This is a genomic window from Rhizocola hellebori, assembly GCF_016862955.1.
GTDB lineage: Bacteria > Actinomycetota > Actinomycetes > Mycobacteriales > Micromonosporaceae > Rhizocola > Rhizocola hellebori.
In genome coordinates, this window is record NZ_BONY01000004.1 from 1 (window position 1) to 57671 (window position 57671).

Annotated in this window: 52 protein-coding genes and 3 pseudogenes (1 of these 55 running past the window's edge); 28 read left to right on the forward strand and 27 right to left on the reverse strand. The window is 66.5% G+C overall.

Going from position 1 to position 57671, the window contains the following annotated elements; translation table 11 throughout:
• From Rhe02_RS03995 to Rhe02_RS04010, 4 genes are all read left to right on the forward strand, one after another.
• Positions 1-184 (forward strand): hypothetical protein (locus tag Rhe02_RS03995; RefSeq protein WP_203906679.1); only part of this gene is annotated, 184 nt, incomplete at its 5' end.
• Complete coding sequence (locus tag Rhe02_RS04000) at positions 181-1152, forward strand: hypothetical protein (RefSeq protein WP_203906680.1); 972 nt, start codon at positions 181-183, stop codon at positions 1150-1152. The genes Rhe02_RS03995 and Rhe02_RS04000, both read left to right, overlap by 4 nt.
• 193 nt (positions 1153-1345) lie before the next feature.
• Positions 1346-3076, forward strand: coding sequence for a hypothetical protein (locus Rhe02_RS04005; RefSeq protein WP_203906681.1), 1731 nt, complete (start codon positions 1346-1348; stop codon positions 3074-3076).
• A gap of 66 nt (positions 3077-3142) precedes the next feature.
• Complete coding sequence (locus Rhe02_RS04010; RefSeq protein WP_203906682.1) at positions 3143-4291, forward strand: low temperature requirement protein A; 1149 nt, start codon at positions 3143-3145, stop codon at positions 4289-4291.
• A gap of 140 nt (positions 4292-4431) precedes the next feature.
• Here Rhe02_RS04010 and Rhe02_RS04015 read toward each other — a convergent pair whose 3' ends face one another.
• A complete protein-coding gene (locus Rhe02_RS04015) occupies positions 4432-4599 on the reverse strand; it encodes a hypothetical protein (protein ID WP_239123330.1) in 168 nt (55 codons plus the stop codon).
• A gap of 172 nt (positions 4600-4771) precedes the next feature.
• On the opposite strand from Rhe02_RS04015, the gene Rhe02_RS04020 reads away from it, so the two are divergent.
• On the forward strand, positions 4772-5425 hold the full coding sequence (locus Rhe02_RS04020) for a GNAT family N-acetyltransferase (RefSeq protein ID WP_203906684.1): 654 nt from the start codon (positions 4772-4774) through the stop codon (positions 5423-5425).
• A gap of 69 nt (positions 5426-5494) precedes the next feature.
• Here Rhe02_RS04020 and Rhe02_RS50735 read toward each other — a convergent pair.
• Positions 5495-6034: pseudogene (locus tag Rhe02_RS50735) on the reverse strand (peptidase S8/S53 subtilisin kexin sedolisin); the annotation flags it as partial.
• A gap of 210 nt (positions 6035-6244) precedes the next feature.
• Positions 6245-6877 (reverse strand): annotated as a pseudogene (locus Rhe02_RS50740) (trypsin-like peptidase domain-containing protein); the annotation flags it as partial.
• Positions 6878-7054: 177 nt separating this feature from the next.
• Between Rhe02_RS50740 and Rhe02_RS04030 the strand changes: the two are divergent.
• From Rhe02_RS04030 to Rhe02_RS04040, 3 genes are all read left to right on the forward strand, one after another.
• The gene (locus Rhe02_RS04030; protein ID WP_203906686.1) at positions 7055-7591 is read left to right on the forward strand and encodes a hypothetical protein; all 537 of its coding nucleotides are present in this window, start codon (positions 7055-7057) and stop codon (positions 7589-7591) included.
• 70 nt (positions 7592-7661) lie between these two features.
• Positions 7662-8177, forward strand: a complete 516-nt coding sequence (locus tag Rhe02_RS04035; protein WP_203906687.1) for a class I SAM-dependent methyltransferase — start codon at positions 7662-7664, stop codon at positions 8175-8177.
• A gap of 3 nt (positions 8178-8180) precedes the next feature.
• Positions 8181-8570 (forward strand): VOC family protein, encoded by a 390-nt coding sequence (locus tag Rhe02_RS04040; protein ID WP_203906688.1) that lies wholly within the window; start codon positions 8181-8183, stop codon positions 8568-8570.
• On the opposite strand, the gene Rhe02_RS04045 is transcribed toward Rhe02_RS04040, so the two are convergent.
• Together Rhe02_RS04045 and Rhe02_RS04050 are read right to left on the reverse strand one after the other, a co-directional pair.
• The gene (locus Rhe02_RS04045; protein ID WP_203906689.1) at positions 8563-9495 is read right to left on the reverse strand and encodes a hypothetical protein; all 933 of its coding nucleotides are present in this window, start codon (positions 9493-9495) and stop codon (positions 8563-8565) included. The two genes, Rhe02_RS04040 and Rhe02_RS04045, sit on opposite strands and share 8 nt — an antisense overlap.
• A complete protein-coding gene (locus tag Rhe02_RS04050; protein ID WP_239123332.1) occupies positions 9488-10030 on the reverse strand; it encodes a SigE family RNA polymerase sigma factor in 543 nt (180 codons plus the stop codon). The genes Rhe02_RS04045 and Rhe02_RS04050 overlap by 8 nt, the downstream gene beginning before the upstream one ends.
• Positions 10031-10067: 37 nt before the next feature.
• Between Rhe02_RS04050 and Rhe02_RS04055 the strand changes: the two genes are divergently transcribed.
• Together Rhe02_RS04055 and Rhe02_RS04060 are read left to right on the forward strand one after the other, a co-directional pair.
• Complete coding sequence (locus Rhe02_RS04055; protein WP_203906690.1) at positions 10068-11522, forward strand: M20/M25/M40 family metallo-hydrolase; 1455 nt, start codon at positions 10068-10070, stop codon at positions 11520-11522.
• A 416-nt stretch (positions 11523-11938) separates the two neighbouring features.
• Entirely contained in the window at positions 11939-12652 is a 714-nt protein-coding gene (locus tag Rhe02_RS04060) for a hypothetical protein (RefSeq protein WP_203906691.1), read from the forward strand.
• Between the two features lie 71 nt (positions 12653-12723).
• Here the strand turns inward: Rhe02_RS04060 and Rhe02_RS04065 are convergent, their stop codons facing one another.
• Entirely contained in the window at positions 12724-15855 is a 3132-nt protein-coding gene (locus Rhe02_RS04065; RefSeq protein ID WP_203906692.1) for an AfsR/SARP family transcriptional regulator, read from the reverse strand.
• Positions 15856-16113: 258 nt separating this feature from the next.
• On the opposite strand from Rhe02_RS04065, the gene Rhe02_RS04070 reads away from it, so the two are divergent.
• Together Rhe02_RS04070 and Rhe02_RS04075 are read left to right on the forward strand one after the other, a co-directional pair.
• Entirely contained in the window at positions 16114-20097 is a 3984-nt protein-coding gene (locus Rhe02_RS04070) for a S8 family peptidase (RefSeq protein WP_203906693.1), read from the forward strand.
• Between the two features lie 691 nt (positions 20098-20788).
• Complete coding sequence (locus tag Rhe02_RS04075) at positions 20789-22150, forward strand: beta-xylosidase (protein ID WP_203906694.1); 1362 nt, start codon at positions 20789-20791, stop codon at positions 22148-22150.
• 8 nt (positions 22151-22158) lie between these two features.
• Here the strand turns inward: Rhe02_RS04075 and Rhe02_RS04080 are convergent, their stop codons facing one another.
• The gene (locus tag Rhe02_RS04080; protein WP_203906695.1) at positions 22159-23244 is read right to left on the reverse strand and encodes a LacI family DNA-binding transcriptional regulator; all 1086 of its coding nucleotides are present in this window, start codon (positions 23242-23244) and stop codon (positions 22159-22161) included.
• Positions 23245-23452: 208 nt separating this feature from the next.
• Between Rhe02_RS04080 and Rhe02_RS04085 the strand changes: the two genes are divergently transcribed.
• The 4 genes from Rhe02_RS04085 to Rhe02_RS04100 all read left to right on the forward strand — a co-directional run bounded on the left by Rhe02_RS04085 (position 23453) and on the right by Rhe02_RS04100 (position 28643).
• Positions 23453-25429, forward strand: coding sequence for a glycoside hydrolase family 127 protein (locus Rhe02_RS04085; protein WP_203906696.1), 1977 nt, complete (start codon positions 23453-23455; stop codon positions 25427-25429).
• 136 nt (positions 25430-25565) lie between these two features.
• On the forward strand, positions 25566-26861 hold the full coding sequence (locus Rhe02_RS04090; RefSeq protein WP_203906697.1) for an ABC transporter substrate-binding protein: 1296 nt from the start codon (positions 25566-25568) through the stop codon (positions 26859-26861).
• 71 nt (positions 26862-26932) lie between these two features.
• The gene (locus Rhe02_RS04095) at positions 26933-27811 is read left to right on the forward strand and encodes a carbohydrate ABC transporter permease (RefSeq protein WP_239123333.1); all 879 of its coding nucleotides are present in this window, start codon (positions 26933-26935) and stop codon (positions 27809-27811) included.
• Position 27812: 1 nt separating this feature from the next.
• Positions 27813-28643 carry a carbohydrate ABC transporter permease gene (locus tag Rhe02_RS04100; protein WP_203906698.1) on the forward strand — a complete coding sequence of 277 codons (831 nt, stop codon included), beginning with the start codon at positions 27813-27815 and terminating at the stop codon, positions 28641-28643.
• A gap of 136 nt (positions 28644-28779) precedes the next feature.
• Here Rhe02_RS04100 and Rhe02_RS04105 read toward each other — a convergent pair whose 3' ends face one another.
• Positions 28780-29124 (reverse strand): hypothetical protein, encoded by a 345-nt coding sequence (locus Rhe02_RS04105; RefSeq protein WP_203906699.1) that lies wholly within the window; start codon positions 29122-29124, stop codon positions 28780-28782.
• Positions 29121-29891, reverse strand: a complete 771-nt coding sequence (locus Rhe02_RS04110) for a HEAT repeat domain-containing protein (protein ID WP_203906700.1) — start codon at positions 29889-29891, stop codon at positions 29121-29123. The genes Rhe02_RS04105 and Rhe02_RS04110 overlap by 4 nt, the downstream gene beginning before the upstream one ends.
• A 76-nt stretch (positions 29892-29967) precedes the next feature.
• Here Rhe02_RS04110 and Rhe02_RS04115 point away from each other — a divergent pair, with 76 nt between their 5' ends.
• From Rhe02_RS04115 to Rhe02_RS04130, 4 genes are all read left to right on the forward strand, one after another.
• Entirely contained in the window at positions 29968-30252 is a 285-nt protein-coding gene (locus Rhe02_RS04115; RefSeq protein ID WP_203906701.1) for a DUF3303 domain-containing protein, read from the forward strand.
• Between the two features lie 128 nt (positions 30253-30380).
• Positions 30381-30884 carry a SigE family RNA polymerase sigma factor gene (locus tag Rhe02_RS04120; RefSeq protein ID WP_239123334.1) on the forward strand — a complete coding sequence of 168 codons (504 nt, stop codon included), beginning with the start codon at positions 30381-30383 and terminating at the stop codon, positions 30882-30884.
• A gap of 100 nt (positions 30885-30984) precedes the next feature.
• Positions 30985-32100: a WD40/YVTN/BNR-like repeat-containing protein gene (locus tag Rhe02_RS04125; RefSeq protein WP_203906703.1), complete on the forward strand. Its 1116-nt coding sequence runs from the start codon at positions 30985-30987 to the stop codon at positions 32098-32100.
• 191 nt (positions 32101-32291) lie between these two features.
• Positions 32292-32528 carry a putative signal transducing protein gene (locus Rhe02_RS04130; RefSeq protein WP_203906704.1) on the forward strand — a complete coding sequence of 79 codons (237 nt, stop codon included), beginning with the start codon at positions 32292-32294 and terminating at the stop codon, positions 32526-32528.
• 120 nt (positions 32529-32648) lie between these two features.
• Here the strand turns inward: Rhe02_RS04130 and Rhe02_RS04135 are convergent, their stop codons facing one another.
• From Rhe02_RS04135 to Rhe02_RS04205, 16 genes and pseudogenes are all read right to left on the reverse strand, one after another.
• Positions 32649-33767: an FAD-dependent oxidoreductase gene (locus tag Rhe02_RS04135; RefSeq protein ID WP_203906705.1), complete on the reverse strand. Its 1119-nt coding sequence runs from the start codon at positions 33765-33767 to the stop codon at positions 32649-32651.
• Between the two features lie 94 nt (positions 33768-33861).
• Entirely contained in the window at positions 33862-34818 is a 957-nt protein-coding gene (locus tag Rhe02_RS04140; RefSeq protein ID WP_203906706.1) for a redoxin domain-containing protein, read from the reverse strand.
• Positions 34819-34924: 106 nt separating this feature from the next.
• Positions 34925-36121 (reverse strand): epoxide hydrolase family protein, encoded by a 1197-nt coding sequence (locus Rhe02_RS04145; protein WP_203906707.1) that lies wholly within the window; start codon positions 36119-36121, stop codon positions 34925-34927.
• Between the two features lie 120 nt (positions 36122-36241).
• Positions 36242-37108, reverse strand: a complete 867-nt coding sequence (locus Rhe02_RS04150; protein ID WP_239123336.1) for an NADP-dependent oxidoreductase — start codon at positions 37106-37108, stop codon at positions 36242-36244.
• A 106-nt stretch (positions 37109-37214) separates the two neighbouring features.
• Entirely contained in the window at positions 37215-37337 is a 123-nt protein-coding gene (locus tag Rhe02_RS04155) for a ribosomal protein bL36 (RefSeq protein WP_203906709.1), read from the reverse strand.
• Between the two features lie 314 nt (positions 37338-37651).
• Positions 37652-38410, reverse strand: a complete 759-nt coding sequence (locus Rhe02_RS04160) for an SDR family oxidoreductase (RefSeq protein ID WP_203906710.1) — start codon at positions 38408-38410, stop codon at positions 37652-37654.
• Positions 38411-38672: 262 nt separating this feature from the next.
• Positions 38673-39914, reverse strand: a complete 1242-nt coding sequence (locus tag Rhe02_RS04165) for a CU044_5270 family protein (protein WP_203906711.1) — start codon at positions 39912-39914, stop codon at positions 38673-38675.
• Positions 39915-39923: 9 nt separating this feature from the next.
• Entirely contained in the window at positions 39924-40154 is a 231-nt protein-coding gene (locus tag Rhe02_RS50745) for a sigma factor-like helix-turn-helix DNA-binding protein (protein ID WP_308441981.1), read from the reverse strand.
• 127 nt (positions 40155-40281) lie between these two features.
• A pseudogene (locus Rhe02_RS50750) lies at positions 40282-40503 on the reverse strand (RNA polymerase sigma factor); the annotation flags it as partial.
• Between the two features lie 162 nt (positions 40504-40665).
• Positions 40666-41055: a hypothetical protein gene (locus Rhe02_RS04175; RefSeq protein ID WP_203906712.1), complete on the reverse strand. Its 390-nt coding sequence runs from the start codon at positions 41053-41055 to the stop codon at positions 40666-40668.
• A gap of 40 nt (positions 41056-41095) precedes the next feature.
• Complete coding sequence (locus Rhe02_RS04180) at positions 41096-41551, reverse strand: S26 family signal peptidase (RefSeq protein WP_203906713.1); 456 nt, start codon at positions 41549-41551, stop codon at positions 41096-41098.
• Positions 41551-43428, reverse strand: coding sequence for an ABC transporter ATP-binding protein (locus Rhe02_RS04185; protein WP_239123338.1), 1878 nt, complete (start codon positions 43426-43428; stop codon positions 41551-41553). Before Rhe02_RS04185 ends, Rhe02_RS04180 begins: the two co-directional genes overlap by 1 nt.
• A complete protein-coding gene (locus Rhe02_RS04190) occupies positions 43425-43973 on the reverse strand; it encodes a TlpA family protein disulfide reductase (protein WP_203906714.1) in 549 nt (182 codons plus the stop codon). The genes Rhe02_RS04185 and Rhe02_RS04190 overlap by 4 nt, the downstream gene beginning before the upstream one ends.
• Positions 43974-43985: 12 nt before the next feature.
• The gene (locus tag Rhe02_RS04195) at positions 43986-44546 is read right to left on the reverse strand and encodes a MauE/DoxX family redox-associated membrane protein (RefSeq protein ID WP_203906715.1); all 561 of its coding nucleotides are present in this window, start codon (positions 44544-44546) and stop codon (positions 43986-43988) included.
• A 34-nt stretch (positions 44547-44580) separates the two neighbouring features.
• Positions 44581-44817, reverse strand: coding sequence for a hypothetical protein (locus Rhe02_RS04200; protein ID WP_203906716.1), 237 nt, complete (start codon positions 44815-44817; stop codon positions 44581-44583).
• A 170-nt stretch (positions 44818-44987) separates the two neighbouring features.
• Positions 44988-45560 carry a hypothetical protein gene (locus Rhe02_RS04205; RefSeq protein WP_203906717.1) on the reverse strand — a complete coding sequence of 191 codons (573 nt, stop codon included), beginning with the start codon at positions 45558-45560 and terminating at the stop codon, positions 44988-44990.
• Positions 45561-45824: 264 nt separating this feature from the next.
• Between Rhe02_RS04205 and Rhe02_RS04210 the strand changes: the two genes are divergently transcribed.
• The 4 genes from Rhe02_RS04210 to Rhe02_RS04225 all read left to right on the forward strand — a co-directional run bounded on the left by Rhe02_RS04210 (position 45825) and on the right by Rhe02_RS04225 (position 51726).
• Entirely contained in the window at positions 45825-47444 is a 1620-nt protein-coding gene (locus Rhe02_RS04210) for a hypothetical protein (protein WP_203906718.1), read from the forward strand.
• Between the two features lie 157 nt (positions 47445-47601).
• Entirely contained in the window at positions 47602-50388 is a 2787-nt protein-coding gene (locus tag Rhe02_RS04215) for a CHAT domain-containing protein (protein WP_203906719.1), read from the forward strand.
• Positions 50389-50410: 22 nt separating this feature from the next.
• Positions 50411-50806: a hypothetical protein gene (locus tag Rhe02_RS04220; protein WP_203906720.1), complete on the forward strand. Its 396-nt coding sequence runs from the start codon at positions 50411-50413 to the stop codon at positions 50804-50806.
• A complete protein-coding gene (locus tag Rhe02_RS04225) occupies positions 50803-51726 on the forward strand; it encodes a hypothetical protein (protein WP_203906721.1) in 924 nt (307 codons plus the stop codon). The genes Rhe02_RS04220 and Rhe02_RS04225 overlap by 4 nt, the downstream gene beginning before the upstream one ends.
• A 94-nt stretch (positions 51727-51820) precedes the next feature.
• Here Rhe02_RS04225 and Rhe02_RS04230 read toward each other — a convergent pair whose 3' ends face one another.
• Positions 51821-52645 carry a hypothetical protein gene (locus tag Rhe02_RS04230; RefSeq protein ID WP_203906722.1) on the reverse strand — a complete coding sequence of 275 codons (825 nt, stop codon included), beginning with the start codon at positions 52643-52645 and terminating at the stop codon, positions 51821-51823.
• A gap of 365 nt (positions 52646-53010) precedes the next feature.
• Here Rhe02_RS04230 and Rhe02_RS04235 point away from each other — a divergent pair, with 365 nt between their 5' ends.
• From Rhe02_RS04235 to Rhe02_RS04250, 4 genes are all read left to right on the forward strand, one after another.
• Positions 53011-53580, forward strand: coding sequence for a phage tail protein (locus Rhe02_RS04235; protein ID WP_203906723.1), 570 nt, complete (start codon positions 53011-53013; stop codon positions 53578-53580).
• Positions 53573-54175, forward strand: coding sequence for a phage tail protein (locus Rhe02_RS04240; protein ID WP_203906724.1), 603 nt, complete (start codon positions 53573-53575; stop codon positions 54173-54175). The genes Rhe02_RS04235 and Rhe02_RS04240 overlap by 8 nt, the downstream gene beginning before the upstream one ends.
• A gap of 12 nt (positions 54176-54187) precedes the next feature.
• On the forward strand, positions 54188-54775 hold the full coding sequence (locus Rhe02_RS04245; protein WP_203906725.1) for a tail fiber protein: 588 nt from the start codon (positions 54188-54190) through the stop codon (positions 54773-54775).
• Between the two features lie 255 nt (positions 54776-55030).
• The gene (locus tag Rhe02_RS04250; RefSeq protein WP_203906726.1) at positions 55031-56920 is read left to right on the forward strand and encodes an ABC transporter ATP-binding protein; all 1890 of its coding nucleotides are present in this window, start codon (positions 55031-55033) and stop codon (positions 56918-56920) included.
• Between the two features lie 127 nt (positions 56921-57047).
• Here Rhe02_RS04250 and Rhe02_RS04255 read toward each other — a convergent pair whose 3' ends face one another.
• On the reverse strand, positions 57048-57671 hold the 3' portion of the coding sequence (locus Rhe02_RS04255) for a hypothetical protein (RefSeq protein ID WP_203906727.1). It continues 21 nt past the right edge of the window; only the last 624 of its 645 coding nucleotides appear in the window; its start codon lies beyond the right edge, outside the window — the gene reads right to left on this strand; it ends in the stop codon at positions 57048-57050.

A 57671-nucleotide genomic window follows, 5' to 3' on the forward strand; every position in this document is an offset into this window, starting at 1 on the left:
CGAGGCAACGGTCGAGGTGAATTGGCAAAATGTGGCACAGGAGCAGCCGATGACACCGGACCAGCCGACGATGCCGATCTTGCCGCAGCAGGCGGCGTCCCCGGCGGTGGAGGACTTCCTGCCGGACGCGCCGGACAAGAAGAAGGACAGGAAGGACGGCGAGAATCCGCCGGCTCAGCGGTGAGCCAGGAGCACCAAGCCGGGTCGTGGCCCGGCCGGATCGGCGTGTTCGTGCTCTCAGGTGGATCGATTGCTGCGTTGCTGGCCGACATCTTCGGCATCGCGTCGATGCATCTGGTGTTCTGGGCGGTGTCAGTGCCGTCGATGGTGCTGCTCGCTGTCGTGGCTGTGCTGCCGAGAACACCGGTGGAACTACGCGACCGGATCCGGGTGGGCGCAGTCGCTGGAGTGCTGGGCACGATCGGCTATGACCTCGTGCGGGTCCCGTTTGCCATTGCCGGGCAACGGCTCTTTGCCCCTATCGAGTCTTATGGGTTACTGATCGCCGATGCCAATGCGTCGTCGGCGCTCACCTCCGGCTTGGGTTGGTGCTACCACCTATCCAACGGGGTCACCTTCGGCATCGCCTATTGCGTTCTCATGGCTCGGCGAGCATGGCCGTGGGGTGTGCTTTGGGGCCTGCTGCTGGAGAGCGTCGCTGTGTTCAGCCCCTTTGCCGCCCGGTACGCGATCGCGGGGCAGATCGTCCCGATTGCCATTGCCTATGGCGCGCACGTCTTCTACGGGTACCCAGTGGGCATGGTTGTTCAGAATTTTGATCGTTCCGTTGCCGCACTGCGCTGGCTGGGCAAACGCCCGGTGGCCGTCATCTTGATCGTGTCGGTGGTGGCGATCGCTGGTTGGCACCGGCCATGGGAGCAGACAAGCGTTGAGCGAGAGGCGGCCGCGCTGAGCAAGCGGGATCGGCCCGCGACAGTCGTGCTGCACGACCGGTTCACGCCCGAGTGGTTGCGTGTCCGGGTTGGACAGTGCATTTTGGTCGATAACCGATCCGCCAACAGTTACCGGACACCATTTGGTGACGTTGGCGCCACTTCCCAGAGCGTTCTGTGTTTCACCAAGCCGGGCGTGCATCGGGTCAGGTTGGGCACCAGACCATACGCGGGCGGCTTCGTTTATGCGCAGGACTAAGGCCGTGTTCTCCTGGACGGATGGTTACCGCACGTTGTCGCGACGGCCACAATCGATTGGCGATTCCCTGGAAGAAAACAGATCCGCGCTGAGCTAGCGTGATCACCAGCCATGGCGCTTCCCTTCATTAGCAACGGTTCGTCGCGCCATCCGGTCGCGCGAGACTTCTTCGATGGTCTTCTCTGGAGGTTCGATGAATCGTCGCTACCGGCGTGCGTGGCAAGCGGCCACTCTCGCGGCGATCGGTGCGGTAATGGCGACTTCGCTCGTCGCGTGCAGTGATCGGGACGACGTTCGCAAGTCTGCGTTCTGCGGGTTCCTCGCAGGTCTCAACGCCCAGGCGTACGTGGTGAATACGGTCGATATGGGCCTGGCCCTGCTACGCGCGCAGATGCCAGTGCTGACGCAGCAGGCGCAGGCGGCGCCGACGCAACTGCGGGCCGACGCCGACATTGTTATGGCCGCGGGACAGAAGGCCCTCGACGCCAACGACCTGAACTTCGTGGCCGACGACGCGGTCGTGTCGGCCGGGGCGAATCTCGAGTCGTCGTGTGGTGTTCCGGCCGCGGAGCAGCAGCCAATTCTCCCGAACGTGGTGGCTCCCGGGCTGGCCGAGGGCCGCGACGCGGTAACCCGGTTCGGAGCGCAGGCTCAGCTCGTCGCCGTCAAGACCTTGGCCGCAATTACCGTCCGAAGTGGACCGGGGAACTCCAATGGGGCGGTGGGCAGCCTCGGCAACGGGGTCTCCGTTTCGATCAGCTGTTTCGTCGCTGGTCAGCGGATCACAGGTCCCTACGGGACCGAGGACATCTGGGACGCTCTCGACTCGGGCGGCTTCGTGCCCGACGCCCTCATATACACCGGCTCCAACACCGCAGTGGTGCCGGCATGTCCCTCGGCCCAGTTCGGCACTGGTCGTTATCCGGTGGCGTGGACCGGTGGTGGCGGCTTCGCGCCTCGGTCCGGCCCGCACACCGGCGACGCGGTGGTCGCCGCCACGCTGCCCGACGGATTGGTGGTCAGCGTCGCGTGCGAGGTCTATGGTGACTCGGTCACCGACTCGGCGGGATACACACTGAGCATCTGGGACAAGCTCGTCTCCGGCGGCTACATCCCCAACGCCTATCTCGACACCCAGGTCAATGGACGGACTCCCGGCGTGCCCGCGTGCGCCGACAACCCGCCGCCTACGACCACGCCGTCGGTCAAACCGTCGCCCTCAGCGCCGGTGCCTTCGCCCAAAGCTTCCGTCACGACATCGCCGCGGACCAGTGCCACGCCTACGAAGCAACAGCCCACCGCCGACCCGTGCATCGCGGCCTTCGGCGCTATCAAATCCAATACCCGTTCGGTCTTTGGCGGGACCGAGCGAAAGTATGACCGCAGCTCCAGCCTCAACGCGGTGTGTGAGGGCTTCGGCGCGCCCGATTCAAAGCGCTACGACCGGCCCGACGTCAAGTGCGCGATCCTCGGCACCATGGCGGCCGTGACCGCCGAGGCTGTGGCCGCCAAGGCCAAGGTGGGCAAGGACATGATCAGGGGGGCGGCGGTTGCGGTGAGCGTGATCTGCACGGCTGTCGATGTCCTGCAAAGCCTTAAGCACCATCAGTGGCTTGATGCCTGGGGCGAAAGCGGATGTGCGGTGATATCGGCCTGGGCCGGGATGGCGGGGGGCGCGGCCGTGGGCGTCTTGCTCGCCGAGACCGGGCCTGCCGCCGTCGCGATCGGCGTGCTAGCAGCGGGTGCTCTCGCTGAAGGGCTGGGCGTCGCCTGCGGGTGGGCTTTGCACAACGCCTTGAAAATCGGTCAGAACCTTGAGGGAAAGCACGAGTTCCAGGTCGCCGAGGACGTCGCCATCCGCGGAAAGTGCCTGCGCCTGCGGACAATTTTCGGAATGACCAGTTGGGACGCCGTCGACTGCTGAGCCAAAGCAGTCAACGATCGGCCTGTTGGCGGGGTACCGGAGGGCGGGCGGCCTATCGTGGGCCGTATGGCGATCCGGCGTGAGGTTTCCCCGCTGGAGCTGTTCTATGACCTCGTTTTTGTGTTCGCGGTCTCTCAGCTCTCGCACCATCTGGTGGAGCACCTGTCCTGGCGCGGCGCGGCGCAGACCCTGGTCTTGCTGATCGCGGTCTGCGGCACGTGGGCTTACACCACCTTCGAGGCGACACTGCTTGATATCAGGCGCAGCTCGACGCGGTGGAGTGTCGTGGTCGCGATGGGACTGGGGTTGTTCATGAACGCGGCGATTGCCCGCGCGTTCGAAGACAGCGCTTGGCTGTTCGTGGTACCACTGCTGCTGATTCTGCTCATTCTCATTGTCGTGTCGCTGATCAGGGCGCCTGATCCGGTGATGCGGGGCCACTCCCAGCGGGTGCTGGTCTGGATGGCGGTCTACATCCCGCTGTGGCTGGTGGGTGCGGCGGCCGATCCCGGCGCGCGGCTTTGGTGGTGGGGCGCGGCGGCGCTCATCGACATGACCGGTACCTGGCTGGGCCACCCGGTGCCCGGACACGTGCTGCGTTCGGCGAACATCGCCTTCGACGCCGGCCACATGCTGGAACGAATGCGGCTGTTCATCATCATCCTGCTGGGCGAGACCGTGCTCACCGTCGGCGGTGCGATCTCCGACGTCCACGTCGATGTGGCGACCATTGTGGCGTCGGTGGGCGTGTTCGTCGCGCTCGTCTGCCTCTGGGCCGCGTACTTCGGTGGCGGCGAAGATGTCGTCCACTCCTATGTCACGACAACCTCCGACCCGATCCGGGCGGCGCGGTGGGGGATCAACGTGACCTACGGCGTCCTGGCCGGCCTTGTCGCGGTAGCGGTCGGCAGCGAGCTGGTCATCGCCCACCCGCTGGGCCACGGATCGGCCACCCTCGCTTTGCTGCTGTTCGGCGGCACGATCCTTTACCTGACCTTCCAGGCCTGGTTCTACCGCGTCACCACCCATCGCGCCTGGGGCCAGCGGATTGCCGCCTGCTTCGCTTGTGCTGCCGCTGGCGTTGCCGCGCTGTGGTTACCGCCGCTGGCCTCGGTCGCCCTGCTCGACGCCATTCTGATCACCCTTGTCCTCGTGCTGACGCGGGTGCACCAGCGGCTCGCAGGCGAGTTGCGCCCAGCGGCTGAAGCAAGTTAGTGCATCAGCTCGGTGCCTTCGAAGAAGCGGCCGATCCTCCCGGGTAACTGTGTTGGCGAACGCATAGTGAAACTGCCGGTGGTCACAGCCGGACAGGGGTAGGAGCAGGCGCTGGTGAAGGCCTCAGAACTGGGAAGGACTCAGAGCTTGAAGAGCTTGGCGCACGGCGTGAGGATGCGTTTGCGCCCCGTGCCGAAATCGACGAGCACCGCGACATCATCCTCGACCCCGATGACCCTGCCGAGGCCGTACCTGTCGTGGTTCACCCGATCTTGTAGAGCAAACTGATCCGCCGGTGGGTCGGGCATCGGCTTATTGAAGGGACTGTTAGGCAGGTATCGCCGGCTCGGGCCGCGGGAAGACTTCATTATCTACCCATTATGCACCTGTCCGGTCGGCGGCCGAGCCCACCTATTGGGCCAAATCGGCGAACCAGCAGGTCAACGGCGGGATGTGCTCAGTCTGCTAGCCTGCCTGCTCGTGCCGCAGATTGACCCATCAGTCGCCATCTATGTTGATGCTTACGTCGCCGGCTGGGCGCTGTCGCGGCGAACTGCCCAACCGCAGCCGGTCAAGCACGGCTGGCATGTGCTTACCGGAACCGAGACCGAGCCGGAGAGACATGTCCTGACCCGTGGCACCGCTGAGGACGTCCGGCGAGTGATGAACGCCATGCCCAGCACAGGCTCCTACGTCAAATTCGCCGGTAACCACCAGGAGTGGATCTTCCTGGCCGACGCCGAGTGGGAGGCTGACCCCACCGGGTGGTTCATGACCTGCGACCTCAGCCGGGGAGGAAGCGACCTCCCCCTGAGCCCTCCAGTGGGCGACCTGATCACAGCGACGATCGAGGACCGCGTGGCCCGCATCGAGGTCCGACACGATGGCGAGGTGATCGCGTCAGGCCGGGCCGGCTTGGCAGGCGAGTGGGCAGTGCCCGACCGCATCCGTACCGAGGAGGCCTACCGCCGTCGCGGGCTTGGCCTGTTTGTCATGCGGCGGTTGCTCGGCCTAGCCGCCGAGGCTGGAGCCCAACGAGCCGCCCTCAACGCCAGCTCCGACGGGCGCGAGCTTTATCAGGCAATGGGTTGGACCACGGTCGCGCAGCAGATCGGCCTGACCCGCAAAACGTGATGAAGCTACCGGCACCCGCAGCGACTCCGGTGCGCCGGAATCGCTGCGGGCATTCAACAGAGGTGCCGGCTAGCTGCGGACGATCCGCACGTCATCGACGCCGGCCTCGACCAGGCTGCCTGTGGCGTTGTCGGCCGCCTCGATCCGCAGGCGGATCGTCTGGCCGGCGAAGCTGGATAGGTTCACCGAGGCAGTGGCGAACGATCCGGCCCGGTTGGCCGCCGCGCCCGCCTGGGTGAACACGACTGTCGACATGGTCCCCGCCACCACGCTGACTCTGAAGAAGTCATCGCTGGTGGCATTGTTCAGATGCGCCAGGTACCAAGCAAAACTCAACGTCAGCGTCCCGGTGGGCAAGGTGATAGCTGGCGACTGAACCGAGGTCACGCCACCGTCGACGTCGTTGGCGCCCGCACTGGCACCGGCGAGCCGGGCCGTCACCAGATCGTTGGTGCCCGACGGGGTGGTCCCGACCTGAAGCGTCACACCGGAGGTCGTGGCCTCAGGATCGCCGCGCTCCCACAGCCCGCTCGTCGCGGTGTCCGTCCCGTTCGGGTTGGTCGTCCAGCCCAGGCTGGTCTCGAAGTTGTCGGAGAAGACGGTCGTGCCGCCGCCACCGCTCGCCCCGAAGAGCAGGCATCCGGGGACAGTGAGGTCGATCGTCCTGGCCGAGTTGAGGCACGTGTTGAACCAGTAGGTCTCCTGCCCGTAGGCCTGGCCCGGGAAGACGTGGGTGGTGCCGTCCGGGTCGACCTCGCACGGGTTGTCCAGCGTGCAGTTCTGGCCGTTCTCGTTGAGCGTGTTGTTGATGCCAACGACCTGGTTGCTGTTGAGGTCGACCACCGGGGTGCCCGAGGTGCCGGGGATGGTGTCGCAGCCGACGTTGTACCGGATCGAGTCGTGCCAGGTCCACTGGGATTCGCGCAGCGTCGGCACGAAGCCGTTGATCGAGCAGTTCCAGATCCGCTTGTGGAAGCTGGACGGGATGTACATGCTCGTCCCGGCGACCGGGTGAGTGGCAGACAGGGTCAGCGCCGTGGTGCCGAAGCTGGTCCGGATCGACGCATAGGTCGTCGTGAGCCGGTACAGCAGCACATCGGTGCCGGTCATGGTGCCGTAGAGCACCGTGTCGGCCCGGACGGTGCCGAGGTTGGCGCCGGTGGAGCTGAGCAGCGTACCGGACCGGGTGCTGGCCCGGTTCTGTATCACCACGCCATTGTTGATGAAGCCGCCCTCGAAGCAATGCCCGTTGGTGAGCATCAGCCCACGGTCGGTGTCCAAAGAGGACGGAAATCGAACCAGCGAGGCGGAGCAGTTGCTCAGAGCGATGGTCGACGCCAGGCTGGCCGCTTGGATGCCGGGTTCGGCGGCGGCCGGTGAGCTCGGCGCGAGCGCCACGCCGCTGGAGCAAAGGACAAGGGCGCCAAGGGTTCTGGCGAGTTTCTGCCACATGGGGTTCTCCCTAGGGGTGTTCGGGATATCGCCATGAGTCTATGGCTAAGCGATCGAAACGGATACTCGCGCGAGCCGTCGCATTCCGCGGCCTCGGTGCGCCGGCTCGGGCTGGGCCCTCCCAGAGGCGCTTTGGGGGTACAGCGGCGGTTGCGGGTTTGGTCCATCATGATTCGCATGCGCAGATGGCATCGTCCTCACTCCGTCACCGGATTCCAGCTCTTCTCCATCGTCGCGACCGTCATCATGTCGCTCGTGGCCGTTGCCTTGATCACCGCGATGGCGCTGGAGCGCATCGAATCTTCTGGCTTTCTCGTCGTGCTCTGCCTGGCCTTCCTCGCCTCCCCGCTGGTCGGCAGGAGCTACTACAGCCGGGGTGTGTACGTCGGCGAAAAGGGAATACGCATGCGAGGCATAGAAGGCAAGCGCACCGTGCGATGGGCGGAGATTGCCCAGATCAAGTCGGGCCGATCCAAAGTGGCGGACGAAACCGACCCCGCGATCTGGGTCATCCTCAAAGACGGCGAGCGCATCGAAGCACCCCTGAAGGGCAGCCATGTCCTGCCGACGCTGGGTATGATGCGGACCGAGGCGGGTTTCAAGGTCACCGAGAGGCCAAGCCTTGTGTTGCCGATGAACGAGTTTCATGGCGCGCTCAATATTTTGCGCGAGTGCCTGGCGAAGAGCCGCCAAGGCCAGCTGCAAATCGAGTGAATCGACCGCCGGTTCGTCGCGAGCCGCCCCGACGAGCACAGGGAAGCTGCGTGGCGGGTACAGTGTCGCGATGACCGATCTTGCGGGGCAGATCGCTTACTGGAACACGGCGGGTGCGGCGAAGGTTTTCACCCATCCTCTCGATCGCAGTTGGCTCGGTGGCGTAGATCGAGGTGCGCGGGTGGTGGACTATGGCTGTGGATACGGGCGACTGACAGCCGAACTTGCCGATGCCGGGTTCAGCAATGTCACTGGCGTGGATGTCTCACAAGCGCTGATCGGCCGGGCCCGTCAACAAAATCCCGCATTGCACTTCTACGCCCTGACCGACCCGCCGACGTTGCATGAGCCGACAGACAGCGTCGATGTCGTGTTGCTGTTTGCCGTTCTCACCTGCGTGCCTTCTGATGACGATCAACGTCGGCTGATCGACGAGCTCGCGAGGGTGTTGCGCCCGGGCGGTCTGCTCTACATCAGCGATTCTGGCCAGCTTCGACCTGGTTCGCGAACACACGTTGACAGTCGCCACGATGAACGGCAATCAAGCGCCGGCGATGCAGATTCTCGCTCGGCGCAAGGGGAGTAACCGATGAGCGCCATCGGAGTGATTAGCAGTATCGCGCTGGAGTGCCCGGATCCAGCTGCCTTGGCCGACTTCTACCGGCAGCTGACCGGGTGGGAGGTGGTGTATGCCGATCCGGACTGGTGCTCGATCGCTGAAAGCCGTGACGCCTCGCTGAACCTGTCGTTCCAGCGTTCGCCCGGCTATCAGCCCCCCGTCTGGCCGGACCCCGGTTCGTCGATGCAGTTTCATCTGCACGTCAAGGTCGCTGATCTCGACGAGGCAGAGCGGAAAGTGCTGGCCCTGGGCGCCACGGCCTTTCCTGACCAACCCAGTCCTGACACCGTCCGGGTCATGGCCGACCCTGTTGGCCACGTCTTCTGCCTCGTGCCGCAACGATCCTTCGGGGTTATCTGAAGATGTCGAGCTCGGGGGCGGTGGCCAGGGCGAGGGCTTGGTCATCGGTCAGCAGATCGTCGAAAAAGATGGCGATCGACGAGTGTTCGGTATCGACGATCACGAAGCCTCCAAATGGTCCTCGGTCAAGGTAGGCGGTCCGGCCGTTGCCCAGTCGCCGGACTTCCAGCTGTGGCAGCTGCGGCGGCGGTGTTCCCGGCATCAGCGGTGCGACTTTCACCTGGAATATGCCGTTGCGGCGTCCATCGATGACTCTCGCCCTGACACTGTAGGTGGGTTGCCAGCCTGCGGTGAAGTTGAGCTCCGGCCAGCGGGCTATCTCCATCGGCGGCTCGGACGCCGGGGCGAAGCTGGCGTTGGGGAACAGAATCAGAGCCGCGCCTTTGACGTAGCAGGCCATCGCCGCGAGCCTGGCCGGGTCGACATCGCGCGGCAGCGGACCTTCTGGCGCGACGCTGGGCCACTGGGTCGGCACCAGGTCCGGCTCACCAACAAACTGCGAGGGGCTCTCGGCCGTCGGGTACTGGCTCGGCTCAACGTAATCCGGCGTCGACGTGGTACCGACAGTAGGTGTCGATGTGAAACCGACAGGTGGTGCCGATGTGGAACCGACAGGTGGTGCCGATGTGTAGCCGACAATGGGTTCGGTCGGGCTGGCTGTCGGCCGTGCCTGAGCCGGCAGGGATCGTTCGCAACCGGGAACCTGCAGTCCGGGGTGGACCGGTGCGGACAGGTTGGTCAGAGCGCTGGAGGTGACGAGCGCGGTGACGATGACCATCGTTCCGCTGCCCAGGCAGGACAGGCCGACGCGCAGCAGCTGGCGTTGGCGTCCCTTGGCAAGCAGATCCGAGGCGGCCAACGGAAAAGGCGGAGCACCGGTGGTCACGTAACGGCGCAGGGCACCCTTGATGTCGATCTCATCCACGGAACTCCTCCAACGCCGGTTGCTTGAGCGCCGCGCGCAGCTTCTCCAGGCCGCGGGCCGTCTGGCTTTTCACCGTTCCTTCGGAAATGCCGAGCAGCTCCGCAGCCTCCGAAATAGACATGTCCTCCATGTGCCTGAGCACGACAAGAGCGCGCTGGCGGGGTGGCAGCGCGGCAAGCGCGGCGCCTATGGCAGCGCTGTGATCGTCCGCCGGGCCGTCTGCGGCTCTGTCGGGCGGATCGGCGACAACATATTCCCGCCAGTACTTTCGCCGGTGCGACAGGTAGGCATTGACCAGCACCTTGCGCGCGTAGGCGTCCAAGGTCGCCTGTTCTACGCGACGCCAATGGCGATAGAGCTGAAGGAACGTATGCTGCACGAGGTCGTCGGCCAGATGCCAGTCCCCGCACATCGCGTAGGCGAGCTGGCGTAACGGCATCGATCGCGCGGTGAAGTACTGCGCATACTGCGACTGCCAGCCCATAGACCAGTCCTCCTCACGACATATACTCAGCAACGTCACCAAAGGTTGCATCAACCGCCTTCGACATGCTGGCGTTGGGGGTGCCGATATGACCCGTGCCCTGCTGGACAGCGTCCGGGCCTACCGCCGCGGGCATGCCGCCAAAGTGCTGGCGGACTTCGCGGAGCTGCTGGCTCTGGACAACGTCACCGGTGACGTGCCGGCCTTGCACCGCAACGCGGCCGCGCTCGCCGAGGCGTTCACCGCTCGCGGCGCACGGATGCAGGTCGTCGCCCTCGATGGCGTCGCGCCGGTGGTGGTCGGCCGCCTTGGCACCGATCCGGCCCGGCCGACTCTAGGCGTCTATGTCCACTATGACGGCCAGCCGGTCGGCACCGGAGACTGGCGCACGCCGCCGTTCGAGCCGACGCTGTGCACACCAGACGGCCGCGCGATCCCGTTTCCCGCCAACGGCGACCCGATCGACGACGACTGGCGGATCTACGCCCGCGCGGCCGCCGACGACAAAGCCCCTTTCGCCGCACTGCTCACAGCGCTCGACGCGTTGCACGACGCCGAGGCCCGCCTTGCCGTCAACCTCGTCCTCTGTTTCGAGGGCGAGGAGGAGTCCGGCTCGGCGCACCTGCGTGGGTATCTGCAAGCGCTGCGCGACCAGCTGCGTGCCGACGCCTGGCTGGTCTGCGACGGCCCGGTGCATCACAGCGGCGCACCGCAGATCGTCCTGGGCGTGCGCGGATTCACCGGCTTCGACCTCACCGTTTACGGCCCGCTCACCGAGATCCACAGCGGGCACTACGGCAACTGGGCGCCCAACCCGGCACTGGACCTGGTCCGCCTGCTCGCGACCTGCAAGGACGATGCCGGCACGGTAACCGTCGACGGCTTCTACGACACCACCCGGCCGGTCACGCCCGCCGACGTGGCCGCGCTGCAGGCGCTGCCCGAGGTCGAGCCGGCGCTGCTGCAGCGGCTGGGGCTGGCCGAGGCGGAGATTGCGGGCGGGCGTCTCACCGACCAGATGATGAGACCTTCGTTCAACCTGCGTGGCCTGTCCGCGGGCGACGTCGGCGCGCACGCTCGCAACGCCGTGCCCGCGCATGCGACGGCCTCGGTGGACATCCGCCTGGCCGCAGGCGATGAACCTGATCGGATGCTGCGGCTGGTCCGCGAACATGTTGCGCGCCAAGGATTCCACGTGCTGGACCGCGAGCCGACCGATCAGGAGCGGCGTAGCCACCGGCGGCTGGCGCGTTTCACGCCCACAGCCGGTTATCCGGCCGTCCGGGTCCCGGCCGACCTGCCGATCGTCGCCCGGCTCGCCAGGGCGGCCACCGAGGCGGCTGGCCGCGAAGCCGTGGTAATGCCGACCTTGGGCGGGTCGCTGCCGCTGCATGACCTCGTCGACGTCCTCGCCGCGCCCACCGTGATCCTGCCGATCGCCAACGCCGACAACAACCAGCACGCGGCCAACGAAAACCTGCGCGTCGGCCAGCTCTGGTACGGCGTCGACCTGTGGGCTCTGCTCCTGACCCAGCCTTGGTGACGCTGGGTGCAAGAGGCCAGCCAACCCTGACGACAGGGTGTGGACACGGGTCTTGATTGGAGGATCACCGTTCGGGTTTCCGGCGAGCTGGAAGGACAGGCGGTAGCGATGCCCCGATGTCACGGTGACATCCTGCGTGATGGTCCCTGGACCGGCCGCGGAATCGTTGCCGTTGAGGTCGACGATTGCGGTCATCAAGCGGCCCGTCCCGCTGCGCCCCCAACGTCACCATAGGCGAAAGCTGGATGCCGTCGTCACCTCGAGGCATGAGACGCAGGTACCGCTCCGGGACAGCGGTCCTGGATGGCCAGGATCGCGAGGTGGTTCGCCACACCAGTCAAAGGTGGGTACGTGCTTACGACACATTGAGCACGCCGCTTCATGTGTCGATCCCGGCGTGCGGCGACCGTAGAGGCATGACAAAACACAACCCCCTCAGCCTGTTTCCCCATCGTACTGTCGCGGCGGTGGCCAGCGGTCTCACCCTCGCCTTCGCACTTACGGCATGTCGCAGCGCGACCCCACCCAAGGCCGAGCCGGCCCCATCCACACCCACGATCGGCGCCACGGCCGAACAGAGTCGCGGACCGACGCCGGGCGGGGCGACAGTGGTCGGCAGGCTCGACGTGCTGATCGCGCTCACCACTCCGGATTCCGTTATACCGAACCCACCGCTTTCCTACGCGCTGCTGGTGCAGCCCCGTGGCGGCACGACGACCGTCACCTATCCCGTCGACGCGGACGGCACCTTCGCGTTGCCACTTGCGCCTGGTCGCTACGACGTGGCCTCGCTTCAGATCAAGGCCGCCGACCTCGGAGCCGAACCCGTTGTGCTGCCCTTGAGCGCGATAAAGCGTCTCGAACTGCAAGCGCCGGCATCCGGCTGCGTCTACGGCGGAACAGTCCATGCGACATACGGAAGACTCCCCAAGGGCAGTGAGGCGCAGCAGAAGGCCCTTGTCGATCGTGCCAGCAAGAACAATCGCGAGAACTACACGTTCGTTTACCGGCCCAATGGTGGTTTCGTCATAGTCGGTATGGGCATCACCGATCCGTCGCAGGGCCAGCCGCCGACCTCGGCACGTGACTGTGTGCAGGACACCTTTGTCGCGATACCTGTTACGCAGTAACGGATCCATGTACCAACACCCGGACAGATGTGATGACGCCCCTATGTTCGTCAAGTGACGGGCTGGGGGCGTTATCTGGTGCGGGGGAGGCCCTGTGCCGACCAGCCGTGGGTGAAGGAAATCAGCTCCCGCAACGGCTGCTCTTCCCAGATGCGAGTGGGATCGGCAATGGTGGGCGGGGCCGGGTCCAGGCCCAGTCGCTCGACCTGCTCGGCGAAGCCCAGCGGAGCGGGTAGACCCGACGTCAGGCGTATTCGCTGCCATCGCTGCGCCAGCTCGCGGCTGACGTCGCGGTCGCCGAGATCTAGCGCGGCCGCGGCCGCGGTGATGGCCGAGGGAACCAGCCACGAATAGGCGGTGCGAGAGCGCCCCAGATCCAGGCCGTGGCGCAGCGCGGCCATGGCGGCCAACGGATTTCTGGCCCGCCGCAACGCCTCGGCCTCCAGCAGGGTCAGGGCGTATCCGCGTGAGAGCGACAGCGGATACCGGGCCGCCAGCGTTGCCGCCAGGTCTGCGATCGTCTGTGCGGCAAGGGCCGGCGGCTGGCTGCACAGCGCGAAGAGGGCCAGCGAATAGGCCGGGGTGTTGATGGTGAGGTATCCGGGCTCGCCCATCCGTGCGCGCAGCCGGGCCGCGGTGCTCCCGGCGTCGTCCAGCTCCCCGCAGCCCAGCTGGGCCAGCAGCAGCATCGAGTCGTAGCGCAGCGTGTCGCCCTGGTCGAGCTCCTCGCGCGGCGGGCAGTCGGCCACACACAGCTGCAGGGCCTCGCGGTGACGGCCGCGTTGCGAGAGCGCGTCGGCGGCCATCACCAGGCTGTGCAGGCGGGTGTGCCGGTCGTCGACGGTGCGCAGCTGCTCGTGCAGCGCGGCCGCATCACCGGGCGCCGCCGGGTCGAGCAGGTTCAAAGCGTTGCGCACGTTGCAGATCTGAGCGTCGAGAAAGGTCAGATGGTGGTGTACGGCCAGATCGAGGTAGACCGGCTTGGAAAGGGTCAGCGCCCCCAGCGGATCGTCGCGCATCATCTGCAGGTGCGAGCGGCTGAGCTGGGCGAAGCAGCGCAGCTTCGGCGGGCATTGCGACAGGTAGGGCGTCATCTGGTCGATCCAGCGTTCCTGCTCGGCGTAGGCGTTGGTGGCGGCCAGACAATCCAGCATCAGCAACGCCAGCTCCACCGCGTCGAGGCTGCGGCCGGTGGCGTAGCCGTCGTCGGCCGCGGCGCGCAGGTTGTCCAGATCCCCGGCCAGCCGCAGCCATGCGGCGAACTGCTCATCGACGTGCGGCCGCTGATGGATATCGCGGGCCTGCGCCAGCCAGTAGTCGAGGTGGCGCCCGGCGGTGTCGTGGCGCTCGCCGGATTCGGCCAGGCGGGCCGCCGCGAATTCGCGGACCACCTCCAGCAGCCGGAAACGCTGGCCGTCAGCGGAAGGGTAGGCCTGTACCAGAGAACGGTCCGCCAGCGAGGCCAGCATGCGTGGCATGTCATCGGCGGTCAGCGGGGCGGCCCCGCCGGCCGCGGTCGCCGCCTCGACGCCGAAGCCGCCTCGGAAGACGGCCAGTCGCGCCAGCAAGCACCGCTCCTGCGGGCTGAGAAGGCGGTAGGACCATTCGATGGTGGCGGTGAGGGTGTCGCCGGGGCGGTCGTGCGGCGTAGCCGCACCGAGCACATCGAACCCCTGCTCCAGCTGCTCGGCCAGCTGCTCGACGGTGAGGGTGCGCAGCCTGCCCGCCGCCAGCTCGAGCGCCAGCGGCAGCCCGTCGACCCTTCGGCAGATGCGTGCCACCGCCGCCAGCTCCCGCTCATCGGTCACCAGGCCGGGCATGGCATTGGCGGCCCGGCGCAGAAACAGCGCCACCGCGGGCGGCACCGGGTCGCCCTGCGCCGCCGGGGCCGTGCTCAGCGGCTCCAGCCGCCACACCGTTTCCTCGGGCAGGCCCAGCGGCTGGCGTGAGGTGGCCAGCACCACCAGCTTCGGGCTGGCCGACATCAGACGCCGCACCAGTGCCGCGCATTCGGCGGCCAGATGCTCGCAGTTGTCCAGCACGAGCAGGCCGGCCCATCCCTGCACGCTCTGCTCGACCGCCTCCCACACCTCGTTCATGGTGCTTCCGCCGACACCCAGCACGTCGGCCAGCGCCAGGATGACGTCGTCGCGGTCGCGGGCCGGGGCGAGCGCGGCAACGATGACCGGTGGTCCGTCCACTATGGACTCGGCGGCGTGCAGGGCCAGCGTGGTCTTGCCGACCCCGCCCGGTCCCACCACCGTCACCAACCGGTGGTCGGCCAGCAGCCTTACCACCTCGGCCAGCTGCCGGTCGCGGCCGACGATGCTGGTCAGGTGCGATCGCGGCCCCCGCCAGGCCGGTGCGGCCGGGACTGGCCGCGACACGCTCCGGTCACGCCCGTCATCGCCCAGGTCGGGGGCAGCGGTGCGCGCACCGGCGGTTGTGCCCGTACCCAACAAAGGATCGTGGGTCAAAATGGCCTGCTCCAACCGGGAGAGCTCCGGCCCCGGCTCCAAACCCAGCTCGTCGATGAGCGTGCGCCGCGCGTCCCGGAAGCGTTGCAGCGCTTGGGCCTGCTGCCCACTTCGGTAGAGCGCCACCATGAGCAGGCCCACCGACCTTTCCCGCAGCGGGCGCGCCGCCGCCAGCACTGTCAGCTCGGTCGTCACCTCCCGATGGCGGCCCAGCGCCAGCTCTGCCTCGATCCTGTCCTCTGTCGCGGTCATCCGCATCTCGTCAAGACCGGCGCAGATCTGCTCCCGCACCCGCTGTGTGGCCACATCGGACAGAGCCGGCCCGCGCCACAGCGCCAATGCGGCCTCCAGGATGCGCGCCACCGTCGCGGGGTCACCGGCCTCCCTAGCCTGGTTCACCATGCGGCGGAACCGGTGCACGTCCACCGAGTCGGCGGGCGCCTCCAGCACATATCCCTGGCCCTTGGTGAGCAGCCGCACCCCGTGGCGCTCCGCGCCGGCCGTGCGCAGAATCGTGCGCAGGCGGGAAATATGCGTCTGCACCACCGAACGCGCGCGCTTGGGCGGATCCCTTTCCCACAGCAGCTCGACGAGCTGCCCAACCGGCACCACCCGGCCCAGCTCCACGGCGAGGATCGCCAGCAGGCAGCGCTCTTGTGGCCGGCCGAGGGCGACCGGCGAGCCGGCGGAGGTGAAGTCCACCGGTCCGAGTAGCAAGAACTCCACGATCGAACGCTAGCCCGATCTTGCTTGCTGTCAAGCGCTTGTCAAACTCCCGGCAAGGGGCCAGCGCCGCATTGAACTATGTGGACAGAGCAGCCGCCCGGATTCCGTCAAGCGCTTGTGAAGCAGGTGGAAAGCCAGTTGTGACGATCAGCAACGAGGATGCGTCCAGACCCTCTCGAAAGGACCCTCGTGTTGATCCCGAAACGTCGCGCGGCCACGCCGGACCGCCCGCGTGCTCCTTTGCGGACGCTCGCCGCCATGCTGGCCATAGTGCTCGCCCTCACCGGGCCGGCGGTCGCCGAACCCGAAGCCGCCCAGGCGGGGCAGACCACCGCTCAGGCGACGCAAACCGCCGCTCAGGCGATCATCCGCACCTCGATCGCGCCCGGCTCGTACGCCATCACCCTCATCACCGGCGACAAGGCGACCCTGTCCGTCGGCATCGACCGGCGGATCCAGGTCAAGCTCGAGCCCGCCGTCCGCGCCGATGGCTCCATCCCTTCGATCACCTGGTACTCCACTGGCGAGGGCATCCACGCCATCCCGGCCGACGTCCAGGAACGCATCGACGACGGGGAGCTGGACGAGAAGCTGTTCGACCTGCAGTACTTGGTGGAGAACAAGTACCACAACGAGGGGGCGCTGCCGCTGATCGTCGAGTACCGCGGGGCTGTCAAGCCGCTGGCCGCCGCGGCCACGACCACCCCGCTCAGGAGTGTGAAAGCAGCCGCCACCGTCACGGTGGACAAGGGCCGCGCCAAGGAGTTCTGGAACGGTCTGGCCAAGAAGAGCACTGCCCGTGTTGCAGCCGCCGAAGCGCCGCTGGCCGAAGGAGTCAAGAAGATCTGGCTCGACCGGGTCGCCAAAGTCGTCCTCGACCAGAGCGTGCCGCAGATCAATGCGCCGCAGGCGTGGCAGGCCGGCTACACCGGCGCCGGGGCCAAGGTCGCCATCCTGGACTCAGGCATCGACGCCACCCACCCCGACCTGGCCGGCAAGGTGATCGCCAGCCGCAGCTTCGTGGACGGCGTCGCGGAGGCGATCGACGACCACGGCCACGGCACCCACGTGGCGAGCACGATCGCGGGCACCGGCGCCGCCTCCACGGGCAGGTACAAGGGGGTCGCACCGGATGCGAGCCTCATCATCGGCAAGGTCTGCGACAGCGGCGGGTCATGTCGCGACTCCGACATCATCGCCGGCATGGAGTGGGCCGCCATCGAGCAGGGCGCAGACGTGATCAGCCTGAGCCTCGGCGGATGCTGCAGCGACGGCACCGACCCGATGAGCCAGGTGGTCAACACGCTGACCGCCCAGACCGGCGCTCTGTTCGTGATTGCTGCGGGCAACGACGGCTCCGGGCCGGGCACGATCGGCGCGCCCGGCGCAGCCGACGCGGCGCTGACCGTTGGCGCGGTCTCCAAGACCGATCAGCTGGCCGGCTTCTCCAGCCGCGGGCCGCGCAGCGGCGACTCCGCGATCAAGCCGGAGATCACCGCGCCCGGTGTCGACATCGTCGCCGCACGGGCGGCAGGAACCTCGATGGGAACGCCGGTCGGGGCCAGCTACACGACCGCCAGCGGGACGTCGATGGCCACACCACACGTGTCCGGTGCGGCCGCGCTGCTGGTGCAGCAGCATCCCGAATGGACCGGCCCGCAGCTCAAGGCGGCGCTCATGTCCACCGCCCGCGACGGCGGTTACACCGTCTACGAGCAGGGCGCCGGGCGGGTCGACGCCGGACGCGCCAGCCGCCAGCAGGTTCTGGTCACCACGCCGATAGCCGACTTCGGGCTCCTGGCCGTGCCGGGCGACGGGACGATGGCCCGCACGCTGACCTACAGCAACCCGACTTCGGCACCGGTCACCCTCGACCTGACCCCGTCGATACGCAAAGCCGACGGCACAGCCGTTCCCGCGGGGACACTGACCGTCGACAGCCAGTCGGTGACGATCCCGGCCGGGGCAACGGCCTCGATCGGTGCGACGCTGACCCACAACGGGCTGGCCGCCGGTCTCTACACCGGGTCGGTGGTGGCCACCAACGCCGCCGCCGACCTGCGCCTGACCATCCCGGTCGGGCTTACCATCGGCGACTTCAAGCACCGGCTAAGGGTCACTGCGGTCTCGCGTACCTGTGAGAACGGAGTTTTGTGCATCCCGGGGGAGAGTGCCTTCTGGTTCAACCAGATGTTTGTGTACCGCCTCGGCGACGCCGACGCCAAAACCGGAATCAGGCAGGCGCAGCCCACCCGGATCGCGTTGCGGCCGGTCACTTTCCCCGGCGAATCCATGGTTTTCGAAGGCGAAGTGGCCGCGGGTAACTACATGATTCACTGGCAGCCGACCTGGATAGCTTCCGACGACAACCAATGGCAGCATCCCGAGATCTTCGCACCCGAGGTGCTGGTGACCGGTCCGACCGACCTGAGCCTGGACTCCAACCAGGCGATCAAGAACGAGTTCAAGGCACCCAAGCCGATCGGCGCCAACCGTTCCGCCGCGCGTCTGACGACCCGTCTGATGGGCGATGGCTCCATCGGCGCGGTCACCGGGACGGTGTACGCCTACGGGGACGGCAACATGTGGAGCCTTCCCTCGGCGCCGGTCAAGGACGGCACCGTGCTGACCGCTTTCAACGGGGCATTCACCGCCCCGGACATCACCATGAAGGTGGAGGGGCGCGGGTCCTTCGCCCTCAACCCGCTGTATCCGGGGATGTACCCCGAGGGGCACCAACACTTCGCGACCCCGGTCCGCTTCCCGCAGGGCAGCAGGACACTGGAACTGGTCGACGTGGCATATGCGACCGCCGCCGACACGGCAAAGGCCAGACTCACGGGCAAGCTTGCCCTGATGCGCATCGATCCGTCCTGCGTTCTGCCGCCGGAAACATTGCAGCGGCTCAAGGACGCGGGCGCGGCCGGGGTGGTATTGAACTCCGATCTGTGCGGGGTGCCGATCTACATGATCCCCATGCCGGCCAACGCCGACAAGCCGCAGATCCCCTATGTCACCATCGGCACGGCGGAGGCGAAACGGCTCACCGCGTTGCTGTCTTCCGGGCCGGTGCGCATCAGCCTCACCTCGACCCCCGTCTCGCCGTATTCCTTCTACCTGACCGACTTCACCCGCGGCAAGGCCATACCGGCCAAGCCGGTGCTGCGGTTCGAGGCGAAGGACCTCACCACCATCGAGGCCCGCTACCACTCCGGCCGGGCTGCCTCGGTAAATCGGGTGCAGTTCGTCTGGCACTCGGGCGAGCCCATGCAGATCAACCAGACCAACGAGTTCAACGTGCCGAGCACGATGACCGAATACTGGTCGGTCGATCCGCAAGCCGAGGTATGGCGAGAGGTTTTCGGGGGCGACATCTCCACCCTCGTCAACCGGGCCGACGTTTTCACCAAGCCACGGCGGACAACCGAGGACTGGAACGTCGAACCGATCGTGCCCGGCGCGGCATTGCGTGGCGTCCCGCGGCCCGACATCTGCGCGGGCTGCCGCGACGGTGACCTCTTCTGGCCGCAGATGTATTGGACCGGCGGCGATCCGGCCTTCACCGGTGGGGTCGTGGCTTATGAGTTCCTGCTGAGCCCGCCGCCCGACATGTGGAAGGGGCTCAAGCTCTCCCGCGATGGCACCGAGATACCGATGACGCCGTACCAGGGATTCCTGCCCGCCTACCGGTTGCCGCCGGACAGCGGCCGCTACCGGCTGGAGATGGACGCTTCGTTCTACCGCAACGGCACGAAGACGGTGTGGGACTTCCGATCCGAGGGGACCGCGAACACCGACACGGTCTCCGGCGAGTACAGGTGTGTGCGGCAGGACTCACCTGCCGGCGACTATCAGGGCTGCCGGGCCGAGCCGCTGATCTTCCTGAACTACGACCTCGGCCTGAGCCTGGGCAACACCACCCCGGCACCAGGAGCGCAGCTATTCGAGGTGACCGCCTACCGGCAGCCCTCGGCCAACGCGTCACGGATTCAGGGCGTGAAGGTATGGGTCAGCTACGACAGTGGTACCAAATGGATCCAGGCCTTGGTGGTTCCCAAGGGCGACGGCAAATACGCAGTGGCCGTGCTGCACCCCTCCGCCAAGCATCGCGCCTCGGACACGGTCAGCATCAAGGCCGAGGCCTGGGACGCCGACGGCAATCGGGTAGAACAGGTCATCCCGAGGGCGTTCCAGCTCAGTGAGCGAACCTCACCGCGGCACCGCGGCGGCTTCGTCGAGTGATTGGCCCGGTGGTTGGGTGCCCGGCCGGGTGCCCAACCACCTTCTTGGTTCTGGAGCACGACGGCGCGAATTCAAAGGCAACCCTGATGTTCCCCACGGTTGGGGCATAGCTTGCGACCGTAGGTTCCTGGGCAGGTTCGAAGATCGATTGCGAGTGCTGGCGGTGACGAACCTGTGGCCGGAGAACGGAAGCTTTCGCGGGATCTTCGTTGACGAACAGGTCAAAGCATTGCTTGCGCTTGGGCACACCATCGATGCGGGATCGACGTGGTCGCCCAGCCGGAGAGCCTCCGCCAGCTGGAGATCGCGGCGCTAGCCCCCGCTGGAAAGCGTTGACCTTGCCGCGCCGGCCACGCATCGCGCCCGTCGCCGAGCGCCGAAAGGTACCGAAAGCTTTCGGTAACCGGCGGGAGGTCACAGGGCTCGCGGCACTCGGAACCTGCGACGGAGCTCCGAAGGCATCTTGCCAAAAGCGCTTTCGTCAGCCATCGTGTGGCTAGTTCTGAGTCATTCATGGAGGTGCTCCGGGCCCCACCGGGTCCGCGGTGCCGAATACGGATCGCTCCTAGGCCTGAGCCGGGCCAATATATAGATAGTTGTCTATATATTGCTGGTCTTGTGGGGTGGCCCGTCCCGGGCGCCGGGTGAAGGCGCCGTCTTTCTACGCGTCCCTGCAGAAAGGAAACTCAACGTGTTAGCTCGATCCATCCGCAAGGCCCGCCTGCTCCCGGCGCTGGCCGCACTCGTGACGCTGGTTGTGCTTGTCCAGCCGAGCACCCCGGCGTTCGCCGCCGTGGACAGCATGACCGTCAACTTCGCGCTCTTCGGCGGCACGCCGACCTACCGCGCCTCCGGCTTCATCTACGGCACCTCGACCAACGCGTCCTCGCCCCCGCTGTCCACCACCGACCAGATCAAGGTCAAGATTATGCGCGCGGGCGGGTCGCAGATCGGCTGTCCCAACGGTGGCTGGGTCAATGGCGGCTACACGGCACGGTGGAACTTCATGCGCGCCTACTACAACCGGGCACAGCGCACGGGCGCCCGTGTCGAGATGCTGCTGTCGGGGTTGTGGGGGTCCGACGGGGTTTGCAACGTGCCTCGCTGGCCGGGCGACAACGGCAACTGGACTGACTACACCAACTTCGTCAACCGCATCATCGCCGACGTGCGTGCGGCCGGGATGACCGGATCGAACGTGCGCTGGGACATGTGGAACGAGCCGAACATCTTCTTCTGGGGCCGCAGTCAGGCCCAGTATTTCGAAATGATCCGCCGCGGTACCCAGCTGGTCCGCGCCGCGCTCCCCGGCGTGGTCGTGATGGGTCCCAGCTGCGCCTGCGGGCCTGCCAACGGCTGGTTCGCCCAGTACCTGGACTACGTGCGAGCCAACAACGTGGTGCCGAACATCCTTAGCTGGCACGCTCTTCCGGGCGACCCGGCCTCCGACGCGGCCACGGCCAACAACCTGCTCGCCGCCCGCGGCATGAGCGTGCAGGGCTTCTCCGTCAACGAGTACGGCGCGTTCGGCGCCGAGCAGCAGCCCGGCCCGTCCGCCTGGTACATCTCCCGGCTGGAGCGCTGCAACTGCGACGGCGCCCGAGCCAACTGGGGCAATGTGGGCCAGACTCCGTCGCTTTACGACACTCTCGGCTGGCTCACCACCTCCAACGTGGGCCAGACCATGGGGCAGTGGTGGGTCTACAAACGCTACGCCGACCAGTCCGGCCAGCGCACCAACATCACACCGGGCTCGTCGCACGACGGCATCGTGTTCCAGGACTCGGGCGCCCGCCGGTCCCTTGCCGTCTACGGGGCGCGGGCCGGGGGAGCGCAGGGCGCCATCGACATCCGTTACAACAACATCCCGTCATGGTTGCCCACCAACGGTTCGGTCAACGTCCTCGTGGAGCGGATGCCGTCGACCAACGCGTTCGTCAGCGCCCCGACGGTGGTCACCAACAGCCGCTTCACCGTCAGCGGCAACTCCATCCTGGTCACCATCAACTGGACCAACGCCAACGACGCCTACGCCATCACGCTGACGCCATGAGCTGATGACTATGCCGTGCGGCTGGTGGTCCGGGGTCCGGTGGACTCTCTGACCACCAGCCGCGTGGGATGGCGGATGATTCCGCTGAGGTCTTCACCGGCCAGCGCGCGAAACAGGTATCTGGCGGCGGCGGCGCCGATTTCCTGCAGGTTCAGATCGATGGTGGTAAGCGGCGGGCGGCTCTGCGCCGAGAAGACCTCCCAGTTGTCGTACCCCACCAAGGCAACGTCATCGGGGATGCGCACGCCCATCTGATGCAGGGTGTCCGCCACTCCCACGGCGAGCTGGTCGCTGCCGCAGAAGATGGCGTCGAGGTGCGGATGCGCGGCGAGCAGGGTGCGTGCGGCGTGCCGGGCCCATTGCTGCGTCCAGTCACCGAACATGGGACCGCCGACGATCTGCTGCTTGGCCTCAGCCAGCGTCTCGCCGAGCGACTCGGCCCGCTCCCGGGCGGCGCGGTAGGTCGGCTCGCCCGTGATGTGCCCGATCGCCCGCCGGCCCTGCGCCAGCAGATGTTCGGCGGCCAACCTTGACCCGCCGCGGTCGTCGGAGACGATCGACAGATCTTGCGGGTTGTCCGACTCCCCGTAGACGTAGACCACCGGCACCGCGATCTGATCGGCGAGCGAAGCCCGCACATCGTTCGTCTCGCCCAGCACGATCAGGCCGTCGACCGAACGCGCCAGCAGCGTCCGCAGATAGTGCTGGCGGCGGATGGCGTCACCGCGCGCATCGCACAGCAGCACCGACATCTCCTCGTTGCCGGCGGTGTTCTCCACGCCGAGCAGGATCGGGATGGCGAACCTTCCGCCCAGCTCGTCGGTGAGCAGCCCGATCGTGCGGGTGCGCCCCGAGCTCAGTCCGCGCGCCATGGCGTTGGGCCGAAACGCCAGCTCTTCGGCGGCCTTGAGCACCCGTCGCCGGGTCGCGGGCGCCACCTCGTCGCGCTCGTTGAGCGCCTTCGAGGCGGTGGCAATGGAGACCCCCGCCTGCCGAGCCACATCGGTCAGGGTCGCTGAACGCTCACTTTGCCTAGCTGCCTGCCTCGCCACCGAAAGCCTTTCGGGTCGCACCGCCGTTTCGCCTGTCTTCATGGCGCACTGTACCTGGCACTTTGACCGTCCTCCACGGTGCTCCTTGACAACCGAGAGATCACATCGCAAAATTCCCGAAAGTGTTTTCGGTACCAGGTTGCCCTGCCATCAAAGGGCAAAGCGCCCCCTGCCTGGTCGGCATCCGAAACGCGGGCTGTGCGGACCGAAATGGATCATCCGACTGCAAGAGCTAGAAGGCGGCACAAGCATGACGACGGAGCTGCACGCGCTGCCGGATCATCCGACAGATGCCCTGGCCATCGCTACGGCGGGGCCTGCCACCCGGCAGGGTCCGGCCAGCCCGACCGGTGGGGCGGTGGCCGCACTGCGGCCGGTCGGGCTTGACGCCGTCCGCCTCGACCCGCAGGGCCTGCTCGGTCATTGGCAGGAGCGCAACGCCACGGCCACCCTGCCGCATTGCGTGCGGCAGCTCGACGAGAGCGGCGCCATCGACAACGTGCGCCGCGCCCTCGGGGAGGTGAGCGGGCCACACGTCGGGATGTGGTTCAGCGACTCCGACATCTACAAGACATTGGAGGCCGCGGCCTGGCAACTCGGGCGCGACCCGGCCAATGTGGCGCTGCGGGCGTTCATCGACACGACATCCGCACTGCTTGCCCGCGCGCAGGAGGCGGACGGTTACCTCAACTCGTATGTCCAGTCGGACGCCGGCCGCACGCGGTGGGACGAGATGAAGACCAGCCACGAGCTTTACTGCGCAGGGCATCTGATCCAGGCGGCGGTAGCCTGCGCCCGGGCGGGCGTGGGCGCGGAACTGTTCGCGGTGGCTCAGCGGTTGGCGGACCTTGCGGTGCAACGCTTTGGGGCCGAGGATGGCGAAGCCGTGTGCGGCCACCCGGAGATCGAGACCGCTCTCGTCGAGCTCCACCGCACCACCGGCCGGCAAGACTACCTCGATCTGGCGCGGCGCTTCATTGACTTGCGGGGCAAGGGTTTGCTCGGCGAGGACGACCGGTTCGGCCGTGCCTACTTCCAGGACCATGTCGCTGTCCGCGACGCCACCGAGGTGACCGGCCACGCCGTGCGCCAGCTCTACCTACTGGCCGGCGTTGTCGACGTGGCGGTCGAGACCGGCGACGGCCAGCTGCTCGACACCGCAGAACGGCTGTGGGAATCGGCGTTCCAGACCAAGACCTACCTTACCGGCGGACACGGCTCCCGGCACTGGGGTGAGGCCTTCGGCGACCCGTACGAGCTGCCGCCCGACCGCGCCTACGCGGAGACCTGCGCCGCCATCGCCAGCTTTCAGTGGAACTGGCGGCTGCTGCTGGCCACCGGCGCGTGCCGCTACGCCGACGAGATGGAACGCGCCCTCTACAACGCGATCGGTGTCGCCACCTCAACCGACGGAACGCATTTCTTCTACTCCAATCCACTCCAGCTGCGGACAGGCCACGACGGATCCCACGAGGACGCCCCGTCGCAGCGGCTTTCCTGGTACACCTGTGCCTGCTGCCCGCCCAACCTGGCCCGGCTCATGGCATCGCTGCAGTCCTATGTGGCCACCGCGGATGGCGATGGGGTCCAGCTGCACCTTTACGCGTCCGGAAACGTCCACACCGGACACGGTGAATTGGAGATGGACACCCACTACCCGTGGCAGGGCCAAGTCCGGGTGCGGGTGCGCGCCGCCGGCACGCAATCGTGGACGCTCGCACTGCGGGTACCCGGCTGGTGCGCGCAGGCGACGGTGGCGATCGACGGGATCGCCGTCGATGTCGCTGTGGACGACGGATATTTGCGGCTCACCCGCGTGTGGGGCGAGGACACCACCATCGTGCTGGATCTGCCGATGCCCGCGAGGCTGGTCAGTGCTCATGCCCGGGTCGACGCCGTACGAGGGTGTGTCGCTCTGATGCGCGGGCCTCTCGTGTACAGCGTCGAGCAGGCTGATCTACCCGAAGGTGTTGTTCTGGAGGACGTTCGCCTGGACACCGGCGTCCTCACCGCGACCGACTCCGGTGACGGAAGGGTGATGCTGTCGGCGAGCGGGCTCGTGCCGGAGGCGCCAGGACCCACCGATCTGTATGGCGAATACCCGTCGCCGCCGCGTTCGCAAGCGCGCATCCCACTGACCGCGATCCCTTACTTCTATTGGGGCAACAGGGAACCAGGGCCGATGCGGGTCTGGATTCCCACCGCCGAAGGCGAAGGCGAGCAATGACCCAGCGCGTCTAGCTCGCCATAGCCGCGTCGTACGGCCACCGAGCCCGGTGTGTCCGGACGGCTTTTGCACCGACCCGGGACCGCCCGTTGCAAGGCGGAGCGGGTCCCGCCATTTTGTGACCAAAGGAGAAGTCATGAAAGGCATTGCAAGCCTGCGGGGCGGTCGGCGGGCAGTCACCGCCGTCCTCGCCGCCGGGCTCGCCGTCGTCCTCGCGGCATGCGGTTCCAACGCCGGTACCAGCGACACGGTACAGGCCGGGCCGGATGGGGTCGACGACGGCAGCGAGCTCACGCTGTGGACCCGCGCACCGTTGGAGAAGCAAGCCAACTTGCTCGTCGAGGCGTATAACGCCAGCCACAAGAACAAAGTGAAGCTGACCGTCGTACCAAATGATGATTATGTAGCGAAAGTCGGTGCCGCAGCCGGAGCTGGCAGCCTGCCTGACCTCTTCGCCGCCGATATCGTGTATGTTCCCAACTGGGTGAAGCAAGGACTGTTCAAAGACATCAGCGCCAACGTGAACGCTCTGTCGTTCAAGGATTCCATCAACAAGGGCCACCTCGCCGCCGGTACCGACGGTGGCAAGAATTATGTTCTGCCCTTCGTGCTGGACCTGTCGATGCTGTTCTGGAACAAGGCTCTGTTCAAGGACGCGGGGCTCGACCCGGAGAAGGCACCGGCAACTCTGGCCGAGTTCGCCGCGGCCGCCAAGGCCGTGCAGGGATTGCACAAAGACGGCGTCTACGGCACCGCGACCGGCCTCAACTGCGGTGGCTGCATGGTCTTCACCTGGTTCCCGTCGTTCTGGGCGGACAGTCAGGACGTCATGAGCCCCGACGGGAAGAAATCACTGCTGACCTCCGATACCTCCAAGAAGGTGCTCGGGACGTGGCAGGACCTGTGGAAGTCGGGCGCGGTGCTGCCGTCGTCCAAAGACGAGGCCGGTCCAACGTGGACAGCCGGCTTCACACAGGGCAAGGTGGGCCTTATGTTCTACCCCGCGACACTGCTCTCATCCACCCCATTCGATGTGGGAGTGGCGGGCATTCCCGGTGTCAACGGTGGCGCATCGACATTCGTCGGCGGTGACGGCATCGGTGTCTCCAAGGACTCCAAGAAGGCCAACCAGGCATGGAACTTCCTGAACTGGATGATGTCGGAGAAGGCCCAGGTGGACGTGCTGGCGAAGAACAACGACGTGGTGTCCCGGTCTGACCTGGCGAACAACTCGTTCGCGGCGAAGGACCCACGCCTGGTCACCATCAACAAGGTGGCCGGCAACGGCAAGACTCCGGTGGCGCTCAACTTCCAGCAGGCGTATAACGCCACCAATAGCCCGTGGCTGACCCTTGTGCGCAACTATGTGCTCGGCGACGGCGCGGATCTGCAAAAGAACAACGATCAGGTGACAGCGGTACTCGCACAGTAAAACCGGCTGGCTTGGCCAGCCTGTCCTCACTGGCCGGCCAAGCCAGTCCCTCGATCGCATCAGGAGGAGATGTGGTCAAGAAACGGTCGCGGCGCGACGGCAATGCCCTGATGGGTTGGCTTTACGCGACCCCGACCGCGGTGTTTGTGGCGTTGCTGTTCGCTTTGCCGCTGCTGCTCGTGCTCAAGATGTCCGCGTCGAGATGGCCGCTGCTGGGCGGCGACAAGGGCCTGAACTTCCCGGACAACTACGCAAAAGCCGTGCAGAACCGTTTTTTTGCAGACTCCCTGATCTTTACATTGAAATACACCATTTTAGCTACGATTCTCCTGATCGGCCTGGGGCTCGGCCTGGCCCTCCTGGTGCAGGAGTCGTCGCGCTGGCGCAACCTGCTGCGGGCCTCTTTCCTCATCCCGAGCGCTCTCGGCCTCGCCTCCGCGTCATTGCTTTTCTATGTTCTTTACTCGCCGCTTGCCGGTCCGCTTGCGCCAGTGATGCAACGCCTTGGTTTAAGTTTTCTTGGTACGCCGAACATGGCGCTCGGATCCACCCTGTTTCTCATCGTGTGGCGCTACGCCGGCTTCTACATGGTGCTCATGCTGGTGGGGTTACAGGGAATCCCGGCCCAGGTGCACGAGGCGGCCCTGATCGACGGCGCGAGCCGCTGGCAGCAGTTCCGCCGGGTCACCCTCCCGCTGCTGCGGCCAACCCTGGCATTGAGCACGGTGCTGTGCGTGACCGGCTCGCTGCTTGCTTTCGAGCAGTTCTACATCCTCACCAAAGGCGGGCCGGACAACAGCACCATCTCGGTCGTCCAGCTCATCTACACGGTCGCGTTCCAAGGCCAGAACGACCTCGGTGTGGCGGCGGCGCTGTCGGTCATCGGCCTGCTCGCCCTGATCGTCATCAACGTGGCGCAGCTGCGCGCCTTCCGTTCCGAGGGGAGCTGACATGCGGACCACCGTCGCGGGCGTGGCGTTGCGGATGCCTTACTGGGTGTTCACCGGTGGCCTGGCCGCCATCTTCCTTTTCCCGCTCGGCTGGACGGCCGTCAGGTCGGTCGCTCCGCAACCCGGCACCAACCAGGTCCACGGGTGGGGATTCGGCAACTACGTGACGCTCGGCGGGTACCAGGCCGGCATCTGGCGATACCTAGCCAACTCCGCCTTCGTGTCTCTGCTCACGGTGACGCTGACGCTGCTGATCTCCCTACTCGGCGGGTACGCCTTCGCCCGCTTCAAATTCCCGGGAAGGAACCTGCTTTTCCTTGCCACCCTGGCCATTCTCATGGTGCCCTATGCGACCCTGCTGATCCCGCTCTACGTGCTGCTCAACAACGTCGGGCTGGCCAACTCGCTGGTCGGGGTCGCCCTCGTCCTCACCATGTTCCAGCTGCCCTTCGCGACGTTCATGATGCGGATATCGTTCGAGGCCATACCACGCGAGCTGGACGAAGCCGCGCAAGTGGATGGCTGCTCATCCTTCGCCCTTCTGCGCAGGGTTCTGCTCCCTTCCGTGAAGCCCGGCCTCATCACCGTCGGGCTGTTCGCTTTCCTGGCCGCGTGGAACGACTTCATAGCACCGCTCATCCTCATCAACGACTCCGACCAGATGACCCTGCCGCTGGCCGTGGCCAACCTGCGCGGCCAGGTGCAGGGCGTGGTCGACTACGGGGCGACCGAGGCAGGCGTGGTCGTCCTTGCCCTGCCGTGCACGGTGCTTTTCCTTCTGCTCCAACGACATTACGTGCGGGGCTTCATGACCGGCGCACTCAAAGGCTGACACGCCAACCGGCAAACCGCGCCTGGCGATGAGGAGCCAGCCGCATCTCGCATGATCCTCAAAGTCGTGCTCGACGGCCTGCGCGCTCGGTAACTCAAGCGCGCCAGGCCACCGCCGGTGATTCAAGTGCGCCGGGTTACGTCCACTGGCCCGGATTGCACCAGAAACTGGTGTTGCCGCTGATCTCGGTAACGCCGTTCGAGACGAAGGTGTAGAACACTTGCAACCCTCGGCCGGGGTTCGGGCATCTCGTGCTGAGGTTCGGGCCGGCCGTCGTGTAGATCACATCGGTGGCTGGCGGGAAGACGATGGTCACGTGCCACGTGGTTGTCCCGGTGCTTGACCCGAGGCAGAAGAAGCGCGAGCCGCCCGACTCGCAATGCGGTGCCGGTACGGCGGCTGCCGCCGGGGCTGCGGGCACGACCAGCGCCCCGAGCAGCAAGGTCACGGCGACCGCTAGTGAACGAATCGAAGTATTCATAGCGATGAGTATAATGTCGCGTCAATGCGACCGCGAGTCAACGGACCGAGCGCATAAAGCGCCTCGGTGAGGACGTTGGGGTCGCTGACAGGTAGCGGCGATTGCAGCGCGTCGAGCAACGGCTGGATCGCTCGTTCGTCGCCGCGCAGCGCGAGCCCGTGGATCGCCTCGGCGAGGGTGTCTGGATCATCGTCGGTGAGGCGGTGGGCTAGGGCGTCTCGTAGTCGCGGGAAGTCTTGTTTCGTCTGGCGGGCCAGGCCGAAGGTCGCCCAGTCGCGCACCGAAGGCTCGTCGTCGGAAGATAGCGTGATCAGCACGTTGAGGGCCACCGCCTGTGAACGTCCGAGCAGTCCGAAAACGACACCCGCGCGAACCTTGGCATCGTGGTGTGTGTGCAGTTGGACAAGCGTTTCCAGGCACCGCTCGTCGCCGATGTGCCCGAAACCCACGGCGATACTGTTGAGCACCGCGGAGTCATGCTCCCGCTGGGCCATGGCCAGCAGCAGCTCGAGCGCGCCCTCGCGGAACGGTCCATCGATCGCCGGCGCTCCCGGGCCGGCCCCAAGCTGGCCGAGGACGTCGGCGGCCAGCGCGCGATACACCGGCTCGGGGTGCTCAGACAGACGTGACGCGACCGTCAAGGCTTGACCGCCGCCGTTCACGTGCAGCCAGCTGACCAGCTCCCACCGGCGATCCTCGTCGTCGTCGGCAGCTGCAAGCAGTGCTTGGTCGAAGGCTTGCGCGACGGTGAGCTCCGACGTTGACATGTGGTCATCCTGCAAAGCTTCGGGCAGCGGGCGCAACACCATTCTGCTTCTCAAGACCCACGCTTATACAACTACCATGACCGTCATGCTGTTCATGGTGGTGGAACGTTTCCGTGACCACGGCGCGAGGGCTGTATACGAGCGGGCACGTGAGCACGGACGGATGATGCCCGACGGGCTGCGCTACGTCGATAGCTGGGTCGAAGCCAGCTTGAGCCGATGCTTTCAGCTCATGGAGTGCGACGATCTGAGTTTGCTGATGACCTGGATCGGCCGATGGGACGATCTGATCGACTTCGAGGTTGTGCCTGTGGTGACAAGCGGCGAAGCCTCCGCGGTCGTCAATGCCGTGAGCCGGTAGGCGCCACTGCGGTCCGATATGGAGGCGATGCGTGGGAAAACCCGCTGACAGTGTCGATCTCGAATCTGGGTGCAACAGCGGGTGGGACGCGAGCGTATTGGAGGGCGAGACCTAAGAGAGGGGGTGCTGTGCATAGCTTCGATGGCTTTGTCACCGAGTGCCTGCCGTCGTTGGGCCGCTACGCCTACATGCTCACTGGCAATGTGCATGCGGCGGAGGACCTTGTCCAGGACACGCTGGTCAAGCTGGCGGGAGCGTGGCGCCGGGTGAGGCGCGACGGAAACCCTCTGGCCTATGCCCGGACGGTGATGTTCCGGACGTTCCTGAGCCGGTGGCGGGTGTTGCGGCGGGAGCCGGCGTTCGAGGCCTTGGGGGATCGAGCGGCGCTGAGCGATGAGTTCGCCGGCGTGGATTCGCGCGACGCGCTGCGTCGGGCGATGGCTTTGTTGCCGCGGTTGCAACGGGCGGTGCTTGTCCTGGGCTATCTGGACGACCTGCCCGATGAGGAGATCGCTGAACTCCTCGGAAGGCGGCCCGCCACCGTTCGGTCTCTTCGCCACCGTGGCTTGCAAGCGTTGCGGCGGCAGCTAGAACCCCGCGAGTCACAGGAGGCGTCCCATGCGAGATTTTGAGGAGCAATTGCGTGTTGAACTGCGTCGCACAGAGCCCATGCTGCTCATCAGCCGCGAGAGCATGCTGGCGCGGGTAGTCAGAGCGCGCAGGCGCAGGACAGTGGGAATTAGCATGGCGGCGGCAGGGCTCGCGGTCGTGGCGGTCGTAGTGGCCGTGCCAATGCTCGGCCGCGCCGGTTCCGACGTGGCCAACCCGCCGATGGCGCGGGCGCTGCATTCCGTTGATGTGATCAACGTCGTCTTTCATGACCGTTTTCATGGGTACGCGTTACAGCAACGCTGCGTCCAACCGGATGCCATTCTCATGATGTCGCCGCGCAAAAAACCCATGCCAGAGCAGCCGTCGAGGTGTCTTCTCAGCCTGATCAAGACGGCCGACGCTGGGAAGACGTGGCAGGAGCGGCCGATCCCAGCGCCGAACACATCGCCGCCGACGGCCTACCACTCGCCGACGCTTTGGGCGCCCGAAGCGGGCACTCTGGCGCTGGCCGCCGATGACGGTCGTTATTGGACGAGCCCCGATGGCGGCGAAACCTGGAACCCGATGCCTGGAATATACGACCTGAACCCGCCTGGGAAGGTTCTGCAATTCGACTTCTACGATCGGCACGTTCTTCTCGCCGACTCCTTGGACCCGTTTGTCCGCGGAGCGCGGCTCGTTCCGGCCTCCGACGGCAGCTACTGGACTTCAGGCTGCGAGAAGGGCTCGTGCATAAAGGTCACCCGGGATCTCGGCGCGACGTGGCAAACCTTGATACCAGACGAGAACGAGGTCACCCGCTGGATCGCCACGGTCGACGGCCAGACCGTTTACGCGATAACCAGCGTGGACCAATCTTCCAGCGCCTTTAAGCTGCGGCGCTCCATCGATGGCGGTGTGACCTGGCAGCTGGTGTCGGACACCATGCCAGACTGCTACAACGGGCTCGTTCTGCCCAACGGGGACCTGGTGACACTTTCTTTCGCCAACGATGGTGAGGTGCACCGGATCGCCGCCGGAACGAACACACCGGTGCTGATTCCCGGCGTCCCCACAGACATCCACGATTTCTATCTGACCGGAGGCGTGATCGTCCTCGCGGGTCCGGTAGACCTCACGCCCATAGACAAGATGCCCCAAGACCCGTTGGATGTCATGCCGGCAGCGTGGATTTCCACCGACAGCGGTGTGTCCTTCTTTCCGCTCCCGGTTCCGGCGGCGTTGCCAGCGAGCTGAATCCTTCCTGACAATAGGAACAATGGAACCCATGTGGCGTTGCAACATCGCCACATGGGTTCACAAGTGTTTGTTCGCGGCGTTAACAGCTCAGCAGCTTCTTGGCACAACCGCGCGCCAGCAAGCGTTAGGTTATTGGAAGGCGGGGGATTGACGGATTTCCCCAGTATCACGTAGGAGAGGTAGCCGAGGTGGTGGATCGCGAGATCGTGACGCTGGCAGTCGTCGACAGCCGCATAGAAGCGGAGCTGATGGCTGGTCTGCTGCGCAGTCACGGCGTGAGCGCCGTCGTGTCAGCCGACGACGTCGGGGGACAGGAGCCACAGTTGCAGCGTCAAGGCGTAAGAGTGCTTGTTCCCGCTGCGGAGGAGGCTTATGCGCGGGAGATTCTGGCCGGTGGCGGGAGCACCGGACTTCTCGAAGGCTAGCTGCGGTCGACCGCCCGGCAGGATGCGACCTCGACTACCGCGATCGGCCCCGCCGCGCGTCCGTGGTCCGCCGGAATCAGCCGACCTAACCTAATCGACCACGCACGCGTCTCGCCCGGCTCAGACCTCCGCAAGCCGTGGGGTGACATCGGGAAATGAGCCGTCTCCGAAGAGGATCCGCGCCGCGAAAGCGCGCCCTGCCCGCCCGCGCAGCAGCGCCACGGCCGCTTCTGCCGCCGTGGTTGACCGGACACCGGCCAGAACACGGCGCAGCAACAGCCGGCCACGGAAACGGTTTCGCAGCGCCTGCCCGTCGTAACGGCTCAGCACGCTCTGGTCGCCGGTGCGCAGGTACCCGACGGCGACCGTCGCGGCCAGTTCCGACATGCGCAGGCATGGGTCCAGACCGCCGGCCGTCAAGGGAGACACCGCCCCCGCCGCGTCGCCGACGAGCAGCCCGGCCGGGCACGCCAGGCGCCGCAACACGCCACCGACCGGGATCGGCCCGCCCCGGCGCTGCACCGGGCCGGCCGGTGCCACAACGCCGGGCGCGTCAGTGGCGAAAGCGTCCAGCAGCCGGCGTACCCCGCCCCGCATGGCGTGCGGGTATCCTGCGACGCCAACATGGTTGTGCCAGCCGTCGTTGATGACCCAGCCCAGATAGCCGGGTGCTATCCGGGGATCCAGCACGCAATGAAACGCGGGCACGCAGGTTGTGGGCATCACTGGGTAGCTGTACTCGGCGCCGATGAGCAGGCGCCGGTTGACGCCAAGGCCGAGATCGCGAGCGACGGTCGAGCGGGCTCCGTCCGCGCCGACGATGAACCGGGCGGTCACCGGCTCGGCATCGGCGAACCGGGCCACGCCCATTCGGACATTCTCATACTTGACACCTAGTGTCACCTCGGCGCCGGCCGATTCGGCTGCGTGTTGGGCGTGCTCGTAGACGGCCGCCATGTCGGCCACCCGAAACTCGTCCCGGTCGCTGGTGAGCCGGACCGGGTCGTGTCGCGACGGTGGATACAGCAGCACGTCCCGGATCCCCGGTCCGAGCAGGTGGTCGGGCAGGTCGAAGTCGTCGAGGGTACGCCGCACGAAGATCCCGGTCGTGCGAATCCCCGTTGACAGCGTCCTACGGCGATCGACCACCATCACCCGCAGCCCACGCTCCGCGATCAGGCGGGCAGTGGTCAGGCCGGCCAGGCCCGCGCCCACGACGAGCACATCCACTGTCTTCACACCGGCGACGGTAGGGCCGATCCCGTGACTGTGCTTCGATTTGCACGCAACCGGCACCGTATCTTCGCAACGCCGTCACAAACGCGGCCTTCCGCTAGCCGAAGGTGAACGCGTAAACCTCCGCACCGGGAGCTAGGAACGTGATCTCCACCGTCCGCTCGCGCACTGCGCCGTTCTGGCGGACAAGCTGGTAGAGGCGGCCGTCTCGGAGTAGACCGGTGCCCTCGGCGTCAACGTCCACGCCATGGGACGGGCCTGGCACCTCGCCGTCCAGAAGCACACGGAACGGGACGGGGTCAGCGTTTCCCCGATTCAGCACCAGATGTGCGTCGCGTGCGTGGAATCGGCAGGCGATGCTGGCGCCTTCGCGGTCGGCAACGACCTTCTCCCGCCCGATTGTCCACTCCCCGGCGAGCGCCCAGTGGTTGAGCAGCAAGCGTTCGGGTATCACGTAGCTGGCGCGCTGGTCGATCGCGACACCGCTCGGCGAGGCGAATTTCTCGCCTCGGCCGTAACCCAGATACGTCTCCGGTGTGGCCAGGTGGTCCCAGTCGGCAACCGCTTCGACGCCAAGCCCTTCCACGGCAACCGGTTCACGCTCGATGCCGAGCAGCCGCTGCAAGACCGCATCCGACTCCTCGTAGCGTCCCTCGCCGAAGTGACTGTCGCGGATGACCCCTTCCCTGTCGATGAAATAGAGCGCCGGCCAGTAGTGGTTGTCGAAGCTGCTCCAGATTTTGTAGTCGTTGTCGATCGCTACCGGGTAGTCGATACCTCTGTCCTCGGTTGCCCGCCTTACGCCTCCGACGTTGTGCTCGAACGTGAACTCCGGCGTGTGAGCCCCGAGGACGACAAGCCCGTCGTTTCGGTACGCCTGCCACCAGGCACGCACATAGGGTTCCTGACGTAGCCAGTTGATGCAGGTCAGCGTCCAGAAATTGACGAGGACGACCTGGCCGCGCAGATCGGCGGAATCAAGCGGCTCGGAGTTGAGCCATTCGGCTGCCCCATCCAGTGGCGGCATGTGCGGGCTCTCGCGGGTCTCCCACATGGCAAAGCCTTCCCGGGTGATGGTCCAATTTAGATTGTCGTGACGGCGACATGCGTCAAGGCCGACGCGGCCTCGACGCATGTCACCTCAGACGGTCGCGGCAATATCAGGAATTTCGGATCGGGCCGAACGCGGCGCGCATCTCCGTGGTGAAGAGTTCCGGCTCTTCCCAGGCGGCGAAGTGGCCGCCTCGGTCGACCTCGTTGAAGTAGGCGACGCCCGGGTAGACCGTCTCTACCCAGCTGCGCGGGGCGGCCCAGAGCTCGCCGGGGAACACGGAGAAGCCGACCGGAACCTTGACCGGCGGCGGTGGCTGACCGGACGCATGGGCTTGCGCCAGGAACCGGCCGAACTCCCAATACCAGCGGGCGGCTGAGGCGCCGGTGCCGGTCATCCAGTAAAGCGTGATGTTGTCGAGGATGCTGTCCTGGGTGAGGCCTCCCACGGGCTTGCCCTCGACGAACGCGCTGGAGATCTTGTGGTAGCTGTCCGTGTCGTGGTCGAGCATCCAGGCCGCTAGCGCGACGGGTGAATCCGTCAGCGCGTAGCCGATCGTCTGCGGCCGGGTGGACTGCTCGAGGAAGTAGCCGAAGCCGTCCATGGTGAAGGCGTCAAGCTTCACGTGCGACGCGCGTTCCTCCTCAGTGCTGGCCGGCAGCATGTCCTTGATGCCGATCGCTCCGGCGAGCAGATTGACGTGGATGCCAAGTAGCCCTTCGGGTCCGATGCGGCCCATCGCATCGGTGACAGCCGCGCCGACGTCGCCTCCCTGTGCCACGTAACGGGTGTAGCCGAGGCGACTCATCAGCTCTGCCCACGCGCTGGCGATGCGGCCGTTCTCCCAGCCGAGTTCGGTTGGCTCGCCCGAAAAACCATAGCCGGGCAAGGATGGCAGCACCAGATGGAAGGCATCCTCGGCGGTCCCGCCGTGACGGGTCGGATCCGTGAGCGGCTCGACCACGCCGAGCAACTCGGCGACCGAACCCGGCCAGCCGTGCGTCATGATCAGCGGAAGCGCGTTCTCATGCTTGGACCGCACGTGGATGAAGTGGATATCCACGCCGTCGATCGTTGTCATGAACTGCGGCAGCGCATTCAGCTTCGTCTCGAACGCACGCCAGTCGTGGTCGGTCGCCCAGTAGCGGGCAACTTCTTGAATCGTCTCTAGCTGTACACCCTGGGAACGATCGTTGACCAGCTCTCGGGTGGGCCAGCGTACTGCCGCTATCCGGCGACGTAAATCTTCGATTGCTCCTTCCGGCGTATCGAAACGGAAGGAACGGATTTCAATGTCGTTAGGCATGATTCACCACCTGCCGTGGTAGGAAAACCACCGGCGCAACGCGCCGGCCTGGGCTGGCACATCTACCGATTCTGCCACCGGCCCGGTGAACCGAGGGCCGAAATGCGTTCTGCGGCTAGCTCATCCCTCGACTACACGGATGATCGTCTTGCCCGGCACCAAAGGGCGGCGGGTGAATGCGACGGGCGCTTCGGCAAGCGGCAGAACGGTTCCCACGCTTGTCTTCAGCCGGCCCGCGCGCACCCGCTGTGCCAGCTTTGCCAGCATGGCCCGGTCTGGCTCGACGACGAAGAAGACGGCCCGCGCGTGGCTGGGCTGCGCCTTGGGCGGGGCGGCGATGGTGACGAGCGTGCCGCCCGCGCGCACCAAAGCTGCCGAGCGTTCGACCACCTCACCGCCGATCACGTCGAACACCACGTCGACCTCACCGACGTCTTCCAGCCGGTCGGCCTGAAGGTCGAGGTAGGCGTTCGCGCCGAAGCCGAGTGCCCTTTCCCGGTCGCCGGCCCGGCCCGTGCCGATCACCGTCGCGCCCACCTCACGTGCGAGCTGAACCGCCATCGACCCGACGGCGCCTGCCGCACCGTGGATCAGAACGGTCTGGCCCGGCATGAGGCGAGCGTGGTCGAAGAGGCCCTGCCACGCGGTTAGTCCGGAGATGGGCAGCGCGGCCGCCACGGTGTGGTCGATTTCAGCGGGCAGCGGAGCGAGATTCCGGGTCTCCATCGCCGCGTACTCGGCCAGAGACCCGTTGCGGGCCCAGTCGGTCATGCCGAACACCCGCTGGCCGACGGTGAAACCCGTGGTGCCGCAACCCAATTCGGCCACGACACCCGAAAGCTCGTTTCCGAGTACGCTCGGCGTGCGGTCATGGCCGGCCCGATCGGACCACGTCCCCGGCCAGTCAAGCTCGCCGGGGGTGAACCCCGCTGCGTGAACCTTCACGATGACATCGTTTTCCGCAGCGTGCGGATGGGGCAACTCCATCAGAGAAACCCCAGCCGCCCCGGCTGCACGGTCACCAATGGCGATAGCCTGCATACCTCACGGTACCAAGATGCCAATATTTACCGTGCCCGAACTATGTCGTGAGTCAGCCCTGGCGGGCCTTTTGCCGCGGATCCGCCTTGTTGACCACAAGGATCTTCCCGTGGCGGCGGACCACGACCGAATTCGCGCGGTTCTTCAGCGAACGTAGCGAGCTGCGGACCTTCATTTTCAAGCCTCCTGACTTGCGGACTCGGCTCAACACCAACCGTGAGCCGGCTATTCCGCCGACGAACACGGGCCGGTCCCGCGCTGCGGTGTGACGACTTCCACGGCGCGGAATAGGCGACCGAACCCTCTGGTTCAGCCGGGCAGGTGCCGGAACCCGAGAATACGAAGCACTTTATGGAGGATTCTCATGTACCTTCGCAGACCCCTCAAGGCATTGTCGGTAGCGATCGTCATTTCCGCTGTCGCGATGGGCTGTTTCACCGGGATCTTCTGATTCGAAGCAGCCCGGATCAACTCAGCGAGCGAAACCGCTCAAGCAGCTGATGGTTGCTGAGCTGCCAGCCACTCGTCGAACGTGGTAGGTGCTATTTCGGCGTCGGCCGCGGGCAGCAGAACGTCACCGGCCATCGTCTGATCGAAGATGCCGCCATGCCAGGTCGGCACAAGCCGGATGTGCCTGCCCTGGGCGGCGAGTGTGCGGCGGGCCATGTCGATGAGATCCTGCGGCTCAGGTCCGGCGATGTCGCGGTGGCGGCCTTGTGGGGCGCCACCGGCGACCCGGGCCAGGATGCTGGCGACGTCGGCCGGGGCGATCGGCTGCATCAATAGCGGCGGCAACTTCGCGACCCCGTTTTGCTCTACCCAGCCTGCGACTGTCACAGGGAAGTCGTGAAACTGTGTGGCGGGCACGATGGTGTAAGGGATCGGACCGGCTTCTACGGCTGCTTCCTGCGCTCGCTTGCCCGCGTGATGGGCGTTGCCCGGGACGTTGCGCACCTGGGCGATGGACAGCACGACATGGTGGCCGACCCCGGTGCGCCCTTCGGCGGCCAGCAGGTTCGCTGTGGCGGTGGTGAAGAACGCGATGGCGTCGGCTTCGGTCGCGGCGTTGATACTGGTCGTATCGATCACCACATCGACCCCAGTCAAGGCTTGGTCCAGGCCCGTGCCGGCGACGATGTCGATGCCGTGGGCCCGGCTGATTGGCACGACGTCATGCCCGTCGCGTTGCAGCGCGGCGACGCTCAGCGACCCGATCCGCCCAGTGGCCCCAGCCACGGCTACTCGCATACCGGCAGCTCCTATTGCCTTGCCAACACCAAAGACTCAGTGTGGCAATCCCAGGGCCAACCCGCCTCATCGACACGCCCTGCCACCACCCGCCGACGAAAGTCCCCCGTTGTGCCCCGGGCATATTTCAATACCTAAAACCTTCATTGCGCCGCTGCGTCGTGGTCCCGCGCCGTAACTCCCGTGCGGCGAACGATAGGCCCGTGCGTGGTCACCCTCAAGACCCACAAGCGCTGGCGCCCCTCGGATGACGAGCGAAGCCTCAGCATGCTGTCGTCGGCTGGCCGCCGGGGGTAGGCGTCGCGGGCGGCTCGTCGGTGATACGCGGCGTCGCGGGCGGCTCGTCGTTCGTCCATCGGAGGTGCTCGATGAGGTCGTACTGCTGGATCGCTCCGGCCGGCACCCAGCTCAGGTAGTCGGCGGGTCGCAGGGCACGAACCTGCCGTCCCAGCACAGCGCCGGTGTTCGGATCGAGCACCAGGCTCACCTCCCGCGGGCCGCCTGGGTCGGCCCTGCGTTCCTGGACGGTGTCGTTGCGTTCGATGGACACGGCGACGCCCGAGCGTCCCTTCGCATCCGTCACGGCACCGAGCGACCTGATCCCGGGAACCCCAGCGAGTACCCGGAAGGCGGCGCTGCGTACGGCCGGTGTGATCGGCGTGTTCAGCACCAGGTCGACCAGCGCCTCGAAGAGGGACTTGCCGGTCTCCACCGGGTTTCGCAAGTCCCGCGGGTCGATGACGCTGAGTAGCCACGTCCGCAGCGCAACCGGATCGGATGGCAGGGCCCGAATCTGTTCTGCGGTCAGGCTTTCGCCGTTGGCGATCATGAACAACCGCGCATCCGGCGCGCTGCGTTCGACTCGTTCCGAGCCGCCCGGTTCGGCGGTGTAGACGTTGCGCGGGTCGGGCGGGCAACCCGGCGGTGGTTCGATTGGCCAGCTTGTCGGCGAGCCGGCGGCACGCCAGGCGGCTTTGTCCCCATCGGACAAGGGCTCGGCGCCTGCCCACCGGGAGATGTGCACGACGTCTTTGCCCGGCACCAGCGGCTTCCAGGTGATCTCCGTGCGGCGGAGCCTGAGGGTGTACTGGTTGTTGCCGGCGCCGGTTGGGATAAGCCATCCGTGCTCGATAGTGGACACCCAGTAGGTTCCGGTGCCCGGCGCCTCCTCCTGCTGCGCCTGCTCGGCCGCGACAAGCAGCAACTGGGGGGCGTTCGCGCTGTCCCATGCGCGGGCGGCCGCGGGCATCGACGGTGACGCCGACGGTGAGGCGTTCGGCGCGCCGGTGCCGCCCTTCAGCATGGTGACCGCAACGCCGGTGGCGACGGCCAGTACCGTGGCCGCTACCGGCACCAGAATCCGCGCGCGCAGGTTCATTACCCGCCGATTCCGGGCGGGCCTGCCGCCGGCCAGCTGGATCAGCGCCGCCCTGGAGCGTGCAATGGTCTGCGCCGAGGGCGGGGCGACCGGCCGGGCGCGGGCAAGCTGTTCGAGTTCATCCATGACAGTCGCTCACCTCTGCTTTGTAGGGTCGAAATCATCGAGTGCGGCCCGCAGCCGGCGACGCGCCCGGTAAAGCCGGGAGCCGACCGTGCCAGCTGGGATGCCGAGCGCCCCGGCCGTCTCCTCGTGGGCCGAGCTCGCCCCAGACGACGAGCAGTAGCGCGTCCCGGTCGCCCGGCGAGAGCTCGGCAAGTGCCGCGACAAGTACCTCCCGGGCTGCCGCAGCGGTGAGCCGGGCATCCACCCGTTCCTCCTCGGCGGAGTAGACCGGCTCCGCCGCCGCTCGGGCGTAAGCCCGGTATCCGCGCACCTCCGCCCGATGGTGCCCCCGGATCAGGTTGGTGGCGATCCCGTAGAGCCACGCGCGCACCGAGCCGCGGGCCGGGTCGAACCGGCCACGCTCGCGGAATGCCACCAGGAACGTCTCGGCCGCCACATCATCACCCGTGGTTCCGCCAAGGCGCCGGGACGCATACCTGTGCAGCGGCACGAAGTAACGGTCGAACAGCACCGAGAAGCATTCGGGATCGGCGCGTGACCGCTTCACCACCTCGGCGTCATCAACATCCGTCACCGTCACCGTCTCCATCCGGCTCCCTTCGTAGGCTGGGCCAGCACTCACGACCTATTGACCGGACCGGATGTCGATCTTCACGAAGATATTCGCGGTGGCCAGACAATCCACTTTGGATGCTCAAACGGCTCGTTAAAGATCCGGGCGGGCCATCACCATCACCCACCGGTCTGCCCGCTACTGAGTCGTCGACGTCCGCCCGCGGAGCCTTTCCAGCATCGCGCGCGCGTCGCGATCGCCCGCCGTCTCGTCGAGCAGCGCACCGGCGAGCCGGCCGAGAACGGCGCCGCCCGAACTGCCCGAAGCGGCCACGCTGTCGGCTGCGGCCGCGGCGCTTACCGTCCACCACGGGTTGCGGCGGTTGACACGCCGCTGCCGTCGGGTTGGAGATCTGCTCTCCTCGCCGGGCCGGGGGGCATGCGCTGCCAGATCGCGCAGGCAGCGCGAAACCGTGACATCGCGGACCGCTCGCAGGCCGTCATCGCGCTCGAGCCTGACTCCGCCCTCGGCCAGCTGCTCGCTGGCCGAGATCACGGCCGACAGCAGGTGTTGCGTGGTCACCTCCACCCGCGATAGCCTCGTTACAGTTTTACATGAATGACTGGCGTCAGGCTGCGGTCGGCGACATGCGGCGCCGTACGACGCCGAGCAACCGGTCGGCGGGGAAGTAGCCGATGTAGCGGGAGTCGTAGCTGTTGGCGGCGTTGTCGCCGAGCAGCACCAGGCTTCCGGGTGGCACGTCGACGCCGGCCTGTTCGGCCAGGGCAGGGGCCAGATCGGCGGGAACCTTGCCCCCGGGCAGCGCGGCAACCCGTTTGACGAGCCACCGCTGCGGGAGGCTGTGCGCGGGCCAGGTGCCGTCATCGTCGGGGCGCTCGATCACCACGACGTCTCCGAGGCGCAGTTGTGCGGCGTGGCGGCGGCGCACGACGACACGATCGCCTTGGTGGTAGGTGGGTTCCATGGACGGCCCGTCGACGGTGACGACGAGCAGGCGGCGGCGCAGCCAAAGCAGCCCTGTGGCGGCCAGCGCCAGGGCGATCACGGCGATCGCGGGGCCCATCAGGCGACCCCGGTCACAGCGCGGTCGCCGGGCTGATATCCGGCGGCCTGCAAGGTGAACAGGTGCGCGTAGGGGCCGTCGGCGGCCATCAGGTCGGCGTGGCAGCCCAGTTCGGCGACGACCCCGTCGTCGAGCACGGCGATCTGATCTGCGTCACGTACGGCGCTGAGCCGGTGCGAGATGAGCACGCTCGTAGTGCCTCGGCGCTGTTCGCGCAGCCGCTGGTGGATCAGCGCCTCGGCGGCGGCGTCCAGGCCGGAGCTGGGTTCGTCGAGGATGAGCAGATCCCGGCCGCGGCGAAGGAAGGCGCGCGCCAGCGCGACACGCTGCCATTGCCCACCCGAGAGCAGCACCCCGGCAGCGGTGTCCTCTTCGTCGCGCGGGCCGGCGAAGATGCGGCTGAGCATGGTGTCGTATTGGCGGGGCAGCGCGGTGATGGTGTCGTGCACGTCGGCTCGGCGCGCGGCGTCGACGATGCGCGCCGGATCGGTGAGGGCGCTGAGGTCGCCGACGCCGATGTTTTCCAGCGCCGACAATTCGTACTCCATGAAGTCTTGGAAGACGGCGCCGATGCGGTCGCGCAGCTGGGCTATGGACAGGTCGCGCAGGTCCACTCCGTCCCAGAGCACAGCGCCGCGGGACGGGTCGTAGAACCGGCACAGCAGCTTGACGATGGTGCTCTTTCCGGCTCCGTTGATGCCGACCAGCCCGACTGATTGTCCACATTGGATGAACAGGTTCACCCCTCGCAGTACCCAGGGATGGTCAGGGCTGTAGCGAAACCACACATCGCGCAGCTCGATGCCGCGGCGCAGCGCTGGCACAGCTTTGGGCTGGGCCGGCACGGGAAGGTCGGGTTCTGCCGTGGTGATCTCGTCGAACTGCCCGAACAGGAGCAAGGCATGGTGGGCGATCGCAGCGCGGGCCGCTACCGCACCGAGTCCGATCTGGACTCCGGCCACGGCCGCGGCGAAGGCGGATATGTCGCCGACGGTGAGCCGACCCGCCGCCGCGGCGTGCACCGCCCAGACGACGCCCGCGCCGGTGACGGTGGCGCCCAGCAGCGCCAGCGAGCCCTGCGCGAAAAAAGTACGGCGGTCGGTGGCGCGGTGGGCGGCGTTGGCGGTGCGCAGTTCGCGAAACATCCTGATGCGGAAGAACTCGCCCAGGGCGTGCAGCCGAGATTCCTTTGCGGCATCGAGGCGGGTCAGCAGGCCCGCGAAGAACATCTCCCGGCGCCCGGTCGGCCCGAGCGCGGTGGCTGTCGCCGCGCGGCGCCGCGACAGCGCCAGCTCGGTCACGAGAGTCGGCACCGCCGCCGCGGCCACCACGGCAAGCATCCACGGGTTGATCACCATCAGGGTGCCTACGAAGCCCAGCGTCATGATGCCCGACTGGACCGTGCCGCGCACGCCGTGGATCAGCTGGGCCGGTGCCTCCCGGCCGGCGTGCACGGCCAGCTGCAGCCGGTCGTGGAATTGGGGATTCTCCAGGCGTGCCAAGCCGTTGAGCCGGTTGATCGCCTCGTACAGGCGCTCCTGCGAGGTGAGCGCCACAGCTCGGGAAAGCTCGGCGTCGAGGTAGCGGGTGAGGTGACCCAGGCTGGCGACGCACGCGCCGGTGGCGGCAAGCCCTGCGGCCAGCCAGCCGACCGCGGGGCTGCCGGCGGCCGCCGACCCGGCGATGCCGTCGAGCACCAGTTTGGTCAGCCAGGCCGTGGCGACCGGCAGCATTCCTTCGAGCACCGAAAGGCCCAGCAGCACACCGGTTGTCACCGGTGCGGCGGCGAAGGCGAGACGGGCCGCCACCCGCGCGTGGCGCCATGCGTGGCGCGGCGACAGCCCGATGGCTCGCGGGCGGCGGCGAACTGCGGTCACGCCGGCACTTTCTCGAGAATCTCGTCGAGCTTGAACCCGGATGCCTTGATCCTGCCGTCGCCGTCCAGCACGCAAAGGGCGGGGTATCCGGTGACCTGGAACGCTTTCACCACGTCCCCGCCCGGTCGCTCCATGACCACCCTGCTGCCGGCGGCCAGCTGCTCGGCCAGGCTCAGCGAATCGGCGTCGTTGCCGATGACGACCGCCAGGGTGCGGTCCTTGCCGCCGGGCAGCGTGGCCACGTGGTCGAGGTATTGCGGGACGCGTTCCTTGCACGGCTCGCAATGCGCCGTGAAGAACCCGACGACAGTGTCGCCCACCAATTCCTGCTTCGAGATCTGCTCGCCAACATTGGTGGTGGCGACGAAATCGCCGGGCTCCTCGCCCGCGTCGAGCATGACCTTCTCCGACGGGCCTGACGACTGTCCCCGTTTGTTGAGCAGTTCCGTGTGGTGACGAAGACGCCGGATCACTCCGAAGGTCAGGATGAGGTCCAGCACGCAGAGCGCGCCGACCAGCGCGACGGCGGCGATGAGGTAGGGCATGGCCGATTCTCCTCAGCGTTGGGATGGTGGCCCGTGCCGAGACGGTCCCGGCCAGGGTGCGAAAAGTTCCACGATGTCGTCGAGGCGCACCACGACGACGGTGAGCAGGGCGGCGGCGAGCAGGGTCAACGCGGCACCTTCCAGGCGCACGGCCGTCTGCGCCGGCGCGAAGGCGGCAAGCGTGCCCGCGCAAGCCGCCGCGAACAGCACGAGGTTGCGGGCCAGTTGCAGGCGGCTTAACGGGCGGTCGCTGGGTGAGCCGAAGCACGCGCACGGCGTTTGCGTGCCACGGCGTAGCACCACACCGATGGCACCGGCATAGCCGGCCATCAGCGCAGCCGCGGCTGGCAACCCGATCCGGTAACCCGCGGGGTGGGTCAGGGCCGCGCATACGACCGCCTCGGCACCGATCACCACCGCTGCCAGCATCGGAGCCTTTTTCTTGGACAGCAGCCGCAAACCGGCGAGCGATGCGGCGAACGCGCGTGGGCCGCGCAGCTTGTGGATGAGGGAGACCGCGAGGATCAACCCGAGCAGAGCGCGTGCCCCCAACGGCAGGTAGCTGATCAACACGAGTTGTCCTCCCGGTCTGTTCACCTGGGCTGGATCAGCAGATGCACATGGCCCATGTGTCGTGACACGGGCCGTAACTGAGCCGGCATCCGCTGCAGCTTTGCGTCTGGCGGATGCTCCATCCGGCCCAGCCCGCTCCGCAGTAGCAGTAACACTGGATTTCTCGCGACCAGACACCGCTGCACTCGCACGGATCTGCCTGGGCAACGATGTTCGGCACGACCTGGGCGAGCATCCGGTCGGCCAGTCGTTCCACCACCTTGACCATCATTTCTCCTTTGGTACGAGGTAGGAGAGGCGCTTGCGTGATCGACGGTAGGCGGCGGCTCTATACGAGTTGTATGCGTGCGCTATGCGGCCGACTCAGCGGGCGAAAACCGCCGTTTTTGGACAGGACGGGGCCATCCGATCTGGTGTCCGATTAGGCGTGGAATGGTCGGCTCAGGCCGGCGGATCGTCGCGCAGGAGCTGCTGCTGTAGACCCCGGTCGCGCCAGCGCGTCGCGACCAGCTCGGGCCGGGGCCGGAACGGCTCGGGTGCCCAGGAGACTTCGCGGGAGTCCGGCGCCGCGGTGTCCCAGTCGCTCATCAAGGCGAACGGTTGCGCCGTCGCCGGACTTTCACCGCACGACTCCCGTACCACTAAATGGGGGTAGAAGCGGGTTTCTTGGGCCTTGTCGCAGTCTTCGTCGTCGCCACGCGAGGCGACCAGGGTGCCGCACCTGGCGCATTCCATGCTCGGTGTGTATTGGTTCGGCCAGCAGCCCTCGTCAACGAGCTCGTGCACGAACCGGGTGCCCCGCACGTCGCCGGGTGAGAGCACGAAGGTGCCCGCGATACGGTCACGGCCGTGCGGCGCCTGGTCGATGGTGTAGGTGAGTGGCTGCATCAGCGGGGGATTGACCTGGTGACAGCAACACACGAGCCACCTCTGCACTGGCGGCGGCGGCATCGCCACCAGCCGCACCGGCACGCTGAGCACCGCGTCGCATGAGGCACACCGGAAGCGCTCCATCGCCGCATTGTCGCCCCTGCCGGCCGGCCACGCATCCGGTTTCCCAACCGGTACGCGGCCTTGGGTGACCTCAGCGGCGGCGCACTTGGGAAACGTTGCGGCGCAGTCGTTCCAGGCATCGCGGATCGCTCACCACTCAACCGTCGACGGCAGGAGCTGGGAATTCTCAGATAGCGTGTCCGTCGGTGTTTCTCAGTACAGGTTCGAAAGGGGCGACCGGTGACAAACATGGATGACTAGCTAATATAGCCGACTATATAGCTCGTGTGGCTGATTGTGTGCCGCGTGGACACCGGCAAGGCTGTTTGGGTGACCCATGTCCCTCGTTTGGGCAACTCCGCGCGGGTGCTGCTGCAGATCCTGATCGCGCTGGAAGAGAAAGATCGCGAAAGCTCTGTCGTGGATCGAGCGTGGCGCCGAGTGTGGACCGAGCTTGGCGTGCCGCAGCCTCCATCGCTGACTGACGCGTGCCAGGAACTTGCCGACGCGGAATTGGTCAGGGCGCCCGGATTCCAGCTCGCTCCGGCCGCCGTGCAGGTCCGTCCGGACCGGACGGTGCACCTTTCCGTCTGGGCAGACCAGGCGACGCATTGGCAGGAGGTGCTGCGGCAGGCCTGCGATCGACCGTCGCCGCAGACGCCGCAGCTGCTGCGGCGGGCGGTGCTGACGGCGATGCCATACCTGCTACGGCTGGGCGCATGGCGGGTGGCGGCATGGATGGCCGGCGAGCTGATGGCCAGAGACGAGAGCCAGGAAACAGCCGCGGATCTGTTGCCGTGGCTGCAGAAGGCCGCCGAAGGCGCCGAAGGCACAGCCGACGATCTTGAGGTGCAATGCACCCTGGCGATGGCCGAGGAGCAACTAGTGGCCGAGCTGGGCGTGCGGCGCCTGCGCGACGTGGTGCGCCAGGCCGACGCGCGAGGCGATAGGGAGGTTGCGACCAGCGCCCGTTCACGCCTGGCCCTGTACCTGCAAAATTTCGGAGATCTCGCCGAGGCGAGGAATGTCATCGAGCATGCCCTGCGGGACGCGCAAAGCAGCGAGAACCCGTTGGTGTCGCTGCACCTGCACGGCCGACAATTGCAGATCATGCACCGCATGGGTCAGCACGTCGCGGTGATCGCGCACGCCCAGCGGCTGTTGCCTCAGCTGTCGGGGCTGGAAGACGAGGATGGCTGGTGGGACGCCTACGAAATGATTGTCAGCATCGCCAGCAGCTCGGCTGCGGCCTCCTCACATTGGACGCTCGCGCTTCACTTCAACGGCTTGGAGGTCGCCGCTAAAGAGCAGCGCCACGCGCCATCCGTCGCGCTGGCACAAGCCCGGTTCAACGCCTACGGGCCGCTGCTGCATCTGGAGCGTCTTGACGAGGTCGATGCGCTGCTGCACGAATGCCATTCGGTTTTCAGCGCGGACGGCGACGCGGCGATGCTCGGCCGCATCCTCGCGGCGCAGGCGCAGGTCGCGTTCAAACGCGATGACGCGGAAAGGGCAGCGGATCTGACCCGGCAGGCATTGAGCCACGCCTACATGGCGCAGAATCCGTTTGACGCCGTGTTGAATCACGTCAACCAGATGCTTTATCTGAGGCGGCTGGGCATGAGGGACGAGGCTGTAGGACACGGCCTGGCCGCGGCGATGCTCGCCGAGCAGACGGGCCGAGAGTTTTACCGTGACACGGCGATCCTCTGTCTGGCAGAGGATCCCGTCACAGTTCAGGCATTGGCCCGCCGCGGACAGCTCTTGTCAGCGACGGTGGCAGGCCTCGTCCAGACCAGCGAGTGGATTCGTTTTGTCGAGTTGGTTGAGCGGTTTCCCATTCCGCCTGGCGGCTTGGATAACCGGCTGGCCGAGCTGTGCCGGATAGCGCTGGCGAGCGGGTGAGGGCGTGTTCGACGAGGTCAGAATTCTCTACGTCAATGGCGAAGCATATCTAGGCCTGTTTTGGCGCACCCGCCTGCGCGAGCATCTGGCCATCTCCGTAAACCACCTCAGGGAGGCGGTGCGAATTGTGCGGAGCGGGGACCCACTAGAAGGCGACGTGTTCAGGCTTCTGCGAGGCGTGCTGCGTACCTCCTTCGAGAACTACGGGAATGTGGATGAGCTATGGGAGGCGGTCAAAGTCGGTCGTGAAGCCGTTCGTCGCAGGCTTCCCGGTCAAAGCAGGCACCTGGAAAGTCTCGGGCTGGTACTGCAGATACTCTTCGAGCAGGTCGCCCAGCCCAGCCTGCTGGCCGAGGCAATCGATGTCGGCAGGCAGGCGCTGAGCCTGGCCTCGACAAGCCGCGAGCGCCGTTCGTGTGCGGGTTCGCTGGGCGTGGGTTTGCTGCTGCGTTTCGAAGTCGCGGACGACCGGGCAGCCCTGGCCGAGGCGATCGACTGCCTGCGTCTGGCCACCCTTGGCGAACCCGATGAGGGGCCGCTTTCCCAGCTGTGTGTGGTGCTCCTGCGCGGCTATGAGGCTGGCGGCGACATCGCCATGCTTCGTGAAGCGATCGAGGTCGGTGAAGCGGCGATCGCGTTGGAGGTGCACGACGACCTCGTGCGTGCCCGCACCCTAATCGGCCTCGTCAACGCCATGCACGAAGAGTTCGCGCTGACCAAGGACATCGCGCGCCTCGACCTTGCCATCGCACGGGCGCGGGAAGCTTTGCGGCGTCTGCCCGAGCGCTATCCCAACCGCGGCCGCCACGAGGCCACGCTGGCCAGGCTCTTGGAGAGCCGGTTCGAAGAAAGCGGCGACCTCGACGCGCTGAGGTCAGCGATCGGCACGATCCGGACGATCGCCTACGGTCCCGGTGACTATATGGGGCGTGGGCCGCGCCTCAGCCTGCTCGCCAAAATGCTGTGTCACTTCGGGGAATCCACCGGCGACGCCAGCGCATTGGAGGAAGCGGTCAGCGTCGCCGTGGACGCGGTCCGCGCCACCCCCGAGGGCCATCCTGACTACCCGGCGGTGCAGACCGTCTACGGCGCGGCATTGATGCGGCTGGGCCGAAAGAACGGCGACGCCGAGCTCTTGTCCGAGTCCGTCGCTGTTTTCCGGGCCTTGTGCGACCGTGTCGAGGGCTGGCGGGAATTGAGTTTCCTGAGCAACCTGTGCGGGGCAACGCTTGCGCACGCCGAGGTGACGGGAGACGTCAGCGCCCTGCTGGACCTGATCGATCGGTTACGGCGGGCTCTTGAATCAATGCCGCCCCACGACGCCGCGCAGTCCGCGGCGCATGTCAACCTGGCGTTCGCCCTGCAGCTCATGGCACGACTGACCGGGCGGGCAGACATCGGCACCGAGGCATTGGCGCAGCTGGAGCGGGCGATGGCCGACCCGCTGCTGCCGACGCGACACCGAGTGCACGCAGCCGTTGCCGCACACGAGACTGCCGCATCGATGGGCGATTGGCCGGCGGCGGCAAGGGCGGGAGCGCACGCGGTCAACCTGCTGCCCATGCTCACGCGGCCGTATCTGGACCGAATGCACCAGGAACTCTCGCTGGTCCGGCTCTCCGGAATCGGCTGCGAGGCTGCCGCGGCCATGCTTCAGGCAGGGCCATCACACTGGGCGCAAGCATATGAGGTTCTCGAACACGGCCGCGGCGTCATGATGGGGCAGGTGCTGGACATCCGCGCTGATCTCAGCCACGTCATGCATGTCGCGCCCGAGCTGGCTGAACGATTCGAACGATTGGCACGACTGCTTGACCGGCCACCCGATTCCGGCGAGCCAGACCAGCGCCACGAGCTTGTCCGGCAGTGGGACGCATTGGTGGCTCAGATCCGTGACGCAGGGCTCCCCGGGTTCCTGCGGCCAATGCGTATTGGGGATCTGACCTCTGCCGCGTGTGGCGGGCCTGTGGTCACCATCAACGTCAGCCGGCACCGGTCGGATGCCTTCATCCTGCGCGAGAACGGCGTGACAGCCATCCATCTCGCGGGGCTGACACCCGACGCGGTAGCGTGCGCGCTGCGTGACTGGGACGAGAATCCGCGCAGAAACGAAGTCCTGCAATGGCTTTGGGAGACAGTGGCATCGCCGGTCCTGAACCACCTGGAACTCACCGACCCGATAGGCAGCCGGACCGACGGGCCGAGGGTGTGGTGGTCAGCCACCGGCGCACTTGGCAGGCTGCCCCTGCACGCGGCCGGCATCGCGGGCACCGATGAGACAGTCCTGGATCGCGTGGTGTCGTCCTACACACCGAACACCCGTGCACTGGTGGCGGCGCGCGGCCGGGCGGTTGGGCCGCGGTCGATTCTGGTTGCGGCGATGGCGCAGACGCCTGGTATGCGCAGCCTTCCCGGCGCCGTCGAGGAAGCGGACCTGATCGGCCGGTTGTTTCCCGATGCCATCATCCTGCGCGACAGGCAAGCCTCCCGCGACGCTGTCCTGACCGCGTTGCCGGAAAGAACGTGGATACACGCAGTTGCGCATACTGTCCACACTGGACGCAGCTTTCTCGGTGGTGCCATGCGGCTGCACGACGGCGAACTTTCCGCAGCCGAAGTTTTCGGGGCACGTCACGGCGCGGGCGAGCTCGCTTTTCTAGCTTCGTGTGGCACAGCGGTGTCGGGCGATGCGCAATTGCTGCCCGACGAAGCCGTGCATCTGGCCGCGGCGTTCCAGCTTGCCGGCTACCAGCATGTGGTGGGTTCGCTGTGGCCGGTCGTCGACTCGGCGACAGCTGGCCTGACCGAGGAGCTTTACACCCGGTTGAGCACCACCGGCGTCGCCGGTCTGGCCGGTCTTCTGCATCAGCAGATGCATCGACTGCGTAGCGAGTACGAAGGCGATCCGGCGATTTGGGCGCCGTACATCCACATCGGACCATGACTTCTGACAAGGAGATCAAAAGATGGCCTCACATCCCCTGCAGCGCTTGTTCGACTCGTCAGCTGACCTCGACAACGCGGTTGAGCTGACGCTGGCCGAAGGGATCACACTCGCCGAGGCGCTGCGCGAGGTGGATGCGCTGCTTAAGCAGCAACCGTCTGTGCAATCTGTACTGCTGATCGTCGGGCAGCAGCGGGCGGGAGTCACGAGCCGCACGCGCATCCAATGGCTTCGCGCAACGGACCTGCGAGGCACAGGCGACGCAGACAACGCCTCACCGCCGAGGGGTTCTTCCGGTTACGTCATGCTGTTTTTCCGTTGCGCCGTAGATGGCGTGAGAACATATCGCGTGCACCTGGACGGGGGCGCTGCACCCCAATGCCCCAACGGACATGGCCCGATGGAGCTTGACCGATGAAGCTCGACGGCTTGGCCGCCACCCAAGATGGCGCGTTTTCAGGTCGCTTCTTCCTGGTCAGCTACCTGCCGACCAGTGCGTTAGCGCTGTTCGTCATCGTTCTGGTGTGGGCCGGCGCCCCCAGCGAGAAAGTCAACTTCGCGCAGGCCTGGACCGTCGCCGCCGCCCTCAAACCGGGCCAGTTGGTCCTGCTGGGGTTGGGTCTGCTGCTGGCCGCCTTGCTGCTGCATCCGTTCCAGCCGCTCATGGTGGGAATACTGGCTGGCCGGTGGCCGTCGTGGCTCGGCCCGCTGGCACGGCTTTCGGGTCGGCTGCAGACACGCCGCTACCGGCGGCTGGCCAAGCGCGCGGAGCTGCCCGACGACCCACAGCAGATCAGCGACGCGCAACTGCAGGAGCTGGGCGTAGCGGGTGCCACACTTCGGCAGCGTTATCCACGCGCCGACCGTATACAGGCCACCGCACTTGGCAACGCCCTCGCGGCCGCTTGGGACGCACAGCGCTACGGCTGGGACACCGCCACGGCCTGGCCACGCCTTTACCCGATACTGAGCGAGCCGGTAAAGATTCTCGTCAACGATGACCGCAATCTGATGGACACAGCCGCGCGGGTATCGATGACCGCCGCGGCGGCGTCCGTGCTGTCAGGGCTGCTACTGGCCAGATCGGGCTGGTGGCTGCTGTTGACGCTGGTCCCGCTGACGCTGGCACGGCTGGCCTATCTGGCCGCCGTGCGCGCGGCGGTGATGTCGGGACAGGCGATCCAGGTCGCCTTTGATCTTCACCGCTTCGATCTCATGACTGCTTTGCACCTGCCGATGCCCGACAGCGACGTGCAGGAGCACGAGATTGCCCGTGCCTGGTGCGACTGGTGGCGGCAAGGGCTGGCGCCGCAGACGGGTTACCAGCACCCGCAATGAGACGCGAATCCTTCGCGAGCGCATGATCCACTGCTCTACGGCGGCCAGTTCGTTGCGATGCCGATGCGCCAGTCAGCTTGGATGGATCTGAATTTCAAGGGCGCCGGTGGAGGAACCAGGCATCACTGCGCGTCAATGCCAATGCCAATGCCCACGTATCGGCCTCCTGGTGGGTAGCGGCCGCCTTGTGCTGAAGCGCGAGGTCCCACGCCGCGTCGCCTAGCGTAGGTTGCCGGCGCACCACGAGCTGCAGCATCGTGCCCCAGTTAGCCACGAGTTCGGCTCCCCACTGCTGATGCCATTGCCACAGCACCGCACCAAGCTGAAGCTGATCGGCATCGAACAGGGTGGTCCAGACCGGTGCCATATGAGGCAGCGGAGTGGGGAGAAGCCATAGGTCTGCCTGACTCGGCTGGTACCACCACTGGGTGCCTACGTACCCGTCGGCCACCTGGTGCGCCTGCGCGAGCAGGCCTGGATCGGTGAGAATCCGTTCGAAGATCCACCGGTTGAGAGTTTCGAGCGTAGGCGCTTCAAGCTGCTGGCCCGCTGCGGTGAGGAGGTCAGCGCCGTGGAAGTCCGGCGTCCATAGGGCTACTTCGTCGTCATCGAGCTCGACGTCTTCCCGGTCTAGGCGGAAGTCGCCGTACCAGGGATTCAGCGATCGAGCCGCTGTATCGAAGTCCGCGAGCGTTTCGGCAGAGATATCACGCGTGTGGTCCCATGCGCCGCCTACACGGCACAGCGGCCATCGGCCGTGCAGTGGCACGGTGTCGCGGGCGGCCTGCCATGCGGGCAATATGTTCGCCGGGTCGATTCCCCTTACGGCAAAGCAGCCATTGTCTTCTGCTTCAACGCGAAGGCCTGCCAGCGGCGAGTGAGCGAAAACCGCCGCGATCTCATTCGGGTCACTGATCACGCTGGGATCCAATCACGCCGCCAGGCCTCGTGGTTGCCCACGATGTGTGCGCTCGTCATCGTCCCTGCTAGTACCACGTGTGCGCGTGACGAAGTTGATTTGAGCACACCATGACCGGCCATATGAGCCGGGCGGAGCGCGACCCGGTGCGGACGTAGTCGACGGCGGCCGCGTGGCAGGCGAACTCCACCGCCGCGGTGTGGCCGGCCTTGATAGCAACGCATGCCGGACGCGGAGATGCTCCACAGTGGACGGTGACTATTTCGGCGAGAAATACGCAATCGCGCCTGGCTGACGGCGTATTTGCTTAGGCTACCGATGGAGGCGAAACCTGACCTGGACGGCGCCCACCGTTAGGAGGAGCGATGGAAGCCCCACCCACGGTGCCGGTCGGCAGCATCGTCGCCTTCGCGGGCGGGCTCGACGAGCCGTGGCTGGAAAGCCAGGGCTGGCTCTACTGCGATGGGACAGTGCTGGAACAGGCGCAGTATGCCGCGCTGTATTCGGTGATCGGCGGTAACTATGGCGCCGGCGACGGCACGTTCTTCCTGCCCGATCTGCGGGGCAGGTTCACCCGTGGGGCCGACCTCGGCGCGGGCCGCGACCCGTACGCGCAGACGCGGGGCGCCTGCCAGAACGGCGGCCAGTCCGGCGACAGTCCCGGCTCGTTGCAGGGTTCCCACACTGCGGTGCCCGCCAATCCGTTCCTCCCCTTCGACGCCGACGACCATTTGCACATTGTGCCGCACGTGCCATACAGCGCTATCGGGCTGGCGGCCGCCGGAAGCCACTACGCGTTGTGGTCCGACAGCTCCGCGCAGACCGACACGGCAGCCGACCACACCCACAACGTGACAGGCGGCGACGACGAGTCGCGCCCTGTCAACAAGTACGTGTATTTCCTCATCAAATTCGAGGACGGCGGCGATGACTGAGGCGCGCCAGGGCCGGCCGGCCGGGGTGATGGGCAACGACGACGTCTCGATCGGCATGATCGTCGGGTTCGGCGGTGTCATCACCGACGGCACCCAGGTCCCGGACGGATGGCTGCTTTGCGACGGCAGCGCCATTTCCCGTACCACATATAGCTATCTTTTCGGGGTTATCGGCGTCGCACACGGCGGCGGTGACGGCTCGCAGACGTTCAACCTTCCCGACTATCGCGGGCAGTTCCAGCGCGGGGTCGACGACGGCACCGGACGCGACCCCGATACGGCCAGCCGCACGGCCGCCAACCCTGGCGGCGCCACCGGCGACGCCGTCGGCTCCGTGCAGGGCAAGGCGACCGCGCTGCCGCAATACCGCATCACCACCGACAGCCAGGGTAGCCACCAGCACATGGTGGCGAACGTGCCCGTCGACTATTCGCGCCCCGACACACCGGGGAGTCACTACGCCCAATGGAACGGCAGCGCCCAAAGGACCGGCAGCGCAGGGGGTCACGGCCACACCATTTCCGGCGGCGACGCCGACACCTGCCCGGTCAACATCTACCTCAATTATCTGATCTTCTACGGTTCGACGTCCTGAGAGGAACTTGCGGTGACATCCCTGGATTCCAGCAAACCTGTGGTGCCGGTGGGTGACCTCGTCATCGGCACCGTGGTGCCTTTCAGCGGGCCGATTGGAAGCCTGCTGGAGGACCTCGGATGGTTCTACTGCGACGGGCGGGCTATGAGCATCAACGACTACACGGACCTGTTCGAGGTGATAGGCAAGGCGCACGGCGGCGATAGCCAGACCTTCAACCTGCCCGACTATCGCGGATATCTGCTGCGCGGCGTCGACGACGGCACCGGACGCGACCCCGACGCGGGCAGCCGCAAACAGCCCAATCCTGGCGGCGCCACCGGCGACGCCGTCGGCTCGATGCAAGGCCACGCGACCGCCCTGCCCACCGCAGGCAGGTTCACGGTGAGCGAAAACGGCTCGCACAGCCATACGGTGCCAAACATCCCGACCACTTCGTCGGCGACGGCCGTGGCAGGGTCGTACCGTTCCATCTGGAACAGCGGCAGCGTGGCCACCGCCGACGCCGGCGAGCACTACCATCAGATACTTCAGGGCGGCGACGCCGAAACCCGCCCCGGCAACGCATACGTCAACTACATCATTCGCGCCCGCACCTGAAACGACACAGCTTCGTGCCAAGTGGAAACCGGTGTGCCCTAGGCAAACCCGGTTGGCTATGTGGGCAGCTCTACGGGTCGCGCCGCACTTTATCTGCAGCTGGCTGCCACGCCTGTGATATTGGTCCGAACGCCAGTGGGACCGAATGTCGTACCGCTGTGGTGGGCTGACGCGCAGAGGTGCTGAGGGTCATTTGATTGACCTCGACCTTGGTTGAGGTTTTACAGTCTTGGCTCACGGCAGTGGAGGTCGGCAATGAGCATGGAAATGGCCGCGTGGAATTCGCTTTATCACGCGATGAACGCTCATGAGGAACGCAGGCCGTTCTCGCGGGTGACGTTGCGGCGCATCCTGGGCTTCGCCGCGCCGCATCGGGGCAGGCTGACCGGTTTCCTGGCGCTGAGCGTCGTCGGCGCGGTGCTGGCGGTGGCGACGCCGGTGCTGGCCGGCCGGGTGATCGACGCGATCTTCAGCGGTGGTTCGGCTGATCTGGTGGTGACGCTGGCGATCGCGATCGCGGTGCTGGCCGTCGCCGAGGCCGGGCTCGGGCTGCTGGCCCGTTGGCTGTCGGCGACCATTGGCGAGGGGCTGATCCTCGACCTGCGCACCGCTGTGTTCGACCATGTGCAGCAGATGCCGGTGGCGTTCTTCACCCGTACCCGCACGGGCGCACTGGTCAGCCGGTTGAACAATGATGTGATCGGTGCCCAGCGGGCCTTCAGCGACACCCTGTCAGGAGTGGTGGGCAATCTAGTCACTCTGCTGCTGACCTTGGTCGTCATGATCCAGCTGTCGTGGCAGATCACCTTGCTGGCGCTGGTTTTGCTGCCCGTGTTCGTGTTACCTGCGCGGCGGATGGGCAACAAACTCGCCCGCCTCGAACGTGAGGCGGCCAATCACAATTCGACGATGAGCACCAACATGACCGAGCGTTTCTCCGCGCCGGGCGCCACGCTGATCAAGCTTTTCGGGCAGCCCGAGCGCGAGTCGGCGGAGTTCGCGGCGCGGGCGTCGCGGGTGCGTGACATCGGCGTGCGGACAGCGATGGTGCAATGGGTCTTCGTCACCGCGCTCACCCTGGTGTCGGCGCTGGCGCTGGCCCTGGTCTACGGACTGGGCGGGGTGTTCGCGCTGCGGGGCAGCCTGGAGCCGGGCTCGGTGGTGGCGCTCGCGCTGCTGCTGGCCAGGCTCTACGCCCCGCTGACCGCACTGGCCAGCGCCCGGGTGGAGGTGATGAGCGCCTTGGTGAGTTTCGAGCGCGTGTTCGAGATTCTCGACCTCAAGCCGCTGATCCAGCAGCCGGCCGAGCCGAAGAAGGTGCCAGACGGGCCGGTGTCGGTGCAGTTCGACGGGGTGGGGTTTGCCTATCCGACGGCGGAGAAGGTCTCGCTGGCCTCGCTGGAGGAGGTCGCGCAGCTCGATACCCGGGGCGGAGTGCCGGTGCTGCATGACATTTCGTTCACCGCAGAAGCCGGGCAGTTGGTGGCGCTCGTCGGTTCCTCGGGCGCTGGCAAGTCGACCATCGCGCAGTTGCTGCCCCGGCTCTACGACACCGACAGCGGCACCGTGCGGCTGTCCGGAGTGGACGTACGCGACCTGCCACAGGCCGATCTGCGCAGCACCCTGGGCATGGTGACCCAGGACGGTCATCTGTTCCACGAGTCGGTGCGGTCCAACCTGCTGCTGGCCCGGCCCGACGCCACCCAAGACGAGCTATGGGATGTGCTGCGCCGGGCGCGGCTGGCCGATCTGATCGCCGAGATGCCCGACGGGCTCGACACAGTGGTGGGGGAGCGTGGTTACCGGCTGTCCGGCGGCGAGCGGCAGCGGCTCACCATCGCCCGGGTGCTGCTGTCGCGCCCACGGGTGGTAATCCTCGACGAGGCCACCGCCCACCTCGACTCCACTTCCGAAGTAGCGGTGCAGGAGGCGCTGGCCGAGGCGTTGGTGGGCCGCACCTGCGTGGTGATCGCCCACCGGCTCTCCACCATCCGTGCCGCCGACCAAATCCTGGTCATCGAAGCAGGCCGGGTGGTGGAGCGAGGCACCCATCCCGACCTGCTTGCCGCCGGCGGGCGCTACACCCAGCTGTACCGAACACAGTTCGACCAGCCGGCCAATCAATCCCTGGCCGCCACCCACTAGCCAGTCCATCGGACAGTCCAGACAGGCCAATTCCCGTTGCACACGCCGATGCCCCATGTCAGGTTCTCCGCGGCCAGACGCATGACACGCTGGCGGAGCCGTTCGCGATTGGTGGTGTGGGTCTGGTTTAGCGTTCGGTGATCCAGGAGCTGGCCAGCCGCGAAGCCAGTGCGATGGCTGCCTCCTTGGACATGCCGGAGTAGGTCTCCAGCGATCCGCCCACATTTAGCCACCACAGACCCCTGCCGAGATCATGGAATGCCAGATGCCGCCCGTCTTCGCCAATGGGCTTGTTGCCTAGCAGCAGGCAAAGAGAGCCGTGGCTGACCCACGGCCTCAGTCGGCGCAGAACAGGGTCCTCGCTAATTGGGATGGCGATATCTTGTAGATAGTCGAACCCTTGAGACAGCATGAAGTTCCACTGCTCGGCAATGGCTTCTTCTTCGGTGCCGACATGGATACACGTTTGGCTATCGGCCAGCGCTGATCCATCGGCCCCGTCCTGCCACGCCATCACCACTTTCGCGACGACGTTCAGGTCAGTCGTGCAGCCCCATGCGCTCAGACCGTCATGACCCCAGATAAGGATCTTCACCGCCGGCTCAGAGCAATGGAGAGCAAGGTCAAGGTGGCCGTGCTTATCGAGGACCGAAGCATCGACGTTGCCTAGCCGGTTGGAAGTTGCTATTAGCCCGCCATACCAGCCGCGTTCACGATCGACTCCGCGTTGGACAAGCGCGGCGATAAGCCC

Bases quoted from the DNA above. Each gene is read 5' to 3' on its own strand.
- Rhe02_RS04005 (WP_203906681.1), top strand. From the start codon at position 1,346: ATGAATCGTCGCTACCGGCGTGCGTGGCAAGCGGCCACTCTCGCGGCG.
- Rhe02_RS04010 (WP_203906682.1), top strand. From the start codon at position 3,143: ATGGCGATCCGGCGTGAGGTTTCCCCGCTGGAGCTGTTCTATGACCTC.
- Rhe02_RS04015 (WP_239123330.1), bottom strand. From the start codon at position 4,599: ATGCCCGACCCACCGGCGGATCAGTTTGCTCTACAAGATCGGGTGAAC.
- Rhe02_RS04030 (WP_203906686.1), top strand. From the start codon at position 7,055: ATGCGCAGATGGCATCGTCCTCACTCCGTCACCGGATTCCAGCTCTTC.
- Rhe02_RS04035 (WP_203906687.1), top strand. From the start codon at position 7,662: ATGACCGATCTTGCGGGGCAGATCGCTTACTGGAACACGGCGGGTGCG.
- Rhe02_RS04040 (WP_203906688.1), top strand. From the start codon at position 8,181: ATGAGCGCCATCGGAGTGATTAGCAGTATCGCGCTGGAGTGCCCGGAT.
- Rhe02_RS04050 (WP_239123332.1), bottom strand. From the start codon at position 10,030: ATGCAACCTTTGGTGACGTTGCTGAGTATATGTCGTGAGGAGGACTGG.
- Rhe02_RS04055 (WP_203906690.1), top strand. From the start codon at position 10,068: ATGACCCGTGCCCTGCTGGACAGCGTCCGGGCCTACCGCCGCGGGCAT.
- Rhe02_RS04060 (WP_203906691.1), top strand. From the start codon at position 11,939: ATGACAAAACACAACCCCCTCAGCCTGTTTCCCCATCGTACTGTCGCG.
- Rhe02_RS04070 (WP_203906693.1), top strand. From the start codon at position 16,114: ATGCTGGCCATAGTGCTCGCCCTCACCGGGCCGGCGGTCGCCGAACCC.
- Rhe02_RS04080 (WP_203906695.1), bottom strand. From the start codon at position 23,244: ATGAAGACAGGCGAAACGGCGGTGCGACCCGAAAGGCTTTCGGTGGCG.
- Rhe02_RS04085 (WP_203906696.1), top strand. From the start codon at position 23,453: ATGACGACGGAGCTGCACGCGCTGCCGGATCATCCGACAGATGCCCTG.
- Rhe02_RS04090 (WP_203906697.1), top strand. From the start codon at position 25,566: ATGAAAGGCATTGCAAGCCTGCGGGGCGGTCGGCGGGCAGTCACCGCC.
- Rhe02_RS04100 (WP_203906698.1), top strand. From the start codon at position 27,813: ATGCGGACCACCGTCGCGGGCGTGGCGTTGCGGATGCCTTACTGGGTG.
- Rhe02_RS04105 (WP_203906699.1), bottom strand. From the start codon at position 29,124: ATGAATACTTCGATTCGTTCACTAGCGGTCGCCGTGACCTTGCTGCTC.
- Rhe02_RS04110 (WP_203906700.1), bottom strand. From the start codon at position 29,891: ATGTCAACGTCGGAGCTCACCGTCGCGCAAGCCTTCGACCAAGCACTG.
- Rhe02_RS04115 (WP_203906701.1), top strand. From the start codon at position 29,968: ATGACCGTCATGCTGTTCATGGTGGTGGAACGTTTCCGTGACCACGGC.
- Rhe02_RS04140 (WP_203906706.1), bottom strand. From the start codon at position 34,818: ATGTGGGAGACCCGCGAGAGCCCGCACATGCCGCCACTGGATGGGGCA.
- Rhe02_RS04145 (WP_203906707.1), bottom strand. From the start codon at position 36,121: ATGCCTAACGACATTGAAATCCGTTCCTTCCGTTTCGATACGCCGGAA.
- Rhe02_RS04150 (WP_239123336.1), bottom strand. From the start codon at position 37,108: ATGGAGTTGCCCCATCCGCACGCTGCGGAAAACGATGTCATCGTGAAG.
- Rhe02_RS04155 (WP_203906709.1), bottom strand. From the start codon at position 37,337: ATGAAGGTCCGCAGCTCGCTACGTTCGCTGAAGAACCGCGCGAATTCG.
- Rhe02_RS04160 (WP_203906710.1), bottom strand. From the start codon at position 38,410: ATGCGAGTAGCCGTGGCTGGGGCCACTGGGCGGATCGGGTCGCTGAGC.
- Rhe02_RS04165 (WP_203906711.1), bottom strand. From the start codon at position 39,914: ATGGATGAACTCGAACAGCTTGCCCGCGCCCGGCCGGTCGCCCCGCCC.
- Rhe02_RS50745 (WP_308441981.1), bottom strand. From the start codon at position 40,154: ATGCCCGGCTCACCGCTGCGGCAGCCCGGGAGGTACTTGTCGCGGCAC.
- Rhe02_RS04180 (WP_203906713.1), bottom strand. From the start codon at position 41,551: ATGGGCCCCGCGATCGCCGTGATCGCCCTGGCGCTGGCCGCCACAGGG.
- Rhe02_RS04190 (WP_203906714.1), bottom strand. From the start codon at position 43,973: ATGCCCTACCTCATCGCCGCCGTCGCGCTGGTCGGCGCGCTCTGCGTG.
- Rhe02_RS04200 (WP_203906716.1), bottom strand. From the start codon at position 44,817: ATGATGGTCAAGGTGGTGGAACGACTGGCCGACCGGATGCTCGCCCAG.
- Rhe02_RS04205 (WP_203906717.1), bottom strand. From the start codon at position 45,560: ATGGAGCGCTTCCGGTGTGCCTCATGCGACGCGGTGCTCAGCGTGCCG.
- Rhe02_RS04220 (WP_203906720.1), top strand. From the start codon at position 50,411: ATGGCCTCACATCCCCTGCAGCGCTTGTTCGACTCGTCAGCTGACCTC.
- Rhe02_RS04225 (WP_203906721.1), top strand. From the start codon at position 50,803: ATGAAGCTCGACGGCTTGGCCGCCACCCAAGATGGCGCGTTTTCAGGT.
- Rhe02_RS04235 (WP_203906723.1), top strand. From the start codon at position 53,011: ATGGAAGCCCCACCCACGGTGCCGGTCGGCAGCATCGTCGCCTTCGCG.
- Rhe02_RS04240 (WP_203906724.1), top strand. From the start codon at position 53,573: ATGACTGAGGCGCGCCAGGGCCGGCCGGCCGGGGTGATGGGCAACGAC.
- Rhe02_RS04250 (WP_203906726.1), top strand. From the start codon at position 55,031: ATGAGCATGGAAATGGCCGCGTGGAATTCGCTTTATCACGCGATGAAC.